The sequence below is a fragment of the Sphingomonas pseudosanguinis genome, assembly GCF_014196255.1.
In the GTDB taxonomy this organism is placed as follows: domain Bacteria; phylum Pseudomonadota; class Alphaproteobacteria; order Sphingomonadales; family Sphingomonadaceae; genus Sphingomonas; species Sphingomonas pseudosanguinis.
Window position 1 is genome coordinate 786,398 of record NZ_JACIDH010000001.1, and the last position, 56,356, is coordinate 842,753.

General features: G+C 67.0%; 50 protein-coding genes and 1 riboswitch (2 of these 51 cut by a window edge). Of the genes, 20 read left to right on the top strand and 30 right to left on the bottom strand.

Translation table 11 applies throughout. From position 1 onward, the window contains the following. From GGR48_RS03785 to GGR48_RS03815, 7 genes are all read right to left on the bottom strand, one after another. Positions 1-452, bottom strand: the 5' portion of a protein-coding gene (locus GGR48_RS03785) for a 50S ribosomal protein L25/general stress protein Ctc (RefSeq protein ID WP_183950512.1). 163 nt of this gene lie to the left of the window's left edge; the window shows 452 of its 615 coding nt (coding positions 1-452); it begins with the start codon at positions 450-452; its stop codon lies beyond the left edge, outside the window. A 181-nt stretch (positions 453-633) separates the two neighbouring features. Next, complete coding sequence (locus GGR48_RS03790) at positions 634-1,458, bottom strand: diacylglycerol/lipid kinase family protein (RefSeq protein ID WP_183950513.1); 825 nt, start codon at positions 1,456-1,458, stop codon at positions 634-636. Between the two features lie 115 nt (positions 1,459-1,573). Next, positions 1,574-2,473, bottom strand: a complete 900-nt coding sequence (locus tag GGR48_RS03795) for a TraB/GumN family protein (RefSeq protein ID WP_183950514.1) — start codon at positions 2,471-2,473, stop codon at positions 1,574-1,576. Positions 2,474-2,525: 52 nt separating this feature from the next. Beyond that, the gene (locus GGR48_RS03800) at positions 2,526-2,963 is read right to left on the bottom strand and encodes a hypothetical protein (RefSeq protein WP_183950515.1); all 438 of its coding nucleotides are present in this window, start codon (positions 2,961-2,963) and stop codon (positions 2,526-2,528) included. Continuing rightward, entirely contained in the window at positions 2,960-3,151 is a 192-nt protein-coding gene (locus tag GGR48_RS03805; protein ID WP_183950516.1) for a hypothetical protein, read from the bottom strand. Before GGR48_RS03805 ends, GGR48_RS03800 begins: the two co-directional genes overlap by 4 nt. Beyond that, on the bottom strand, positions 3,148-3,594 hold the full coding sequence (locus tag GGR48_RS03810; protein WP_183950517.1) for a hypothetical protein: 447 nt from the start codon (positions 3,592-3,594) through the stop codon (positions 3,148-3,150). The genes GGR48_RS03805 and GGR48_RS03810 overlap by 4 nt, the downstream gene beginning before the upstream one ends. Next, positions 3,572-3,775: a helix-turn-helix transcriptional regulator gene (locus GGR48_RS03815; protein ID WP_175312786.1), complete on the bottom strand. Its 204-nt coding sequence runs from the start codon at positions 3,773-3,775 to the stop codon at positions 3,572-3,574. The genes GGR48_RS03810 and GGR48_RS03815 overlap by 23 nt, the downstream gene beginning before the upstream one ends. Positions 3,776-4,103: 328 nt before the next feature. Here GGR48_RS03815 and GGR48_RS03820 point away from each other — a divergent pair, with 328 nt between their 5' ends. From GGR48_RS03820 to ppdK, 3 genes are all read left to right on the top strand, one after another. Beyond that, the gene (locus GGR48_RS03820; RefSeq protein WP_183950518.1) at positions 4,104-4,943 is read left to right on the top strand and encodes a glycine--tRNA ligase subunit alpha; all 840 of its coding nucleotides are present in this window, start codon (positions 4,104-4,106) and stop codon (positions 4,941-4,943) included. After that, positions 4,943-7,126, top strand: coding sequence for a glycine--tRNA ligase subunit beta (glyS, locus tag GGR48_RS03825; protein WP_183950519.1), 2,184 nt, complete (start codon positions 4,943-4,945; stop codon positions 7,124-7,126). The genes GGR48_RS03820 and glyS overlap by 1 nt, the downstream gene beginning before the upstream one ends. Positions 7,127-7,250: 124 nt before the next feature. After that, complete coding sequence (gene ppdK / locus GGR48_RS03830; RefSeq protein ID WP_183950520.1) at positions 7,251-9,911, top strand: pyruvate, phosphate dikinase; 2,661 nt, start codon at positions 7,251-7,253, stop codon at positions 9,909-9,911. A gap of 218 nt (positions 9,912-10,129) precedes the next feature. Here the strand turns inward: ppdK and GGR48_RS03835 are convergent, their stop codons facing one another. From GGR48_RS03835 to GGR48_RS03870, 8 genes are all read right to left on the bottom strand, one after another. Next, positions 10,130-10,492, bottom strand: coding sequence for a hypothetical protein (locus tag GGR48_RS03835; RefSeq protein WP_183950521.1), 363 nt, complete (start codon positions 10,490-10,492; stop codon positions 10,130-10,132). 87 nt (positions 10,493-10,579) lie between these two features. Continuing rightward, positions 10,580-11,578, bottom strand: coding sequence for a type II secretion system F family protein (locus GGR48_RS03840; protein WP_183950522.1), 999 nt, complete (start codon positions 11,576-11,578; stop codon positions 10,580-10,582). Further along, positions 11,579-12,562, bottom strand: a complete 984-nt coding sequence (locus GGR48_RS03845) for a type II secretion system F family protein (RefSeq protein WP_183950523.1) — start codon at positions 12,560-12,562, stop codon at positions 11,579-11,581. 4 nt (positions 12,563-12,566) lie between these two features. Further along, positions 12,567-13,829: a pilus assembly protein CpaE gene (locus tag GGR48_RS03850; RefSeq protein ID WP_183950524.1), complete on the bottom strand. Its 1,263-nt coding sequence runs from the start codon at positions 13,827-13,829 to the stop codon at positions 12,567-12,569. Continuing rightward, the gene (locus GGR48_RS03855) at positions 13,829-14,503 is read right to left on the bottom strand and encodes a CpaD family pilus assembly protein (protein WP_183950525.1); all 675 of its coding nucleotides are present in this window, start codon (positions 14,501-14,503) and stop codon (positions 13,829-13,831) included. Before GGR48_RS03855 ends, GGR48_RS03850 begins: the two co-directional genes overlap by 1 nt. 26 nt (positions 14,504-14,529) lie before the next feature. Next, complete coding sequence (locus tag GGR48_RS03860; RefSeq protein WP_183950526.1) at positions 14,530-16,047, bottom strand: type II and III secretion system protein family protein; 1,518 nt, start codon at positions 16,045-16,047, stop codon at positions 14,530-14,532. Positions 16,048-16,052: 5 nt separating this feature from the next. Continuing rightward, positions 16,053-17,066, bottom strand: coding sequence for a Flp pilus assembly protein CpaB (gene cpaB / locus GGR48_RS03865; protein WP_183950527.1), 1,014 nt, complete (start codon positions 17,064-17,066; stop codon positions 16,053-16,055). Positions 17,067-17,118: 52 nt separating this feature from the next. After that, positions 17,119-17,604, bottom strand: a complete 486-nt coding sequence (locus tag GGR48_RS03870) for an A24 family peptidase (protein ID WP_183950528.1) — start codon at positions 17,602-17,604, stop codon at positions 17,119-17,121. 52 nt (positions 17,605-17,656) lie between these two features. Between GGR48_RS03870 and GGR48_RS03875 the strand changes: the two genes are divergently transcribed. From GGR48_RS03875 to GGR48_RS03885, 3 genes are all read left to right on the top strand, one after another. Next, a complete protein-coding gene (locus GGR48_RS03875) occupies positions 17,657-18,595 on the top strand; it encodes an alpha/beta fold hydrolase (RefSeq protein ID WP_183950529.1) in 939 nt (312 codons plus the stop codon). Then, on the top strand, positions 18,592-19,671 hold the full coding sequence (locus tag GGR48_RS03880; RefSeq protein ID WP_183950530.1) for an FAD-dependent oxidoreductase: 1,080 nt from the start codon (positions 18,592-18,594) through the stop codon (positions 19,669-19,671). The genes GGR48_RS03875 and GGR48_RS03880 overlap by 4 nt, the downstream gene beginning before the upstream one ends. 261 nt (positions 19,672-19,932) lie before the next feature. Continuing rightward, positions 19,933-20,466, top strand: coding sequence for a GNAT family N-acetyltransferase (locus GGR48_RS03885; RefSeq protein WP_183950531.1), 534 nt, complete (start codon positions 19,933-19,935; stop codon positions 20,464-20,466). A 144-nt stretch (positions 20,467-20,610) separates the two neighbouring features. On the opposite strand, the gene rnhA is transcribed toward GGR48_RS03885, so the two are convergent. Genes rnhA through ispH form a run of 3 tightly spaced genes read right to left on the bottom strand, consistent with a single transcriptional unit; the run spans position 20,611 to position 22,958 of the window. Continuing rightward, on the bottom strand, positions 20,611-21,048 hold the full coding sequence (gene rnhA, locus GGR48_RS03890; RefSeq protein ID WP_183950532.1) for a ribonuclease HI: 438 nt from the start codon (positions 21,046-21,048) through the stop codon (positions 20,611-20,613). Further along, on the bottom strand, positions 21,045-21,998 hold the full coding sequence (thrB, locus tag GGR48_RS03895) for a homoserine kinase (RefSeq protein ID WP_183950533.1): 954 nt from the start codon (positions 21,996-21,998) through the stop codon (positions 21,045-21,047). The genes rnhA and thrB overlap by 4 nt, the downstream gene beginning before the upstream one ends. Before the next feature lie 3 nt (positions 21,999-22,001). After that, positions 22,002-22,958 (bottom strand): 4-hydroxy-3-methylbut-2-enyl diphosphate reductase, encoded by a 957-nt coding sequence (gene ispH / locus GGR48_RS03900; RefSeq protein ID WP_183950534.1) that lies wholly within the window; start codon positions 22,956-22,958, stop codon positions 22,002-22,004. A 102-nt stretch (positions 22,959-23,060) separates the two neighbouring features. Here ispH and GGR48_RS03905 point away from each other — a divergent pair, with 102 nt between their 5' ends. The 5 genes from GGR48_RS03905 (at position 23,061) to gcvPB (ending at position 28,887) form a co-directional block, all read left to right on the top strand. Further along, positions 23,061-23,699 carry a hypothetical protein gene (locus GGR48_RS03905; protein ID WP_183950535.1) on the top strand — a complete coding sequence of 213 codons (639 nt, stop codon included), beginning with the start codon at positions 23,061-23,063 and terminating at the stop codon, positions 23,697-23,699. A gap of 253 nt (positions 23,700-23,952) precedes the next feature. Beyond that, positions 23,953-24,061: riboswitch (glycine riboswitch) on the top strand. 163 nt (positions 24,062-24,224) lie between these two features. Further along, positions 24,225-25,400 (top strand): glycine cleavage system aminomethyltransferase GcvT, encoded by a 1,176-nt coding sequence (gene gcvT, locus GGR48_RS03910; protein ID WP_183950536.1) that lies wholly within the window; start codon positions 24,225-24,227, stop codon positions 25,398-25,400. A 2-nt stretch (positions 25,401-25,402) separates the two neighbouring features. Next, on the top strand, positions 25,403-25,774 hold the full coding sequence (gcvH, locus tag GGR48_RS03915) for a glycine cleavage system protein GcvH (RefSeq protein ID WP_183950537.1): 372 nt from the start codon (positions 25,403-25,405) through the stop codon (positions 25,772-25,774). Between the two features lie 189 nt (positions 25,775-25,963). Then, positions 25,964-27,334, top strand: coding sequence for an aminomethyl-transferring glycine dehydrogenase subunit GcvPA (gene gcvPA / locus GGR48_RS03920; protein ID WP_183950538.1), 1,371 nt, complete (start codon positions 25,964-25,966; stop codon positions 27,332-27,334). Continuing rightward, positions 27,331-28,887 (top strand): aminomethyl-transferring glycine dehydrogenase subunit GcvPB, encoded by a 1,557-nt coding sequence (gene gcvPB / locus GGR48_RS03925; RefSeq protein ID WP_183950539.1) that lies wholly within the window; start codon positions 27,331-27,333, stop codon positions 28,885-28,887. The genes gcvPA and gcvPB overlap by 4 nt, the downstream gene beginning before the upstream one ends. A 115-nt stretch (positions 28,888-29,002) precedes the next feature. On the opposite strand, the gene GGR48_RS03930 is transcribed toward gcvPB, so the two are convergent. Further along, positions 29,003-29,242: a SemiSWEET family transporter gene (locus GGR48_RS03930; protein ID WP_183950636.1), complete on the bottom strand. Its 240-nt coding sequence runs from the start codon at positions 29,240-29,242 to the stop codon at positions 29,003-29,005. Between the two features lie 111 nt (positions 29,243-29,353). On the opposite strand from GGR48_RS03930, the gene bluB reads away from it, so the two are divergent. Then, the gene (bluB, locus tag GGR48_RS03935; protein WP_183950540.1) at positions 29,354-29,977 is read left to right on the top strand and encodes a 5,6-dimethylbenzimidazole synthase; all 624 of its coding nucleotides are present in this window, start codon (positions 29,354-29,356) and stop codon (positions 29,975-29,977) included. Positions 29,978-30,103: 126 nt separating this feature from the next. Here bluB and GGR48_RS03940 read toward each other — a convergent pair whose 3' ends face one another. Then, the gene (locus GGR48_RS03940; RefSeq protein WP_183950541.1) at positions 30,104-31,000 is read right to left on the bottom strand and encodes a DMT family transporter; all 897 of its coding nucleotides are present in this window, start codon (positions 30,998-31,000) and stop codon (positions 30,104-30,106) included. 91 nt (positions 31,001-31,091) lie between these two features. Here GGR48_RS03940 and proS point away from each other — a divergent pair, with 91 nt between their 5' ends. Then, the gene (gene proS / locus GGR48_RS03945; RefSeq protein ID WP_183950542.1) at positions 31,092-32,624 is read left to right on the top strand and encodes a proline--tRNA ligase; all 1,533 of its coding nucleotides are present in this window, start codon (positions 31,092-31,094) and stop codon (positions 32,622-32,624) included. Between the two features lie 126 nt (positions 32,625-32,750). Here proS and GGR48_RS03950 read toward each other — a convergent pair whose 3' ends face one another. Together GGR48_RS03950 and rnr are read right to left on the bottom strand one after the other, a co-directional pair. Further along, positions 32,751-33,719 carry a glutathione S-transferase family protein gene (locus tag GGR48_RS03950; protein ID WP_183950543.1) on the bottom strand — a complete coding sequence of 323 codons (969 nt, stop codon included), beginning with the start codon at positions 33,717-33,719 and terminating at the stop codon, positions 32,751-32,753. A gap of 177 nt (positions 33,720-33,896) precedes the next feature. Continuing rightward, complete coding sequence (rnr, locus tag GGR48_RS03955; protein WP_183950544.1) at positions 33,897-36,095, bottom strand: ribonuclease R; 2,199 nt, start codon at positions 36,093-36,095, stop codon at positions 33,897-33,899. Between the two features lie 243 nt (positions 36,096-36,338). On the opposite strand from rnr, the gene GGR48_RS03960 reads away from it, so the two are divergent. Next, positions 36,339-38,837 (top strand): family 20 glycosylhydrolase, encoded by a 2,499-nt coding sequence (locus GGR48_RS03960; RefSeq protein ID WP_244954847.1) that lies wholly within the window; start codon positions 36,339-36,341, stop codon positions 38,835-38,837. Positions 38,838-38,983: 146 nt separating this feature from the next. Here GGR48_RS03960 and GGR48_RS03965 read toward each other — a convergent pair whose 3' ends face one another. Both GGR48_RS03965 and GGR48_RS03970 read right to left on the bottom strand, forming a co-directional pair. Next, a complete protein-coding gene (locus GGR48_RS03965) occupies positions 38,984-40,927 on the bottom strand; it encodes a glycoside hydrolase family 84 protein (RefSeq protein ID WP_183950546.1) in 1,944 nt (647 codons plus the stop codon). Positions 40,928-41,167: 240 nt separating this feature from the next. Further along, positions 41,168-42,952, bottom strand: coding sequence for an ABC transporter transmembrane domain-containing protein (locus GGR48_RS03970; RefSeq protein WP_183950547.1), 1,785 nt, complete (start codon positions 42,950-42,952; stop codon positions 41,168-41,170). A 209-nt stretch (positions 42,953-43,161) separates the two neighbouring features. Between GGR48_RS03970 and GGR48_RS03975 the strand changes: the two genes are divergently transcribed. Continuing rightward, positions 43,162-44,379, top strand: a complete 1,218-nt coding sequence (locus tag GGR48_RS03975) for a polyhydroxyalkanoate depolymerase (RefSeq protein ID WP_183950548.1) — start codon at positions 43,162-43,164, stop codon at positions 44,377-44,379. A gap of 191 nt (positions 44,380-44,570) precedes the next feature. On the opposite strand, the gene GGR48_RS03980 is transcribed toward GGR48_RS03975, so the two are convergent. Then, positions 44,571-45,050, bottom strand: coding sequence for a pyridoxamine 5'-phosphate oxidase family protein (locus tag GGR48_RS03980; RefSeq protein ID WP_183950549.1), 480 nt, complete (start codon positions 45,048-45,050; stop codon positions 44,571-44,573). A 541-nt stretch (positions 45,051-45,591) separates the two neighbouring features. Between GGR48_RS03980 and GGR48_RS03985 the strand changes: the two genes are divergently transcribed. Then, complete coding sequence (locus GGR48_RS03985) at positions 45,592-48,522, top strand: L-glutamate gamma-semialdehyde dehydrogenase (RefSeq protein ID WP_183950637.1); 2,931 nt, start codon at positions 45,592-45,594, stop codon at positions 48,520-48,522. Positions 48,523-48,644: 122 nt separating this feature from the next. Here GGR48_RS03985 and GGR48_RS03990 read toward each other — a convergent pair whose 3' ends face one another. Both GGR48_RS03990 and GGR48_RS03995 read right to left on the bottom strand, forming a co-directional pair. Beyond that, positions 48,645-49,811, bottom strand: coding sequence for a mechanosensitive ion channel family protein (locus GGR48_RS03990; RefSeq protein WP_183950550.1), 1,167 nt, complete (start codon positions 49,809-49,811; stop codon positions 48,645-48,647). 43 nt (positions 49,812-49,854) lie between these two features. Further along, complete coding sequence (locus tag GGR48_RS03995) at positions 49,855-50,856, bottom strand: DNA topoisomerase IB (RefSeq protein WP_183950551.1); 1,002 nt, start codon at positions 50,854-50,856, stop codon at positions 49,855-49,857. 123 nt (positions 50,857-50,979) lie between these two features. Here GGR48_RS03995 and GGR48_RS04000 point away from each other — a divergent pair, with 123 nt between their 5' ends. Next, positions 50,980-51,552 carry a type 1 glutamine amidotransferase domain-containing protein gene (locus GGR48_RS04000; protein WP_058715412.1) on the top strand — a complete coding sequence of 191 codons (573 nt, stop codon included), beginning with the start codon at positions 50,980-50,982 and terminating at the stop codon, positions 51,550-51,552. An 84-nt stretch (positions 51,553-51,636) separates the two neighbouring features. After that, positions 51,637-52,566 (top strand): right-handed parallel beta-helix repeat-containing protein, encoded by a 930-nt coding sequence (locus GGR48_RS04005; protein WP_206362549.1) that lies wholly within the window; start codon positions 51,637-51,639, stop codon positions 52,564-52,566. 138 nt (positions 52,567-52,704) lie between these two features. On the opposite strand, the gene GGR48_RS04010 is transcribed toward GGR48_RS04005, so the two are convergent. Continuing rightward, positions 52,705-54,072: a putative O-glycosylation ligase, exosortase A system-associated gene (locus tag GGR48_RS04010; RefSeq protein WP_183950552.1), complete on the bottom strand. Its 1,368-nt coding sequence runs from the start codon at positions 54,070-54,072 to the stop codon at positions 52,705-52,707. Then, positions 54,065-54,202: a hypothetical protein gene (locus tag GGR48_RS04015; protein ID WP_183950553.1), complete on the bottom strand. Its 138-nt coding sequence runs from the start codon at positions 54,200-54,202 to the stop codon at positions 54,065-54,067. The genes GGR48_RS04010 and GGR48_RS04015 overlap by 8 nt, the downstream gene beginning before the upstream one ends. Before the next feature lie 91 nt (positions 54,203-54,293). Here GGR48_RS04015 and GGR48_RS04020 point away from each other — a divergent pair, with 91 nt between their 5' ends. Further along, complete coding sequence (locus GGR48_RS04020; RefSeq protein ID WP_183950554.1) at positions 54,294-55,505, top strand: TIGR04063 family PEP-CTERM/XrtA system glycosyltransferase; 1,212 nt, start codon at positions 54,294-54,296, stop codon at positions 55,503-55,505. After that, on the top strand, positions 55,502-56,158 hold the full coding sequence (locus GGR48_RS04025) for a hypothetical protein (protein WP_183950555.1): 657 nt from the start codon (positions 55,502-55,504) through the stop codon (positions 56,156-56,158). Before GGR48_RS04020 ends, GGR48_RS04025 begins: the two co-directional genes overlap by 4 nt. A gap of 3 nt (positions 56,159-56,161) precedes the next feature. Here GGR48_RS04025 and GGR48_RS04030 read toward each other — a convergent pair whose 3' ends face one another. Beyond that, positions 56,162-56,356: the final stretch of an acyltransferase family protein gene (locus GGR48_RS04030; protein ID WP_183950556.1), read on the bottom strand. It continues 816 nt past the right edge of the window; 195 of the gene's 1,011 nt are visible here — the last part of the coding sequence; its start codon lies beyond the right edge, outside the window; its stop codon occupies positions 56,162-56,164.

Below are 56,356 nucleotides of genomic sequence, written 5' to 3' on the forward strand. Positions count from 1 at the left end.
CCCACGGCCAGACCCTTCAGCGAGATGCTGATTTCGGTCGGGATATTGGCGGCGTCGACGACCAGCTCGATCTCGTGGCGGGTGACGTTCAGGACGCCGCCCTGCTTGATGCCGCTCTCGTCCTCGTCGGTGAACACGACCGGAACGGCGACCGTGACGGTCTCATGCTCGCCGATGCGCAGGAAGTCGACGTGCAGCGGGCGGTCGGTAACCGGATGGAACGCGACGTCCTTCGCCAGCGTGCGCTGGCCGTCCACCATGATGACCGAGGTGAAGAAATGACCGGTCATCAGCGCCTTGACGAGGGCCTTCTCTTCGAGATGGATCGACGCGGCGGCCTGGTTGCGGCCATAGATCACGGCGGGGACGCGGCCTTCACGACGCAGCGAACGGGAGGCTCCCTTGCCAACCTGATCGCGCGTCTCGGCGGCGAGCGTAAGGGTGTCGCTCATTCCAGTAACTCCGAAACAAAATGGATATAGGCTCCCGACCACACCTCCAGGGATGACCATGACCGGAAGCGGCGGCGCATAGCGGCAAAGGGCGTGAAATACAAGCCATGCGCCGGCACGTTCAGTTCAGAGCCGTTCCATGGCGATCTAATCGCCGTCGAGACATGGTCCCGCCCTGGCCTCAGGCCGTCGCGATGATGTTTGCCGTGCTTTGGCGCAGGGTGATGTCGCACCCGGGCAGCAACTGACGGGGCTCGCCATCGAACAATGCCGGGATAGCGCGGCGTCCGGCGAGACGAAAGCTCGTGCTGAACGCGCGGGTCACGCCCTGTGCATTCGTCCAGTCGTCGGTCAGCGCCATCCAACCGAGATCGAACAGCTTTCGCCATGTCCGGGTGTCGACCGCCGCCAGATCGATATGGTCTTTATAAGGGGTGCCGAACACCGCCTGATAACGCCGCGTCAGTTCGGGCACGCCCGCCAGGCGCAGACCCGCGCCGAAGCTGCGTCGCCATGCCAGCCGGACCGCCCGGATCAGCCGCCCGACCTGCCCGTCGCGCACCGCCTCCCGCGCGGCGGCCCATCGGGTGGCGGGGCCGAGGATCAGGCCGGCATAGGCGTGGTGGCCATCGGCCTCGGCAAAGGGAAGCGAGACGTGGCGTGGCGGCTGATCGGCCAGCCGGCGTAGGATGGCCATGGCGTCGTGCTCGCCATGCAGCGTCCTGGCCAGCAGGTTCATCGTGCCGCCGGGCAGGATCAGGATCGCGCCGTTCCATGCGTGCAATGCGGTCAGCACGGCATTCACTGTCCCGTCGCCCGCATAGACGACCATCCATGCCACGCCGGCGTGCACCAGGGCGTCGGGGGAGGGTAGCGCATCGTCGGGAAAGCCGGTTCGGCCGGCCATATCATGGCCCATGGCGGACAGCGTGTCGCGAATATCCGCCGCGACCGTCTCGGCGGTCGACCCCGATCGCGCATTGGTGACGAACCAGTAACGCCGCATCGCCCATCCCTTCGGAAACACCAGGCGATGAGCAAGCCGCATATGTGCGTCACCGTGATGACGCGGCAACGCCGCCCGCCCTTCCAGAAGGTCGGGCGGCGTCACGATGATGGGGTCAATATTGGATGCGCTGTGCCGTGATTCCCTGCTTGGCGAGCTGCGCCTGGACGCTGTCGGTGCCGGCCAGATGGCCCGCGCCCACCGCCATGAAGACGGTGCCGGGCTTGGCCATCCGTTCCCTGATCCACGTCGCCCAGCGGGCATTGCGGTCGGTCAGCAGCGTCTTGGCGACCTCGGGCGAGTCCTTCAGGCTCTCGTTCATGTCGCGGGCCAGCGCGTCGGGGTCGCCATGCGCCCATTCGTCGACCATCTTGGCCATTTCCTCGCCAGCCTTGGGCAGTTCGTCGACGGTCGAGGTCAGGAACTGGATCTGCGCCTGTTGCGACAGGCCGTTGAAATAGCCGATCTGCTGCTCGGCGGTCTCCAGCCCGGCGACGGGCTTGTTCGCCGCCTTGGCCGCGTCGGCCAGCACGGTTTCGGGGCCGTTCTTCGGGTCGTAGCCCAGCTTCTGGATCGGCGCGAGCGACAGGGTGACCGCCGCCAGCCACGGCTTCATCTTGTCGAACGCCGGTGCGGGAAGGCCGGCATCGGTCATCGCCTTCAGATAGGCGCCGCGCTTGTCGGCGGGCAGCTGCTCGGTCAGGGTCGGGCCGGTGGTGACGATGCCGTTCTTCAGCACGATCTGCTGCATCGTCGCCGGATCGGGCTGCACCATTTCCAGGACCAGCTGGTCGGACTTGTCGAAGGCGGTCTTCACCGCTTCATCGAACCAGGTCAGGCCGGGCTTCAGCACATGGATGGTGCCGAACAGATAGATGGTGGTGTCGGCATCCTTGACCACCCACAAGGCGGGGTCCGCATCATTGGGGTTCTGCGCGGGCTTGCTCTGCGCACAGGCGGGCAGCGCCAGCATCAGCGCGAGCGAGGTGAGGGCGGCTTTCATGATCGTCTTCATGGGATCGGGCTTTCGGAAAAGGAAGGGGCGGACGGGAGAAACGGCCGGAAGATCAGACGTATTTGCGCCACATCCAGACGATGCCGCAGGTGGCCATCAGAGCGCCGTAGACCCATTCGACCTGAAGGGGCGGCAGCACGCCGCCGCGCCACAGGAACCACCAGACGGGCACGCCCAGACCGACCGTGTAGAAGCTGGCGACCGCGCCGTCGCGGTAAGCCTGACGCTCATGCTCGTCGACCACCCGGTGCCAGCGCCACGAGATGACGGGTATGACCACGCCCCAGATCAGCGCCATCAGCACGGCGAACCAGAGTGGCAGCGGCGAGGACCATAGGTCCGGGCGGGCAGCGGCGCCCGGCGGCTGTTGCAGCACGATCAGCGCGGTCGACAGCCCAGCGACTCCGCCAACGGCACCGGAAATGGCCAGCAGGCGGTGATTGGCGCGCTCGCTTGGCCCCTTGGCGATGCGCGAAGCGTTCATGGTCATGGTCGCACCTCGATGGACATATGGACGGAAAATTTGGGGATCGCGACCTGATGGGAAGCGACGCTGGCGGCTTGCATGTTGGGACGGATCGCATCGAACGTGACCTCGCCCACCCGTCCGGCCCCCCAGCCGAGAAGAGACAGCGTGATACCGCTCCCGATGACCGCACGGGTCAGACGGCTGCTCATGACCGCACCCGCCGGATGAGGTAGAAGGCTAGGCCGATCATGACCGACACACCCCAGCTATAGTCCTCGAAATCGGCCCGCCCCGTCTGTGCGCCGATGACGGTCAGCAGCGGATGCAGAACGAAGTTCGTCACTCCGATCATGGCCCAGGTCTCGATCGCCAGCTGCCGCTGCATTTCATCGGTTTCGCGCCAGTTGCGCCACGTCACGATGCCGACGGCAATCAGCATGATGACAGCGGCGGCCTGGGCCACGGGATGGGGCAGGGGTGCCCGAGGACGATGGAGAAACCCATCGATGAATCCCTCCAGAAAGGGTAGGCCGACGATCAGCAGGATTGCGGTGACGACCAGCATGATCCGCCGCCGCTTCCGGCGCAACACACGCGCCGCCTCGCGGCTCGCGCCCCAGTCGGCACCCTCACTCACCATGATGCTCGTCATCGAAAATCTCCTCGATGGGCAATTCGAACAACCGTCCGATACGGAAGGCGAGCGGCAGCGAGGGGTCGTACTTCCCCGTCTCGATGGCGTTGACGGCTTGGCGCGACACGTCCAGCCGCCCGGCGAGTTCCGCCTGGCTCCAGTTGCGTTCGGCGCGCAGCACCTTGAGGCGATTTTTCATGTCCACCTCCTCTTGCATGGCCAACCTCGCTTTGTCACCCGTGCATGACGTAATGTCAGGTGACCATGACAAAGTGACAGTGAGTCATGACTGTGTCAACAACGCCTGACAAAATATCATGCATGATTGACTCCTCACTTCGTCATTGCGAGCGTAGCGAAGCAATCCAGTGTCCGGGCAAGACGCCCTGGATTGCTTCGCTACGCTCGCAATGACGGGTAATGTACCGGCCCGCTCGCCTTGACCGCGTGAAGGCCATCCGCCAAAGCCTGCGCCCATTATGCAGACCCGAAACGGCCCCCCGGAAGGACCACTTTCCTTCCAGCGCATGATCCTCACCCTCCATGACTATTGGAGCGAGCGGGGATGCGTGATCCTGCAACCCTATGACATGGAGATGGGGGCGGGCACCTTTCACCCCGCGACCACGCTGCGCGCGCTGGGGCCGGAGTCGTGGAACGCCGCCTTCGTCCAGCCGTGCCGCCGCCCGACCGACGGCCGTTACGGCGAGAACCCCAACCGGCTTCAGCATTATTACCAGTATCAGGTGATCCTGAAGCCCTCGCCCGCCGACCTGCAGGACCTGTATCTGGGCAGCTTGGCCGCGATTGGCGTCGACATGACGAAGCACGACATCCGCTTTGTCGAGGACGACTGGGAAAGCCCGACTTTGGGCGCCTGGGGTCTGGGCTGGGAAGTCTGGTGCGACGGGATGGAGGTGACCCAGTTCACCTATTTCCAGCAGATGGGCGGATACGACATGAAGCCGGTCGCGGGCGAGCTGACCTACGGGCTCGAACGGCTGGCCATGTATATCCAGGACGTCGACAATGTGTACGACCTGCGCTTCAACGATGCTGGCGTGAGTTACGGCGACGTGTTTCTCGAAAACGAGAAGCAGATGTCGACCTGGAACTTCGAGGTCGCCGACACCGACACGCTGTTCGACGCCTTCAAGAAGGCCGCGGCCGAGTGCGAGCGCTGCCTGGAGGCCAAGCTGCCCATCCCCGCCTATGAACAGGCGATCAAGGCCAGCCACACCTTCAACCTGCTGCAGGCGCGCGGCGTGATCTCGGTGGCGGAGCGCCAGGCCTATATGGGCCGCGTCCGCGATCTGGCGAAGGGCGCGTGCGGCGCCTGGATGGACAAGAACGGCTGGGCCGCGTGATGACCGATTTTCTGCTCGAACTCCGCTCCGAAGAAATCCCCGCCCGGATGCAGGCTGGTGCGCGGGAGAACCTCGCCAAGCTGTTCACCGCCGAACTCGCCAAGGCCGGACTGTCGGCGGGTGAGATCGTCACCTATGCGGGGCCGCGTCGCCTCGCACTGATCGCGCGCGGGCTGCCTGCCGCGACCGAGGCGGTGTCCGAGGAAGTGAAGGGGCCGCGCGCCTCCGCGCCGCCGCAGGCGCTGGAGGGCTTCCTGCGCAAGACCGGACTGACGCGCGAGCAGCTGACCGAGCGCGACGGCGTGCTGTTCGCCATCACCAAAAAGCCCGGTCGCGCCACCGCCGAGGTTCTGGCCGAGGCGATCCCCGCGATCGTCCGCGCCTTCCCCTGGCCCAAGTCGATGCGCTGGGGCGCGGAGTCCGCCTCGACCGAGTCGATGCGCTGGGTCCGTCCGCTGCACGCGATCGTCGCGCTGTTCGGCGGCGAGGTGGTGCCGTTCGACATCGCCGGGATCACCAGCGGCAACACTACGCGCGGCCACCGCTTCCACGCGCCCGCCGAGATCGTGCTGACCGGCGCCGACGCTTACGTCGAGCAGCTGCGCGCCGCCAAGGTGCTGGTCGATCAGGACGAGCGCGCCGCGATCATCCGCGCGCGTGCCTCCGCGCTCGCCGCCGAGGCCGGGCTGGAGCTGGTCGAGGACGAGGGGCTGGTCGCCGAGAATGCCGGGCTGACCGAATGGCCGGTGCCGCTGCTCGGGCGCTTCGACGAAGCCTATCTCGACGTGCCGCCCGAGGTCATCCAGCTGACCGCGCGGGTGAACCAGAAGTACTTCGTCTGCCGTTCGGCCGACGGCAAGCTGGCCAACGCCTTCGTCTGCACCGCCAATATCGAGGCGACCGACGGCGGCGCGAAGATCGTCGAGGGCAATGGCAAGGTGCTCGCCGCCCGCCTGTCCGACGCGCGCTTCTTCTATGAGACCGACCTGAAGACCAAGCTCGACGATCTGCGGCCCAAGCTGGAAAAGATTGTCTTCCACGAAAAGCTCGGCACCGTCGCCGACAAGGTCGAGCGGGTGGCCAAGCTGGCCCGCTGGCTGGTCGAGGAGGGGATCGTTACCGAATCCCCCTCCCGCAGGCGGGAGGGGCTAGGGGAGGGCAGTGCCACGGGCGACGTCGCTGGTGGAGAGGTCCCCCCCCCATCCCCCCCCGTAAACGGAGGGGGCGAGCTTGCCGATCTGGCGGAGCGCGCCGCGTACCTGGCGAAGGCCGATCTCGTCACCGGCATGGTCGGCGAGTTCCCCGAGTTGCAGGGCCTGATGGGCGGCTACTACGCCGCCGCGCAGGGCGAAGACCCGCGCGTGGCTGAGGCGGTTCGCGATCACTACAAGCCGGTCGGGCAGGGGGATGACGTCCCCACCGCGCCGGTGACGGTGGCTGTGGCGCTGGCGGATAAGTTGGATACGCTTGTATCGTTCTTTGGAATCGATGAGCGGCCAACCGGGTCTAAGGACCCCTTTGCTTTGCGTCGTGCCGCCCTCGGCTTGATAGGTCTGATACTCGATAATTCGCTGCGTTGTTCTGACTATGATTTGTTTTATCAAGCGGTAGGCAATTCTGAGATCGGCATCGGCACAGTCGTTGCAGGTGGCTATTTCCACGATTTTATTATCGATCGTCTTAAGGTTCAGCAGCGCAGCAACGGCGTTCGGCACGATGTGATCGATGCGGTGGTTCTGCCTGGTAGCGAAAGCGAGTTTGGAGGAGAGCGAGATCTCGTCCGCCTGCTTGCCCGCGTCCGTGCGCTGCAAGCCTTCGTCACCACCGACGACGGCACCAACCTGCTCGCCGGCTATAAGCGCGCCGCGAACATCCTGAAGAAGGAAGGCGTCGAGGGCGACCAGAGCTGGACCGCGCCGACCTACACGCTCGAACCCGCCGAGGCCGATCTGATCGCCGCGCTCGACGCCGCCGAACCCAAGGCTGCGCAAGCAGTGAAGGCCGAGGATTTCGAGGCCGCGATGGCCGCGCTCGCGTCGCTCCGTGCGCCGATCGACCGGTTCTTCGACGATGTGACCGTCAACGACGCCGACCCGGCCAAGCGGACCGCGCGCCTCGCGCTGCTCGCCCGTGTCCGGGCGGCCGTTCACACGGTGGCGGACTTCTCGAGGATCGAGGGATGAGCTGAGCCGGATCGGGAGACGGGGCGATACGTTCCTGTCTTCCCCTCCGGCAATATCGCCTTATGTACACCGACGCCTGTGTCCCCAGGGCGTCGGACGTGACGACCAGTAAAGGATCGAACCGATGACCTATGTGTACCGCTTCGGCGGCGGCGTTTCGGACGGCGGCAAGGGGGACAAGAATCTGCTTGGCGGCAAGGGCGCGAATCTGGCCGAGATGGCCTCGATCGGGCTGCCGGTGCCGCCGGGCTTCACCATCTCGACCGCGATGTGCACCCGCTATTACGAGGATGGCGAGCAGTTTCCGCAGGAACTGCGCGACGAGGTCGCCGACGGTATCGCGCATATCGAGGCGGTGACGGAAAAGCGTTTCGGCGATCCGGAGAACCCGCTGCTGGTCTCGGTCCGCTCGGGCGCGCGGGTGTCGATGCCGGGCATGATGGACACGGTGCTGAACCTCGGCCTCAACGACCAGACGGTCGAGGGGCTGGCGAAGAAGGCGGGCGACGAGCGTTTCGCCTGGGACAGCTATCGCCGCTTCATCCAGATGTATGCCGATGTCGTCCTGGAGCTGGATCACGGCGCGTTCGAGGAAGCGCTGGAGATCGCCAAGGAGGACAATGGCTTCACCCTCGATACCGAGATGTCGGCCGAGGACTGGAAGGCGCTGGTCACGACCTATAAGGGGCTGGTCGAGGACCAATGGGGCAAGCCCTTCCCGCAGGACGTGCATGACCAGCTCTGGGGCGCGGTCGGTGCGGTATTCGGGTCGTGGCAGTCGGAGCGTGCCAAGGTCTATCGCCGCCTGAACGACATTCCCGCCGACTGGGGCACCGCCGTCAACGTGCAGGCGATGGTCTTCGGCAATATGGGCGACACCTCGGCGACGGGCGTGGCCTTCACGCGCGATCCCTCCAAGGGCGACCGGGCCTATTATGGCGAGTTCCTCATCAACGCGCAGGGCGAGGACGTGGTCGCGGGCATCCGCACGCCGCAGTACCTGACCAAGGCCGCGCGCGAGGAGGCGAACGCCAAGCCCGCCTCGATGGAAGAGGCGATGCCGGAGGTCTATGCCGAGCTGGCCGCCGTCTTCGACCAGCTCGAGACGCATTACCGTGACATGCAGGACATCGAGTTCACGGTCGAACAGGCCAAGCTCTGGATGCTCCAGACCCGTTCGGGCAAGCGCACCGCCAAGGCGGCGCTGAAGATCGCGGTCGATATGGCGAATGAGGGCCTCATCACCCGCGAGGAAGCGATCGCGCGCGTCGATCCGGCGGCACTCGACCAGCTGCTCCACCCGACGCTCGACCCCGATGCTAGCCGCGATGTGCTGACCAAGGGCCTGCCCGCGTCGCCGGGTGCGGCGTCGGGCAAGGTGGTGTTCGACGCCGATGCCGCCGAGCGCGCGGCGGCGGCGGGCGAGGCGGTGATTCTCGTCCGTGTCGAAACCTCGCCGGAAGACATTCACGGCATGCACGCGGCCAAGGGCATCCTGACCGCGCGCGGTGGCATGACCAGCCATGCGGCGGTCGTGGCGCGCGGCATGGGGCGGCCCTGCGTCTCGGGTGCAGGCTCGCTGTCGATCGACAACAAGGCCAAGCTGCTGCGCGTCGGCAGCCGCGAGGTGCGCGAGGGCGATATCCTGACGCTCGACGGGTCGACCGGCGAGGTGATGGTCGGTGCGGTCGCGACCGTGCAGCCCGAGCTGGCGGGCGATTTCGGCACGCTGATGGAATGGGCCGATCAGGTCCGCCGCCTCAAGGTCCGCGCCAATGCCGAAACCCCGCTCGACTGTCAGACCGCGCGCGATTTCGGTGCGGAGGGCGTGGGTCTCTGCCGCACCGAGCATATGTTCTTCGACGCCGCGCGGATCACGGCGGTGCGCCAGATGATCCTGGCCTCGGACGAAGCGGGCCGCCGCGCCGCGCTCGCCAAGCTGCTGCCCGAACAGCGCGCCGACTTCACCGCGATCTTCGAGGTGATGGCGGGTCTGCCGGTGACGGTACGCCTGCTCGACCCGCCGCTGCATGAGTTCCTGCCGCAGCAGGAGGCCGAATTCGCTGAGGTCGCCACGGCGGCGGGCGTCGACGTCGATACGCTGAAGCGCCGGGCAAACGAACTCCACGAGTTCAACCCGATGCTCGGCCATCGCGGCTGCCGCCTGGGCGTGACCTATCCGGAAATCTACGAGATCCAGGCGCAGGCGATCTTCGAGGCGGCGCTGGACGTCGCGGAGAAGTCGGGCGAAGCGCCGATCCCCGAGGTCATGATCCCGCTGGTCGCCACCCGGCGCGAGCTGGAACTGATGAAGGCGGTGGTCGACAAGGCGGCGCAGGCTGTGTTCGCCGAGCGCGGCAAGACGGTCGAGTATCTGGTCGGCACCATGATCGAGCTGCCGCGCGCCGCGCTGAAGGCGGGTGAAATCGCCGAGGTGGGCGAGTTCTTCTCCTTCGGCACCAACGACCTGACCCAGACCACGCTGGGCGTCAGCCGCGACGACGCGGCGCGCTTCCTGAGCGCCTATGTCGAGAAGGGCATCTACGCCAAGGACCCGTTCGTCAGCCTCGATGTCGAGGGTGTGGGCGAACTGGTCAGCCTGGCCGCCGAGCGCGGTCGCGCGACGCGGGCCGGGATCAAGCTCGGCATTTGCGGTGAGCATGGTGGGGACCCGGCGTCGATCGCGTTCTGCGAGCAGGTCGGGTTGGATTATGTCTCGGCCAGCCCGTACCGCGTGCCGATCGCGCGGCTCGCGGCGGCGCAGGCGGCGTTGAAGGCGCGGTGATCTTGGGGGAGGTTTCGGCGGGTTTATCGCCTGGAACCTTCCCTCCCCCATCCCCTCCCGCTTGTGGGAGGGGAGCGTTTTTGGGCAGCGGTTTCGCTTCCTGAAGAGCTGTAGGCCGCTTTAAGTGCTGGACGCTTCCGCTTGGCACGCCCCTCCCGCAGGCGGGAGGGGATGGGGGAGGGCAGGATGTCTCACCGAGCCCCAAACCCACGAAGACATCACCCGTGCGTCGTCACCCGGTTCCCGAAATCAAACCACCCGCGACGCTTCCCCGCCGGATAGGCCGGACGCGCAGCGCTCGCGGCGACCGGGCGGTAAGGTGCCCGCTCCGCCACCGGTGCCGCCGCAACCGGCTGCGCCGTCGCCAGCCGCTGGTTCTCGCGCTCCAGCTCGGCGATGCGGTCTCGCGCCGCCGCCAGCTTGGCCTCGGTCTCCTTCTGGTGTGCGGCATGGGCGTCGCGCTCGGTGGAATAGCGGGTGCGCCATTTGCGGCCGCCCGGATGGCTCGCCAGCCCGAATAGCCAACCCGCGATGAGGACCAGCCCCAGCACGGCGAACTGAGTCGTCGAAGTGAACAGCATCGCGTCGATCCCTGTCTGTTACGTCAGGTCAACGACCGATCGGGCGGAGTGGTTGCGATGCCGCCGGATTTCGCCGGGGCGCGGGTGTTACTTCCCGCCCATCGAGGTCATCAGCGTATCGTTGATCGAGCAGCCGGCCGGCCCCAGGATGACGACGAACAGCGTCGGCAGGATGAACAGGATCAGCGGCACGGTCATGATCGCGGGCAGGCGTGCGGCCTTTTCCTCGGCGCGCATCATGCGCTCGTTGCGGAACTCGGCCGACAGCACGCGCAGCGAGCTGGCGAGCGGGGTGCCGTATTTCTCGGTCTGGATCATGGTCGTCACCACCCCGCGCAGCGCGTCCAGATTGACCCGGGTCGACAGATTCTCGAGCGCCTGGCGGCGGTCGGTCAGAAAGCCCAGCTCGACCGAGGTCAGCTGGAACTCGTCGCCCAGTTCGGGATAGGCGCGGCGCAGTTCGCGCGCGACGCGGGCGAAGGCGGCATCGACGGTCAGCCCGGCCTCGGCGCAGATGACCATCAGGTCGAGCGCATCGGGCAGGCCCTTGCGGATCGCGGCGGTGCGCTTGTCGATCCGGTTCTTCAGCGCCAGATCGGGCGCCTTGTAGCTGAGCACCAGCGTCCCTGCGACCATCATGTAGCGGCTGAACCCGCTCCAATCGGCGAAATCCTCGGTGCCATAGACCCAGAGCGCGGTGCCGCCGCCCAGCACGATCGGCAGCGCCAGGCGGCCGAAGATGACCGCCACCGCCAGCTCCTTCGATCGGATGCCGGCCTGGAGCAGCTTGAGCTGGACCGCCTTGACCTGATCCTCCTGCAGCATCTTGAGCGCGCTGAGCATCCGGCGCATCCGCTCTAACAGGTCGGTGCGCTCGATGAACTGGGCGCGCCGCTTGGGGGTGGGATCGATCCCGGCCTTGAGCTGCTCGCGCCGTTCGTTGAGCGCCTGCACCCGCCTGCGCATCGGATCGCGCGCGCCGATCAGGACATAGCCGGCGACGAGCAGGCAGAGGACGCACACGCCCCACAGCATGGCGGCGGCCGATCCGGCGTCGAGGCCGAGAATCTGGGGTGAGGCGGTCATTCAGATCTCGAAATTGATCATGCGCGACATGATGAAGACGCCTAGCCCCATCCACAAAAGCCCGCCGCCGCCGATGATCATCAGTCGGGGATCGACAAAGAACTTCGCCATGTAAGGCGGGTTGATCATCCAGATCAGGCCGAAGACGATGAAGGGCAGCGCGCCGATGATATAGGCCGATGCCTTGGATTCGGACGACATCGCCTTGATCTTCAGCTTCATCTGCGCGCGCTTGCGCAGCACCTCGGCCAGGTTGGACAGGGTCTCGGCCAGATTGCCGCCGGTCTCGCGCTGGATGGCGATGGCGATCACGAAGAACTGGAACTCGGGCGTCTCCAGCCGGTCGGCGGTTTCCTGAAGCGCATTGTCCATCGTCCGGCCGATGCGCATCCGGTCCGACACGGCGCGGAACTCCTCGCCGACGGGGCCGGGCACTTCCTGCCCCACGACCGACATCGTCTCGCTGATCGGCAGGCCCGAGCGCAGGCCGCGCACCAGCAGCTCGATCGCATCGGGAAAGCGGGTGATGAACCGGTTCGTCCGGCGGCTGATCGTCTTGCTGACGACCATATGCGGTACGAGCAGCCCCAGGCCGACGCCCATCGGCAACGCGAGCAGCAGCGACAAATGCAGCATCACGAGCAGGATCGTCATGCCCAGCGCCACCACGCCGCACGCGATGCCATATTGCCCCAGCGTCCAGTCGCGCCCGGTCCGGTCGAGCCGCTTGGCCAGCTTTTCGGGATTGGGCAGCAGCCGCCCGAACATCTGGTCGACCCGCGTGTCGCTGGCCAGCGCGATGCCGCGCGACGCCGCGACCATCGGCGACACCGGCTTGTCGAGATCGAATGCGACGCGGCCGCGCAATCCCGCGAGCTGCCGCGACTGGCTGCGCGAGGTCTTGGGCGCGGACAGCGCGGCCATCACCAGCACCAGCGTCAGGAACACGCCGCCCGCCAGGATCAGGGTCGCCATCATGCTCATCGGGTCAGTTCGCCCGCGCCCGCTTGGGCAGGAACGCCTTGATGTCGAGCTTTTCGAGCAGGCGGCGCTTGCCGCGCGCCCGATCCGATGCCTGCCCCGCCGCGCAGATAAGCTCCGACAGCGCGATCAGCGGGGCGATGGTGCGCGACGTCTTGCCCAACTCGGCGATCGGCTTGCCGGCCTTCGCCGCCTGGACGACCAGCTTCTGGTCATAGGGGATCAGGAAATCGACCGGGCGCTCGATCGACCCCTCGAAATCGCTCTGCGCGATCTCGGTCTGCGCGGCCGGGTGGACGCGGTTGGCGACGGTGAGCACCTGGGCCTGCGGGGCATGGGTCTTGAACCAGGAGAGCAGGCGGATCGTGTCGCGCGCGGCGGCCAGGGTGAATTCGGTGACCAGCACGATCGTCTGCGCGCTCGTCGCCAGCACGGGCTGCTGGATCAGCATGTCGCGCGGCAGATCGACGATCGTCGTCTCGAAATTGGCGCGCATCTCGTCCTGCAACTGGGTGAAGGCGACGCCGTCGGTCAGGATCGGCGCGGCGATCGGCGCTTCCGCCGACAGGACGGACAGCTTCTCCAGCGCCTTGACCATCGCGCGTTCCAGGAACAGCCCGTCGATGCGGCTGGGATTGTCGATCGCATCGACCAGCCCGCGCCCCGGCTCGAGATCGAGCGACAGTGCGGAGGTGCCGAAATGCACGTCGAGGTCGAGGAGGCCGGTGGTCCGGCCCAGCCGCTCGGCCATCAGCCAGCCGAGCGAGGCGGCGACGGTCGATGCGCCGACCCCGCCGCGCGCGCCGATCACCGTCACGCTGCACGGTGCCTTTTCGGGCGCCATGTCCATCGCGCGCGGGGTGTGCAGCATCGCGCGCGCCTGGCCGATGGTCTCGCGCAGCTGATCGGGATTGATCGGCTTGAGCAGATAGTCGTGCAGCCCATTGGCCAGCAGCGCGCGGTACAGGCGGACATCGTTGACCTGGCCGACCGCGATCACGATCGTGCCGGGTTCGCACACTTCGGCCAGATTGCCGATCTCCCCCACCGGGTCGGAGGTGTCGCTGAGGTCGACGATCAGGATCTGCGGGCTGGCGGACACCGACAGCGCCTGGATCGCGCCGCGCAGGCCGCCCTTGGTCACCTTCTCGGTCGACCAGCCCTGTTCGGCGAGCATCGGGCGCACCGCCTCGGCTGTCCAGTCGTCGCAGACAAAGGCCTGGATGGGATCGCGCCCGATCAGGCCATGGGGCTTCCAGGGGGCGTTCATCACTGTCCTCCCATGCCGGCCATTCCGCCAGGGCCGCCGCCCTGGGTGGCATTGGGGGCGTGCACCACCGTCCCGCCATGGCCGGTCGGTGGCGCCTTTCGGAAGGTATCGATCGCGCGGGTCGCCACCGCGGGATCGGCGCTGGCCGGCCCTTCGACGCCGCGAACGAGGTCGTTGGGATTGGCGACCATCGCGGCCAGGTTGCGATTGACCGCACAGCCATGGTTGGACGAGGTTTCGCCGGTCCAGTCGGGGCCGACATCGCCGGTCCGGTCCGGACAGCCTGGAACGCTGGCGCGCGCGCGGGTGACGACGACGCGGATCATCGCGGGGGCGAGCGGCGCGCGGGCGATCGAACCCGCCGGTCCGACGAGCAGGCCGTGGCGGCCGATGATGTCGGCGATCTGGCGATAGGCGATGGGCGCATCGCCGGCCGGGTCCTCGATCGTCACCCGGTCGCCATAACCCAGCCGCAGATTGTCGGCCCAGCCCGCCAGCCGCTGCGCCTCGTCCCCCGCCAGCCGGTTGCCCGACACGGCGAGGTCGAGAACATAGTCGGCCTGCGACACGACCGGCTGATGCGCGCTTTCCAGGCCCGGCTGGCCGGTGCCGCTGCAACCGGCGGTCAGCGCGAGCAGGGTGATCGAACCCGAAAGGGCGAGGGGCAGACGCATGGAACGGGGCATCCTTGAACGGGCGGTCATTCGGAAAAGCCGGGGGCGGGGGTGCCCTTGCGCAAACGGGGCATGGAGGTCAGCGGCGCGGGGCTTTGCGCGCCCGTCACCGGGCGGCCCTGAACGGGCGCGGCCATCGTCGGCACGGGGCGCGGCTGGCTGGACCCCGCCGAGATACGGCCGAGCAGCACCCGCTCGGCGTCGTTCGGCGCGCGTTCGCCATCGGTGGGCAGCGCGATGTCGGACGGCGAATTGACCGGCTTCACCAGATAGGGGGTGATGATGATGACGAGTTCGGTCTCCTTGCGCTTGAACGCATTGGAGCGGAACAGCGCGCCGATCAGCGGTAGGTCGCCCAGCCAAGGCGCTTTTTCGATCGAATTGTCGCGGGTGTTGGACAACAGGCCGGCGATCATCATGCTCTGCCCCGATCCCAGCTCCAGCGTCGTCTCCGCGCGGCGGGTGGTCAGGGCCGGGATGGTGAACTTGTCCAGCGTCACCGCGCCGGCCGAGGAAATCTCCGACACCTCGGGCCGGACCCGCAGCGAAATGCGGCCATCGGCCAGCACGGTCGGCGTATAGGACAGGCTGACGCCATATTGCTTATAGTCGACCGACACCGTGCCCAGCGACGCGGACATCGGAATGGGGATTTCGCCGCCGGCCAGGAAGGTCGCGGTCTCCCCCGACAACGCGGTCAGGTTGGGATTGGCGAGCGTCGAGACCTGTCCCAGCGTCTCGCCCAGGTCCATGGCTCCCAGCAGGTCCATGCCCAGCACCCGGCCGCCGAGGCCCAGGGTCGTGCGCAGCGGCCCCTGGTTGAAGCCATATTGGGTGCCGATCGTCGTCCCGGCCGCGTTGTTCAGATCGGTGATCGTCCCCGCATTGCGGCCCGACCCGACGCCGAAGATGAAGCCGCTGGAATTGCGGTCGCGGTTCAGCAGATTGACGCCGATCGACTTGACGAAGCTGCGATTGACCTCGGCGATGCGGACCTGAAGATTGACCTGCAACGGGGTCGCGGTCTTCAGGCGGCTGATGACCTTGGTATCCTTGCCGACAAAGGCCTGGACCAGTCGTTCGGCCTCGGCGACGTCGTCGGGCGCGGCGACCGTTCCGGTCAGCAGGATCAGGCCGTTCATCGGCGTCGCCGCGATCTGCGCCTCGGGCATGGCGAGCCGCAGCATCCGGCCGATCGAATCGAAATTGTTGCCGACGCGGACGGTGGTCGCATAGACGACCGCGCCGCCGCGCGCCGTCGCCGACACGGTCGTTTCTCCGGGCTTCTTGCCGAAGATATAGAGCTGCGTCGGGGAGCGGACCTGGACATCGGCGATGCTGTCATCGGCGACGAACAGGTCGGTCATCGGGCGCGGCAGGGTGATCAGCCGCGCGCGACCCGTGTTGATCTCCAACGTGCGGCCACCGGTGTCCTCGCCCCGTGGATCGGCGCGCACGGGGGCGGGCGCGAGGATCAACGGTGCCAGCATCAGTGAGATAGCGGCGGTGCGGCCCAGGGCCGCCCAGGGCAGGTGCTTCGTCATGATCCTTACTGATCCCCCGCGCCGCTATTGGTCGGGCTGGCCGGTGCGGCGTCCGCCTTGGGCCCGCCGCCCGAGCCCCGCGCGACGCGCACGCCGAAGCCTTCGGTGGTGACGGGACCTGTGGCGGCGGGGCCTGTGGCGGCCGGACCCGTGGCGGCGGCGCCGGGGGCGGTCAAGGCGCCGCGCTGGCGACCCGGGACGGTCCGCCGCTGGTAGCGCGAGATGTCGCCGCCGGTGACATAGGAGGCACGGTCCGCCACCGGTGCCGCGGCGCCGCCACCCGGATTCTGCAGATCCTCGGGCCGGTCGGCCAGCGCGCGCAGCGACAGCGAAAGCGTGCCGACCGTCTGCGCGACCGCCAGCTGCTCGGCGATCTTGGGCGTGGCTTCAACCGTGACCGTGGTGAAGGTCTGGATGGGCGTCTTGCCGTCATTGCCCGACTGGCCATCGGTGCGCTGGTCGGTGGCGAGCACGCGGACGTTGCGCAGGATCGTCTCCGACACCTTCAGCGGCGGGCCGTCCCCGCCGCCCGCCACGTCCTGGGTCAGGACGACGTCGATATGGTCGCCGGGAAACACGAATCCCGCCACCCCGGTCTGCGCCGACACCGGCACCGTCACCGCGCGCATTCCCGGGGTCAGCGCGGCGGCCAGGAAGCCGCGATCACCCGATTTGACGACCGCGCCTTGCGTCAGCGGCTGGCCGGCGGTGATCGCGAAGCGAACCACCGTGCCCAGCAGCTTGGACATATCGGTCTGGTCCTTCAGGAAATAGGCGCCGCCGACCAGCTCCTTGGGCCAGGGCTGGAACTTCAGGGATGCGGAATCGATGATGGTCCCGACCGGCAGCGCGCGCGTCGCGACCAGGATTTCGGGGCCGGGTTCGGGCGGGGGCGTGACGATGACGGCGGCACCCGCCTGGGGCGCGGCGCTGCCCGCCGTCAGCGTGCGCGCGAACACGGCGGTCATCCCTGCGACCAGCAGGGCGCCCACCAGCAGTAAGATCTTGCGACTGTCCATCCTGCGTTCTTCGGCTTTCGTGCCGGGCATCCCGCCCGATAAGTTTGGCGTATCAGCTATGCGAAAAGGGGTTAAATATCGGTTCCTGCAGGATCAGCAGCCCAGCCATCGCGATGGCCACGCCGTAGGGAACCTCGATCGCATCGCCGCCGCGCGCACGCCGCAGCCGATGGTCGATCAGCATCGTCAGCGTCACGACCCCGCCGAGCAGCGACATCAGCACCAGCATCCGCAGCAGCACGCCCAGCGGCAGCCACAAGGCGAGCGCCGCGATCATCTTCACGTCGCCGCCGCCCATCATCCCGACCCGAAAGGCCAGCGCAAAGAGCAGGAACATGCCGACCGCCCCGCCGATCTGCAGCAGCGCATCGGGCCAGAGCGGCAGGCCCGATGCCCACCACCACAAGGGGGCGATCAAGGCGATCGCGATATTCTTGCGATCGGCGATCTCGCGAGTGCGCGCATCCTCGATCCCGGCGGACAGCAGCAGCAGGCCGAGCGCGCAGAGCAGGGCAATACGGATGACGGACCAGTCCATAGGGCAAAAGCTCCTAGACGGCGGGGCTTTCCAAACCGTAACCGGGGATCGAATGACCGATGCGCCCGCTTCCGCCCTTGCCCTTCGCCGCCGCTTTCCCGCATCGGCGCGCCTGTCGCGCTGGGCGGCGCCCGATGGCTGGTCGCATCGGCGGTTCGACTGGGCGGCGGTGCGGCCCGTCGGGCGGTTGCTGTTCCAGACCGGGCGTGCCGACATCATCGAGAAATATCTGGAGGTCTTCGCCCATCTGGTCGAACGCGGCTGGAGCGTCACCGCCTTCGACTGGCGCGGGCAGGGGGGATCGGGGCGGCTGAGCCCGGACCCGCATGTCGGGCATGGCGGCGACTTTTCGATACTGGTCGACGATCTGCGCGCCTTCTGGGCCGAATGGCGGGGCGAGGCGGACGGCCCGGCCGTGCTGCTCGGCCACTCGATGGGCGGGCATCTGGCGCTGCGGGCCATGGTCGAAGGCGCGGTCGTCCCGGATGCGCTGATCCTGGTCGCGCCGATGCTGGGCCTGCGCCTGCCGTTCGGGCCGGGCCTGAGCGCGGCGATCATCGGTTGCATGGGCAGCGCATGCCCCACGCGCGGCATCTGGCGCGCGCGCGAATCGGCGGGCATGCACACGCGGCAACGCAATCTGACCCATGATGTCGGCCGCTATGAGGACGAGGCCTTCTGGTATGCGCGGCATCCCGAACTGGCGCTGGGGCCGCCAAGCTGGGGATGGGTGGCGGCCGCACTTCGCTCTATTGGGGGATTGATAACCGACACGCGGCTCGACGCGATGACGGTGCCGACGCTGATGCTGCTGGCCGATGCCGACCGGCTGGTCGACCCGGATGCCGCCGCGCGGACGGCCGCGCGGATCGGCGCACGGCTCGTCCGCTTCGGACCCGAGGCGGCGCACGAGCTACTGCGCGAGGCGGACCCGGTGCGTTTGCGCGCGTTGGCGGCGATCGATGCCTTTCTGGACGAGATCGCGCGGTGACCTGGGACATCGCGATCATCGGCGCAGGCATGGCCGGGGCGAGCCTGGCCGCCGCCATCGGTCCCCGTGCGCGCGTCGTCCTGATCGAGGCGGAGGATCTGCCCGGCCGTCATGCGACGGGCCGGTCGGCGGCCTTCTGGTCGGAAACCTATGGCGGCCCGGCGGTGCAGCCGCTGACCACCGCCTCCGGCCCCGCCTTGCGCGATGGCGGCTATCTGACGCCCTTGGGGTCGCTGCATATCGGGCGGCGCGAGGATGCGGGCCGGATCGACCGACTGCTCGCCGATTTCGAGGGCAGCGGTGTCGAGTTGCAGCGCGTCGATCCCGCCGCGCGTGTGCCAGGCCTTCGCCCCGAATGGGTGCACGGCGTGTGGGAGCCGAGCTGCGCCTATATCGATGTCGCCGCGCTGCATGCCGATTATCTGGCGGCGGCGAAGGCGGCGGGTGCCGCGCTGATAACCGATGCCGCGCTGCTGACGGCGGAGCGGCGCGACGGCATATGGCGGCTGGAGACCAAGGCCGGCCCGGTGCGGGCGCGGCTGCTGGTCAATGCGGCGGGCGCCTGGGCCGATACGGTCGCCGGCATCGCGGGCGCGGCGCCGATCGGTATCACCCCCTATCGCCGCACGATGATGCAACTGCGCACCGACCCGCCCGCGCCCGCCGGCCTGCCGCACGTCATCGACATCAACGGCCGATTCTATTTCAAGCCCGAGGCCGGCGGCCGGCTCTGGCTGACCCCGCATGACGAGACGCCCAGCGTCCCCTGCGACATCGCGCCTGAGGAATGGGACGTGGCGGTGGCGATCGACCGGCTGGAGAAAACGGTCGACTGGCACGTCGAAGCGGTCGAGCGCCGCTGGGCCGGCCTGCGCAGCTTCGCCCCCGACCGCGCGCCGGTCTATGGGTTCGACCCGAAGATGCCGGGCTTTTTCTGGTGCGCAGGGCAGGGCGGCTTCGGCATCCAGACCGCGCCGGCGGCGGCGGCGTTGGCGGCGGGATTGCTGCTGGGGGAGAAGGATGTGCCTGCGGGGGTGGATGCGGCACGCTATGGCGTGGGGCGGTTTTTAGCCTAGCGTTGCATTTGACCGCTATCGCTAAAACCTGGACGCTTCGGCAGGCAATCTAGCTGGCCGAAAGCAGCCATTCGTTCCGCGCGATCATTCCCATTTCGCCATCCTCAAGGGCCAGTTTCGGGAAAACGCAATCGGGAACATATTCTGGGAAAGTGGACGCTTCGGGCATCATACGGTGCGATCGCCAGGGCGGCATTCCCCACAACGGGTTCGTTTTCGGGAAGGGTCGTGTTCGGCCGAGGCGCCGGCTAGGTATGGATGATGTCCTTTCTTGATGCCGCATCCAGCGAAGGGCCGTTTGTCCTCACAGAGCACGATGCCGTCGACGTTCTTGACCTGTATGCTCGGTGTATCGACTACTTCATGTTGCAGGACGGGGAGCCGGCGACGCTGGCGGATGCGATCGAGCTGTTCTGGGATGTTCCGGAGGAAAAAAGTGCGGTCGATCAGACCGTAATGGGCTGGCGGGGCGAGAATGGGCTCATGGCGGTGGGCGCCATTCTACGCGACTACCCAAGCAATGGTGTCTGGTATCTCGGGTTCATGATCGTTGATGCAGCCGCCAGAGGAAAAGGCATCGGCAGGTCTATCTATGACGTGATCGAGCGATGGGCGGTGGATCGCGGCGCGCAGGAAATACGCCTTGCCGTGCTTGAGGTGAACGGGGCAGCGGAAAGGTTCTGGCGGTCGCTAGGTTACAGAGAGCTTCGGCGGGTCGGTCCTGACACGTTCAAGGCGCGAAGCCATCATCGCGTTGAGCTGTGCCGGCTTTTAGGCGGCAATCTGCCCGCGTAGCCCGGCTCGTGGGTGCAATTGGCATTCCCGATCCTTTTTGGGAAAGGTGGGATGGCGCAGCGTCGGCTGTGGGGGCGGCATCCTCATAAGCGGAATGTCCGCCACCCATTCATTTCACCCTTTGTCGACGTGGCGGCGTTCGTCCTACTTCCGAAACGTCTCCGCCGCATCGCTCGCCAGCTTGTCGGCGCGTTCGTTGTCCGGGTGGCCGGCATGGCCCTTCACCCATTTCCATTCGATCTGGTGGCGCTCCGCCGCCGCGAGCAGCGCCTGCCAGAGTTCGGCGTTCTTGACCGGCTTCTTGTCCGCCGTGCGCCAGCCGTTGCGCTTCCAGCCGTGAATCCATTTGGTCAGGCCGTCCATCACGTATCGGCTGTCAGTCGACAGCGTGACGGCGCAAGGACGCTTCAGGGCGTTCAGCGCCTCGATCGCCGCCATCAGCTCCATACGGTTGTTGGTCGTCAGGGCCTCGCCGCCCGACAATTCCTTTTCATGCACGCCCGATCGGATCAGCGCGCCCCAGCCGCCGGGGCCGGGATTGCCCTTGCACGCGCCGTCGGTGGCGATCTCGACCGGGGTCACAGTCCGGCCTTTCCATCGCGATAGGCGATATAGCGCCGCCAATAGGCGAGCGGGTCCTTGCGCGTCACCAGCGCGTCGGCGGGGGTGTTGAGCCAGTCCCAGGCGCGCGACAGGGCGAAGCGCAGGCATGCCCCCATGGCCAGCTTGGCGAAGGCCGCGCGCTCGGTGTCGGTCAGCGGGAAGTGGCGTTCATACCCCTCGATCAGCGCCCCGCCGATCTCGGGCGCATAGGTCTCGCCGCTGGCATCGAAGCTCCACGCCGAGTGCATGACGGCGAGGTCGTAGACCCGGTAATCGGTGCAGGCGAAATAGAAGTCGATCAGCCCCGTGACCGTGTCGCCCAGCACCAGCACATTGTCGGGGAACAGGTCGGCATGGATGACGCAGGTGTCGAGCGCCTGATCGTCCCAGCCGTCGAGCACCGCGTCCAGCGCCTCGCCCATCGCGTCGTGCAGGCCCGGCGCGATCCGGTCGAGGTCGCGCCCGCATTGCGCGAACAGCGGCCGCCAGCTGGCATGGCCCATCGAGTTCTCTCGGCGCTGCGGGAAGTCGGCGACCGCCCGGTGCATCGCGCCCATCGCATCCGCCGCCGCCAGCGCCTGCGCCGGGGTAGGGTGGGACAGCGATACGCCGGTCAGGAACTGGATCAGGCAGGCGGGGCGGCCCGCCAGTTCCTGAATCTCGACGCCCTCACGGTCCTTGATCGCGGGCGGCACGGGCAGGCCCTTGGCCGCCAGATGGTCGAGCAGTGCGAGGAAGAAGGGCAGGTCGCCCGCCGCCACGCGCTTTTCGTACAGCGTCAGGATGAAGCGCGCGGTCGTGGTGTCGACCAGATAATTGCTGTTCTCGACGCCTTCGGCGATCCCCTTGGCGGAGATCAGTTGGCCAGCGTCATAGCGTGCCAGAAACGCGGACAGCGCCTCGGCCGAAACCTGCGTATAGACGGCCATGGGTCAGGCGGCCGCTTCCAGCCCGCGCGGCAGCTTGAAGGCGATGGTCTCGCGCGTCGTCTCTTCCTCGCGCTCGGTAACGGCGAAGCGCTCGGACAGACGATCGACCAGTTCGCGCACCAGCAGCTCGGGCGCGGAGGCGCCGGCGGTCAGGCCCAGCGTCTTCACGCCGTCCAGGAAGGCCCAGTCGAGTTCGGCGGCGCGCTGGATCAGTTGCGCGCGCTTGCCCGCCCGCTCGGCCACTTCGACCAGCCGCAGCGAGTTGGAGGAGTTGGGCGCGCCGATCACCAGCACCGCGTCGCACTCGGCGGCGATCGCCTTGACGGCTGCCTGACGGTTCGAGGTGGCGTAGCAGATGTCCTCGCCGCGCGGCCCCTGGATCGTCGGGAACCGGCTCTGCAACGCCGCGATGGTGGCGGCGGTGTCGTCGACCGACAGGGTGGTCTGGGTCAGGAAGGCGAGGTTGTCGGGGTCGGCGGGCGTGAACGCCTCGACATCGGCGACGGTCTCGACCAGCGACATCGATCCCTGCGGCACTTGGCCAAAGGTGCCGATGACTTCCGGGTGGCCGGCATGGCCGATGAAGACGATGTGGCGGCCCATTTCGACCAGCCGTTCGGCCTGGCGATGGACCTTCGACACGAGCGGGCAGGTGGCGTCGAAATATTCCAGGCCCCGGCTCTCGGCATCGGCGGGCACCGACTTCGGCACGCCGTGCGCGGAGAAGACGACATGCGCGTTGGCCGGCACCTCGTCCAGTTCCTCGACGAAGATCGCGCCCTTGGCCTTCAGGCTGTCCACGACGAACTTGTTGTGGACGATCTCATGCCGGACATAGACGGGCGCGCCATGCTTTTCGAGCGCCAGCTCGACGATGCGGATGGCGCGGTCGACGCCCGCGCAGAAACCGCGCGGGGCGGCGATCAACAGGTCGAGCGGCGGCTTCGGAGCATCGGTCATGGATGCGGCTCTACGCCATTGCTTGCGTGCGTCCAACCCGGTTCCTATGCTGGCGGCCAAACCGGCATCCTGCTTCGGCATCCAGAATAGGCGTTTCGACCTGTGAAAGCATCGTTTCTCGCTCCCGTCGCCCTTGCGCTCGTTCTGGGGGGCTGTGCCCGTACCGGTGAGATCGACGCCTCGGGCGGCATCACCGCCGTCCGCTCGGCCTGTCCGGTGGTCGGCGTCGCGGCGGGGACCGGCGACATCACGCTGTTCAAGACGCCGGGCGCGACCGACGAGGGCGCGATCGATCTGGTCGCCAACATGACCAATGTCCGCTCGACCTGCGCCGATGCGGGGGCGGACATCGTCACCACCGTGACCTTCAATGTCGAGGCGCGGCGGACCGACACGGCGGCGGCGCGCGACGTGACGCTGCCTTACTATGTCGCGATCGTGCGCGGCGGCACCAATGTCGTCGCCAAGCGGGTGGCGCAGGTGAGCGTCCATTTCGACGCCGGCCAGGCGCGCGGGCAGGTGGCGGGCGAGGCCTCGACCACCATCGCGCGGTCGGCGGCGACTTTGCCCGACGATGTCCGCGAGAAGCTGACCCGCCGTCGCAAGGCCGGTGACGAGGATGCGGCGGTCGATCCGCTGAGCCAGCCCGAGATCCGCCAGGCGGTGGCCAGCGCCAGCTTCGAGGCGCTGGTGGGGTTCCAGCTGACCGAGGCGCAGCTGAAGTACAACGCGACTCGGTGACCCAGCCGCCCCTCCACCACGCCCTGCGGGCGCGGTCCCCCTCCCCAAGCGAGCTTGGGGAGGAATGAGTGTCGTCTGCAAATCCTCCCCATCTCTGATGGGGAGGGGGACCGCTCGCGAAGCGAGTGGTGGAGGGGTTTCTCCCGACCAATCCCACAATCCACAACATTGATCGCACCCGCCGCCGTTCCCGATTGACTTGACGCAACCCGCCCGGCAGAGGGCGCGGCGTCGATGTCGGACATGTCCGACATAGGCGCGCGCGGGAGAGCGCCGGGTTCATCTTTCAGGTGACGACAACCCGGCCGCCGAAGGAGCAACCACCCCGGAATCTCTCAGGCAAATGGGACCGCGCGATCGCCATCGACACTCTGGAAAGCGCGCCTCGGCCTCGGGCCGTCGTGCCACCGAAGGGGTAAGCCGGAATTTCCGGCGAAAGCTCTCAGGTTCCGTGACAGAGGGGGATCGGATCGGGTAAGGACATTTGCGTCCCTAGCCGACACCCTTTTGACGGAGACCGGCCCCGTGAGCGACGCAACCGACCTGAACGTAGAAGACGCCCCCGAGGGTCAGGAGATCATCCAGACGCTGCCGCTGGACGCATGGCATCGTGCGCGCGGCGGGCGGATGGTCCCGTTCGCGGGCTATGAAATGCCGGTCCAGTATGAAGGCATCATGGCCGAGCATCTCTGGACCCGCGAGTCGGCAGGTCTCTTCGACGTCAGCCATATGGGCCAGGTGGTCTTCACCGGCGAGAACGGTTTGGCCCCGGTCATCACCGCGCTCGAAAAGGTCCTGCCGGGCGACATCACGGGTCTCGGCGATCGCAAAAACCGCTATTCGCTGCTGCTGAACGAAGAGGGCGGCATCCTCGACGACCTGATGGTGACGAAGCGCACCCTGGACGGCGCCGAGGAACTCTACATGGTCGTCAACGGCGCGACCAAGTATGACGACATCGCCTATCTGCTCGACTTCATCCCTGATGATGCAACGCTGAACCTGCTCGACGAGCAGGCGCTGCTGGCGCTCCAGGGGCCCAAGGCGGTCGATGCGCTGTCGCGGATCGTGCCGGGCGTCGAGGCGCTGGTGTTCATGACTGCCGCCGACTTCGTGTGGAACGACGTGCCGCTGTGGATCAGCCGCTCGGGCTATACCGGCGAGGACGGCTACGAAATCTCGATCCCGGCCGAGCATGCCGCCGCTTTCGCCGATCTGTTGTGCGAGCAAGCGGAAGTGAAGCCGATCGGCCTGGGCGCGCGCGACTCGCTGCGTCTGGAGGCGGGGTTGCCGCTCTACGGCCATGACCTCGATCCCGAGACGACGCCGGTGATGGCCGATCTGGGCTTCGCGCTCGCCAAGAAGCGTCGCGAGGCGGCCGACTTCCTGGGTGCCGAGCGTATCCTCGCCGAGCGCGAGAACGGCCCCGCCGTCAAGCGTGTCGGCCTGACCGTCGCGGGTCGCCAGCCGGTGCGCGAAGGTGCCTCGGTGGTCGCCGAGGACGGTTCGGTCATCGGCCGCGTGACCAGCGGCGGCTTCGCCCCCTCGATGGGCGCGCCGATCGCCATGGCCTATGTGCCGACCGAGCTGGCCGTCCCCGGCACCAGCGTCAAACTGCTTCAGCGCGGCAAGACCCATGACGCCACCGTCACGGCGATGCCCTTCGTCCCCCATCGTTACGTTCGTTCAGGAGCCAAGTGACCATGAGCCGCTATTTCACCGAAGATCATGAGTGGATCGACGTCGACGGTGATGTCGGCACGGTCGGCATCTCCGATTATGCGCAAGGAGCCCTGGGCGACATCGTGTTCGTCGACGTCCCCGAGGAAGGCCGCGAGCTTTCCAAGGGCGACGAGGCCGCCGTGGTCGAGTCGGTCAAGGCCGCGTCGGACGTCTATGCGCCCGTCTCGGGCACTGTGGTCGAGGGCAATGCCCAGCTGGCCGACGAGCCCGCGCTGGTGAACAGCGACCCCGAAGGCGAGGGCTGGTTCTTCAAGATCACGCTGTCGGACGCGTCCGAGCTGGACGGCCTGATGGACGAAACCGCCTACGCCGCGTTCGTCGCGAAACTCTGATCTTCTTACTCCCCTCCCGCAGGCGGGAGGGGCCGGGGGAGGGGACTCGCTCTCCCCCGACTATCAGGCTCGTTGAAGCCGACTGCCCTCCCCCGACCCCTCCCGCCTGCGGGAGGGGAGAAGAAGGGGACGGGCGATGACCCCTCGATCCGCGAGGTTTTCGGGGTGAGGGGCGGAGAAATGGAACGCATGCGCTACCTGCCCCTTACCTCTTCCGATCGGGCCGAGATGCTCTCGGTCATCGGTGCCGGATCGGTCGACGACCTGTTCGTCGACGTGCCCGAATCCGCTCGCCTGTCCGGCCCCATCGCGGGGCTGCCCGACCACGCGTCCGAACTGGCGGTCGAGCGGCACATGACCGCGCTCGCCCGCAAGAACACCGTGGCGGGTGACGTGCCCTTCTTCCTGGGCTGCGGTGCCTATCGCCATCATGTCCCCGCCAGCGTCGATCACCTGATCCAGCGCGGCGAGTTCCTGACCGCCTATACGCCCTATCAGCCGGAAATCGCGCAGGGCACGCTGCAGATGCTGTTCGAGTTCCAGACGCAGGTCGCGCGTCTGCTCGGCACCGATGTCGCCAACGCCTCGATGTATGACGGCTCGACCGCCTGCTGGGAAGCGATCGGCATGGCGCGGCGCATCACCAAGAAGTCCAAGGCGATCCTGTCCTCGGGCCTGCACCCGCACTACGTCTCAGTCGCCAAGACCATGGCGAAATATACCGGCGACACGCTGGAGACCGGCACGCCCGTCCTGACCGCCGAGACCGATATCGACCAGATGATCGCGGCGATCGACGGCGATACGTCGTGCGTCGTCGTCCAGTATCCGGATATTCTCGGTCGTATCGCCGACCTGACCCCGCTGGCCGAGGCCTGCCACGCCAAGAAGGCGCTGCTGATCGCCGTCGTGACCGAGCCGGTCGCGCTGGGCGCGATCCGCGCACCCGGCGAAATGGACGCCGATATCGTGGTGGGCGAGGGCCAGTCGCTGGGCGTCGGCCTCCAGTTCGGCGGGCCCTATGTCGGCCTGATGGGCTGCAAGGATAAGTATATCCGCCAGATGCCAGGCCGCTTCTGTGGCGAGACGGTGGACGCGGACGGCAAGCGCGGCTTCGTGCTGACGCTGTCGACCCGCGAGCAGCATATCCGCCGCGAAAAGGCGACGTCGAACATCTGCACCAATTCGGGGCTGTGTGCGCTTGCCTTCTCGATCCACATGACGCTGCTGGGCGAGGCGGGCCTGCGCCGGATGGCGGGGATCAACCATGCCAATGCCTGCCGCGCGGCGGATCGCCTGGCGAAGGTGCCGGGCGTGAAGCTGGTCAACGACGTGTTCTTCAACGAGTTCACGCTGGACTTAGGGAGAGAGGCGCGCCCGATCGTGCGGACGCTCGCCGAGCGCGGCGTGCTGGCGGGCGTGTCGCTCGGACGGCTCTATCCGGGTGAGGACGCCCTCGCGAACGGACTGGTTGTGGCGGTCACCGAAACGGTGACGGCGGAGGATATCGAGACGCTTGCCAAGGCGCTGGCTGAGGTTCTTGGGGAGGTGCTGGCATGACGATCAACCAGAGCGGCTGGAAGCCCACGAGCCCCGAAGCCAAGGACGGCGAGGTCCCGGCGACCTTCACCGGCAACCGCGCGCTGATGCTCGAAGAAAAGCTGATCTTCGAGATCGGTGATGACAAGACGACCGGCGTCGATTTCGCCGAGGGCGATGTCGCCGGTTCGCGTCTGGGCGACCTGAGCCGCAAGGACCCGATCGGCCTGCCGGGCCTATCGGAGCCGGAGACGGTGCGTCACTATACCCGTCTGTCGCGTCAGAACTATGCGATCGATCTCGGCCTGTTCCCGCTGGGTTCGTGCACGATGAAGCACAATCCGCGCCTGAACGAGAAGATGGCGCGGCTGCCGGGGTTCAGCGACGTTCACCCGCTCGCCCCCGTCGACACGGTGCAGGGCGCGCTGGAGGTCATTCACCAGCTGGCGCACTGGCTGGTGACGCTGACCGGCATGACCTCGGTCGCGATGAGCCCCAAGGCGGGCGCGCATGGCGAGCTGTGCGGTATCCTGGCGATCAAGGCGGCGCTGGAGAAGCGTGGCGAGGGCCATCGCAAGGTGATCCTGGTGCCGGAGTCGGCGCACGGCACCAATCCGGCGACGGCGGCGTTCGCGGGCTTCTCGGTCGAGGACATCCCCGCGACCGCCGACGGCCGTGTCGACACGGCGGCGCTGAAGGCGCGGCTGGGGCCGGACGTGGCGGGCGTGATGATCACCAACCCGAACACCTGCGGCCTGTTCGAGCGTGACCTGAAGGACATTTCCGACGCGGTCCATGCGGCGGGCGGCTATGTCTATTGCGACGGCGCGAACTTCAACGCCATCGTCGGGCGCGTGCGTCCGGGCGATCTCGGCGTCGATGCGATGCACATCAACCTGCACAAGACCTTCTCGACCCCGCATGGCGGCGGCGGGCCGGGTTCGGGGCCGGTGGTGTTCTCCGAGGCGCTGACGCCCTTCGCGCCTTTGCCCTTCGTCGAAAAGACGGGCGAGGGCTTCCGCCTGGTCGAGGAAGAAAATGCCGACGACCACCACGCCGACAGCTTCGGTCGCATGGTCGCCTTCCACGGCCAGATGGGCATGTTCACCCGCGCGCTGACCTATATCCTCAGCCACGGCGCAGACGGGCTCCGCCAGGTCGCCGAGGATGCGGTGCTCAACGCCAACTACGTCCTGCGCAGCCTCGAAAACACGCTCGATGCCCCCTTCGCCAAGAGCGGCCCGTGCATGCACGAAGCCATTTTCTCGGACGAAGGCCTGGCCGAAGGCTTCTCGACGATCGACGTCGCCAAGGCGCTGATCGACGAGGGTTTCCACCCGATGACCATGTATTTCCCGCTGGTCGTCCACGGCGCGATGCTGGTCGAGCCGACCGAAACCGAGTCGAAGGCCGCGCTCGACCAGTTCATCGGTGCGCTGCGTTCGGTGGCGGAGCGGGCCAAGGCGGGCGACGCCTCGCTCAAGACCGCGCCGCACTTCGCGCCGCGCGCGCGCCTCGACGAGACGCTCGCCGCGCGCAAGCCCGTGCTGGTGTGGAAGGACAAGGCGGCCTGATCGGCTGACGCTACCCTCACCCTTCCGGCGCTACGCGCCTCCTTCCCTCTCCCAATGGGAGAGGGAAGGGGCCCGCCCGCGATAGCGGGTGGGAAGGGTGAGGGGAGTTGTCCGTTCAAAGCGCCGTGAACAACGAAATCCCGCCCAGGATCACCCCCGGCGCATTGGCGAATACGATCGGCCAGTCCCGCTTCTCACGCAAAAACCCGTACGCGACCCAGAGCGAACAGTTCACCATCGTCGCCAGCGGCTGAATTACCGAACCCTTCTGTCCCGCCAGATTGAGCTGGATCTGGTCGATATAGGACAGGTACATCGCCACGGCGGTCGCGGTGGCGATCCAGCCGAGCAGCATCAATTTCCGTTCGCTCACAGGTGGTTGATCCCCTTTTGCTAAATCGATTGAACCTCACGCAGGCGGACGCACGAGCAAAGCGGGATGTTCCGGACCGGCAAGGGGAACGCCATGCGCTTTGACGAAAGCCAAGCCGGGACGCTGGAATCGATCCTGCGCTGGCGGCGCGATGTCCGGCATTTCCGCAGCGACCCTGTGGACGAAGCGGTGCTGGCCCGACTGGCCGAAACGATGGCGCTCGCGCCCTCGGTCGGCAATGCCCGCCCCTGGCGGGTGATCCGGGTCGAGGACCCGGCCTTGCGCACCGCCGTCCGCGCCGATTTCCAACGCTGCGACGAGGCGGCGGCGGCGGACTATGCCGATCAACAGGCCGCCGCCTACCGCGCGCTCAAGCTCGCCGGGCTGGACGCCGCGCCGGTGCAATTGGCGGTCTTCACCCATATCGACCCGGCCGAGGGGCACGGCCTGGGCCGCCGCACCATGCCGGAAACGCTGCGCCAGTCGACCGCGATGGCGATCCACACGCTGTGGCTGGCGGCGCGCGCGGCCAATCTGGGGATGGGGATGGTCTCGATCCTCGACCCCGCCGCGATGGAGCGGATCTTCGCGGTGCCGGAGGACTGGGCCTTTACCGCCTATCTCTGCCTCGGCCATGCCGAATGGGACGACGATATGCCGCTGCTCCACCGGGCCGGATGGCAGGAAAATGCGCCCACGCGGTGGGAGGTGCGCTAATAAATTTCCTCCCCTGCAAGGGGAGGGGGACCATCCGAAGGATGGTGGAGGGGTGTCCCCGCTGGCCGTGACACCCCTCCGTCAGCACTTCGTGCTGCCACCTCCCCTTCCAGGGGAGGAATAAACTCAATCCTCGACCGCTGCCGAACTCGTCTGCTGCTTGCCCAGTCTCTGTTCGCGCCAGACGATGAACAGCCCGCTGGTGATGATCACCGGCGCACCCGCCCAGGTCCCCGCCGTGGGCAGCACCCCGAAGATCAGCCAGCCATAGACGGTCGCCCAGATCAGCCCCGAATAGTCCATCGGCACCACCGCCGCGACCGGCGCCAGCCGCGATGCGCCGGTCAGGGCCAGTTGGCCCAAGCCGCCCGCCAGCCCGATCGAGACGAGCACCACCCAGGTCAGCGTATCGTGCATCTTCAGGTGAAAGGCGTATGGCACCGCGATGAAGGGCAGGGTCAGGACGGTGAAATAGAAGACGGTCGTCGTCGCCGGTTCGTCCCGCAACTGGCGCAGGACGATGGCCACGATCGCGACGAACATCGCCGCCATCAGGCCCACGAACGCCCCGAATAGCGACATGTCGCTCGCGCCCGGACGCACGACCAGCAGCACGCCCACAAAGCCGACCAGCACCGCGCTCCAGCGCTGCCATCCCGTCTTCTCACCCAGCACCAGCGCGCCCAGCAATGTCGCGAAGATCGGCACGGTGAACTGAAACGTCGTCGCCTCGGCCAGCGGCAGCAGCATGACCGCGCCGAAGGTAAAGACCATACCGACCAGCCCGACCATCGCCCGCTTGGCATGACCTTGCAGCCGCTGGGTGCGCAACGACTGGAGGCCCGGCCCCGCCAGGACGAAGGCCAGCACGACCGGCAGCGCGCAGAGCTGGCGAAAGAACATGGTCTCGGAAAGCGTCGCCCCGCGCGATTCGGCCAGCTTCACGAAGGCCGACATGGTCGACAGGAAGAAGATGGCGATCAGGCGCAGGCCGATGCCTTTGAGCACGCGGTCATCGGACATGGGGGGCTCCTAGCCCGTGCGGCGCGGTGGCGAAAGGCCGCATGCGCCCGCCCCCTTGGCGAGACCGGGTCTTTGCCGCTATCGGGCGGGCATGAAGCACGCTCTGCCCGTCACCCGCGACGCGGATTTCTCCGCCTGGTATCAGTCCGTCATCGCCGAGGGCGATCTAGCCGAGGAATCGGGCGTCCGTGGCTGCATGGTCATCCGCCCCTGGGGCTATGGCATCTGGGAGCGTATCCAGCGCCTGCTCGACGACCGGATCAAGGCGACGGGGCATGAGAATTGCTATTTCCCGCTCTTCATCCCGCTGTCCTATTTCGAGAAGGAAGCCGAGCATGTCGACGGCTTCGCCAAGGAAATGGCGGTCGTCACGCATCACCGGCTGATCGCGGACGGCAAGGGCGGGCTGGTCCCCGACCCTGAGGCGAAGCTGGAAGAGCCGTTGGTCGTGCGCCCGACCTCGGAGACGGTGATCGGCACCGCCTTTGCCCGCTGGGTCCAGTCGTGGCGCGACCTGCCGGTGCTCATCAACCAGTGGGCGAACGTCGTCCGCTGGGAAATGCGCACCCGCATGTTCCTGCGCACCGCCGAATTCCTGTGGCAGGAAGGGCATACCGCCCATGCCACGGTCGACGAAGCGCGCGCCGAGACGCTCCAGATGCTGGAAGTCTATCGGACCTTCGCCGAGGATTGTCTGGGCGTGCATGTCATCGCGGGCGAGAAGCCGGAGAATGAACGCTTCCCCGGTGCGGTCGCGACCTATTCGATCGAGGCCATGATGCAGGACGGCAAGGCCCTGCAAACGGCAACCAGCCATTTCCTGGGCGACAATTTCGCCAAGGCGCAGAATATCCGCTTCCAGAATGCCGAGGGCGGGCTGGATTATGCGCAGACGACCAGCTGGGGCATGACCACGCGCACCATCGGCGCAATGATCATGGTGCACGGCGACGATGACGGCATGCGCGTGCCGCCCAAGGTCGCACCGTGGCAGGTGGTGATCGTCCCGATGCTGCGCGACCAGCCCGAGGACGAGCCGCTGCTGGCCTATTGCCGCGACCTGCAAAAGGAGCTGGTTGGCGGCGCCGCACTGGGCGAACCGATCCGCGCGATGGTCGATGCGCGTGCGCAAAAGGCCGCCAACAAGCGCTGGGGCTGGGTCAAGAAGGGCGCGCCGGTCATCATCGAGGTCGGCGGTCGCGACATGGCGGGCGGCAACGTCTCGGTCATCCGCCGCGACCGGCTGTACCGCGAGGACGGCAAGCTGGACTCGGTCGTTCAGCCGCGTGAGGATTTCGTGTCGGGCGTCGCCGATCTGCTGGCGGACATCCAAGGCGAACTGCACCGCCAGTCGGCCGAGCGGTTGAAGGCACAGATCGTGCCCGTCGACGACTGGGCGGGCGTCGAGGCGCACTTCGCAGACGGCGTTAAGAACCCCGGCTGGGTCGATGTCCGCTGGGCCAAGCCCACGGGTGCCGAACTGGACCAGGTGGTCGAAAAGCTGAAGGGCCTCAAGCTGACCATCCGCAATGCGCCGATGGGGCAGACCGGCTGCGACGACGGGCCCTGCATCTTCACCGGCCGCGAGGCCGTGGAGCGGGTCCTGATCGGGCGGGCGTACTGATAATAGACTCCCCCTCCCGCAGGCGGGAGGGGGCTGGGGGGAGGGAACGCCACGGGCGATGGCCTCGGTGAGACTCCTTGCCCTCCCCAAACCCCTCCCGCCTGCGGGAGGGGCTAAGAAGAGGGGCTAGCTCATCACCAACCCCGCCCACGGCAAATCCGGCCCGGCGGGCACGATCCCGGTCGGGTTCAACTCCAGATGGCTGGCATAATAATGCGTCTTGATGTGACCCAGATGCACCGTCTCCGCAATCTCCGGGATCGCCAGCATCCGCTCCAGCAATCCCTCCAGCGCCGGATAATCCTGCACTCGCCGGACATTGCATTTGAAATGCCCGTGATAGACTGCATCGAACCGCACGAGCGTGGTGAACAGGCGTATGTCGGCCTCGGTCATCCGATCGCCGACCAGCCAATCGCGGCCCGTCAGTCGCTCCTCCAGCGAATCCAGCTCTGCGAATAGCGGCCCGACCGCATCGTCATACGCCTCTTGCGTCTTGGCGAAGCCGCATTTGTACACGCCGTTATTCACCCGGTCATAGACGGGTGCGTTGACCGCATCGATCTCGTCGCGAAGCTCGACGGGGTAGTAATCCCCCGCCCGCGCGCCCAGCCCGTCAAAGGCGGTATTGAACATACGGATGATCTCAGCGGACTCATTGCTGACGATCGTGTCGCGCTGTTTGTCCCATAGGACCGGCACCGTAACCTTGCCGCTATAGCCGTCCCGCGCGCGGCCATAGAGCTGCCACAGATAATCGGAGCCATGCAGGGTGTCGCCGGTCCCGCCCCGCTCCGTCGCAAAGGTCCAGCCATGCTCGCGCATCAGCGGATCGACCACCGACACATCGATCATGTCCTCCAGACCTTTGAGCGCGCGGACGATCAATGTGCGATGCGCCCAGGGGCAGGCATAGGAGACATAGAGGTGATAACGCCCCGCCTCGGCGCGGTGGCCGGTCTGGCCGTCGGGGCCAGGGCCGCCATCCGCCGTCACCCAGTCGCGGAAACCGGAATCGGGGCGCTTGAAGCTGCCCTTCTCGTCCGACTTGAACAGCCCATCGGCGTGCCAGACGCCGTCCACCATATTGCCCATGCGTGATCTCCTTTGATGGAGGGTACGCATGGGGGAGAGGAGCGATCCCAAAGATCCTCCCCCGCACGGGGAGGTGGCAGGCCGAAGGCCTGACGGAGGGGGCTTCCTCATAGGGTGTCCTATGTGGCGATCCCCCTCCACCAGCTTCGCTGGTCCCCCTCCCCGTGCCGGGGAGGATTAGCGCCGCTTGCCGTTGTGGCGGATATTGGCGGGCCGCCCGCGCCGTTTCAGCACCCGACGCGGCTCGGAGGCAGCACCCTTGCCGTCGGGAAGTTCGAAGCGCAGCGCCCCCGACACCGGGTTCGCCTCGGCCAGGCGCAGCGGCAGGCGCTGGCCCAGCTTGTAGATTTCCCGCGTCGTCTCGCCGAGCAACTGCTGCGAGCTTTCGTCATAATGGAAGTAATCGCCGCCCAGGTCGCGGATCGGCATCAGACCGTCGCCGCCGACGCCGTCGACGGTGGCGAAGAAGCCGAAATTGGTGACGCCGGTGATCCGCGTCTCGACCACCTGCCCGACATGCTCGGACAGATACGCCGCGACATAGCGGTCGATGGTCTCGCGCTCCGCCTCCATCGCGCGGCGCTCATATTGGCTGATCGAGGTGCCCAGCCGTTCCATCTCCTCGCCTTCGGGCAGCAACCCGCCGTCGCCCAGCTTGTACGCCCCCACCAGCGCGCGGTGGACGACAAGATCGGCATAGCGCCGGATCGGCGAGGTGAAATGCGCATAGGAGCCCAGCGACAGGCCGAAATGCCCCTGATTGACCGGCGCATAATAGGCCTGGGTCTGCGAGCGCAGGATCTGCTCCATCACCTGCGGCTTGAAATCCGCATCGCCAATCTTGTCGATGATCCGGTTAAAGGTCACGGGACGGATCACCTGACCCATGGCGAAGGGGATGTCGAAGGTCTCGAGATATTCCTTCAGCGCGACCAGCTTGGTACGGCTGGGCACCTCGTGGACGCGGTACATGACGGGGGCCTTCTTCGCCTCCAGCGCCTTGGCGGCGGCGACGTTGGCGGCGATCATGTAATCCTCGATCAGCCGGTGGGCATCCAGCCGCGCGCGCGGCGCGACCGACAGGATGCGGCCATTCTGATCGAGCACCACGCGCCGCTCGGGCAGGTCGAGGTCCAGCGGCTCGCGATCGTCGCGCGCCTTGGCGAGCGCGGCCCAGCAGTCCCAGAGCGGCCGCAGCGCCGTCTCGGTCAGCGGGTGAGACAGTTCGCCGTCGATCGCGGCCTGCGCATCCTCATAAGCGATGTTCGCCGCCAGCCGCACGACCGCGCGGGTGAAGCGGAAGCTCTTGAGCTTGCCGCCCTTCGTCACCTGGAGATGGCAGGCGAGCGCGGCGCGGTCCTCGCCTTCCTTCAGCGAACAGACATCCGCCGACAGGATTTCGGGCAGCATCGGCACGACCCGATCGGGGAAATAGACCGAGTTGCCGCGCCGCCGGGCGTCCGTGTCGATCGCCGAGCCGGGACGGACATAGAAGCTGACGTCCGCAATGGCGACGATGGCGCGCCAGCCTTCCGGGTTGGCGGGATCATCGTCGGGTGCGGCCCAGACCGCATCGTCATGGTCGCGCGCATCGACGGGATCGATCGCGACGATGGGCAGGTCGCGCAGGTCTTCGCGATCATCGCCCAGCGGCTGGCGCGCGACCCGCTCGGCCTCCTCCAGCGTTTCGGGCTGGAAACGGTCGGGGATTTCGAACTTGTGGATCGCGATCAGCGAGAAGCTGCGCGGGGCGAAGGGATCGCCCAGCCGCTCGACCACCTTGGCGGTGATGCGCGGCGGGCGGCCCGCCTTTTCGGCCAGCACCAGGTCGCCCGCTTCCGCGCCGCCGGTGTCCGACACCATCATCTCGCGCCGATCCTTCTTGTCGACGCTGGTCAGCCAGAAACGCCCCGCCTCCTCGCGCAGCACGCCCAGCACCTGTTCGGAGGCGGGCGCGATCGTCTTCATGACATGCGCGATCCAGCCGCCGCCCGCTTCCTCGGTGCGCGCCAGCACCCGCTGCCCGATGCCGAGGCTCCCGCGCTTGCGCTCGCGGATGCGCAGCCGGGGGATGGGAATGCCGTCCGCTTCCCAACGCTCCGGCTGGCCCCAGACATTGCCGCCGTCATCGACATCGACGATGCGCAGCACCGTCACCTTGGGCAGCCCGCCCATCTTGTGGAAGGCGCGGCCCGGCGCGCTGTCGATCAGCCCTTCATCGGCCATGTCCTTGAGCAGCGCCTTCAGCCCGATCTTCTCCTGCGCGGAGAGACCGAAAGCGCGCGCGATCTCGCGCTTGCCAGCGGGCTGGTCCGACTGTTCGATGAAGGCGAGGATTTGCTCACGGGTCGGCAGACCCGGCTGGGGTTTTTTCATAAGGTGGAGATAGGGGGTAGGGCGGGCGGCGTCACCCCCGGACGTCCATTCCTCCCCTGCAAGGGGAGGTGGCAGGGCGCAGCCCTGACGGAGGGGTGTCACCATTGGCGAGGACAGTCTGCCATAACAACCGGTTACACCCCTCCACCAGCTTCGCTGGTTCCCCTCCCCTTGCAGGGGAGGAAGAGTAAGGTCATGATCCAATGTAATACCAGTATGGCGTAGCGGGACGGGCAGAACATGATGACATTATGGGCTTCGGCCGCGATCCTGGCGGCGGCGCCGAGCGCACAGGCCGATCTGGACCGGCTGGCCGCGACGCTGGGCTATCGCTACACGATCCTGACCAACCGCCCGGCATCCTGTCCGACCGGCACCCCGCGCTGTTTCGAGGCGGACATCGCCATCGCCGTGCCCGAAGGCGCGCCCAGCCTGCCGGTCGAAATCCGCTACAGCCTGGTCAATCCGGTGTTGAAGATCGACAGCGACGTGTTCGACAACCGAACGATCAACGGCGACCTCAACGTCCTGACGCTGAAGCCGGGCCAGTCGTTGAAGCCGGGCCAGACCTATCATGTAAAGCTGACCGGCCTGGGTGCGTTCTTCTCGCGTAACCACATGATGCCGAATGCAACGCTGGCCGTGACGGGCCTGACGCCGCGCGTGATTGCCGCGACCCGGACGGGGACCGATGCCGAGACGGGGCTGGAGACGTTGCCCTTCGTCGCGCCGATGACCGACGAAGCCGCGCTTGCCCGCAGTGCGCCCGACGACCAGACCGTGTGGAGGACGCCCGAACGCGCCTTTGCGCTTTATGCCGAGCGCGGCGCGGCCACGCCGGTCGATGTCGCGATCCTGCCCAAGCCGATGAAGGTCACGCGCCCGGCCGGTGCGCCGGTCGACCTGTCCAAGGGGCTGCGCATCACGACGCAAGGATTCACCCGCGCCGCCATCGCGCCCGCGCTGGCCGGATTGCCGATGGGCACAGTGCCGCTGACCATCCGCAAGCAGGCGGGGATCGCACCTGAAGGTTATCGTTTGGCCATCGGGCAGGGCGGCGTGACCGTAACGGCGGCGGACGCGGCGGGGGCGTCCTATGGCCTACGCTCGCTGGCGCAGCAGATGGCAGCGGAGGGGACGACGCTCCGCCCGCTGATCGTCGAGGACGCGCCGCGCTACGGCTTTCGCGGGCTGCACATCGATCTGGCGCGCAACTTCCACAGCAAGGCCGAAATCCTGAAGCTGGTCGAGCAGATGGCGGCGTACAAGCTCAACACACTCCATCTCCATCTGGGCGATGACGAGGGCTGGCGGTTGCAGATCGCGAGCCTGCCCGAACTGACCGAGGTGGGGGCCTATCGCTGCGCCGACCTGAGCGAAAAGACGTGTCTGCAACCGCAGCTCGGCGCGGACCCGGCCAGGGATGCCCCGACCAACGGCTATCTGACCGCCGCCGATTATTCCGAAATACTGCGCGCCGCCAAGGCGCGGCAGATCGCCGTCATCCCGTCCTTCGACATGCCCGGCCATTCGCGCGCGGCGATCCGGTCGATGGAGGTACGCTATCAGCGGTTGCTGGCGAAGGGCGACAAGGCGGCGGCCGAGCGTTTCAGGCTGGTCGAGCCGGGCGACACCACCCGCTATTCCAGCGTCCAGCATTATGACGATAATACGCTGAACGTCTGTATCGACAGCACCTATCGCTTCATCGACACGGTGATCAACGACATCGCCGCGCTGCATAAGGCGGCGGGCGTGCCGCTGACCACCTATCACATCGGCGCGGACGAGACGGCGGGCGCCTGGGTCCAGTCGCCCGCCTGTAAGGTGATGATGGCGAAAACCGGCATGCAGCCCAAGCAATTGGGCGCGTACTTCATCGAGCGGATTTCCGCCGACCTCGCCAAGCGCGGTATCGCGGTCGCGGGGTGGAGCGACGGGCTGGGCCATACCGACCCGGCCAAGATGCCCGCAAACGTCCAGACGAATATCTGGAGCAACCTGCATGCGGGCGGCGTGGCCGAGGCGCATGGACAGGCCAATCGCGGTTGGAAGACGGTGCTGTCGATCCCCGATCTCGGCTATTTCGACATGCCCTATGCCGCCGATCCGAACGAGACGGGTTATGACTGGGCCTCGCGCGGGGTGGACAGTTTCCAGGTGTTCGGTTTCATGCCGGGCAATCTCGCCGCGAACGCCGCGCTGATCCCCAATATCCTCGCCCAGCCCAAGGCCATTGCCGACACCGTACCGCTCCAGCCCGGTCGTAGCATCGCGGGGCTACAGGCGCAGTTGTGGAGCGAGACGGTGCGCCGTGACAGCCAGGTCGATTACATGTTGTTCCCCCGCCTGCTGGCGCTGGCCGAGCGGGCGTGGAGGAAGCCGGACTGGGAACCGGCCTATGTCGCAGGCGCAGGCTATCAGCCGAACGACAAGCGCGTCGATCGGGCCAAGCTGCTCGCCGGATGGCAGGATTTCGCCGGACGGATGGGTGTTCAGATGCGGCTGCTCGACCGGGCGGGCGTGATCTATCGCCTCGCCCCGCCGGGCGCGCGGATCGTGAACGGCAGGCTGGAGGCGAACGCCGAATTCGCCGGAACGCCGATCGAGTATCGCACCGGTAACACCGCCTGGACGCGCTATGATGGGCCGGTGGCGGTGGCGGTGGCGGGGGCGGTCGAGCTTCGCACCCGCACCCCCGATGGCCGCCGCGCCAGCCGGACGATTACGGTTTCGCCCTAGAGCGTGACGACATTGCATCAAACCAACTCGAGCCCCTCCCCTTCAGGGGAGGGGTTGGGGTGGGGCATCGCCGCAAACTGCTCGCTTGTGGAAGGGCCCCACCCCCAGCCCCTCCCCTGAAGGGGAGGGGCTGGGTTCATTTCATGTCATCCGGCACTGACCGCGATCAGGCTCGGGGCGTCCGCGATGAACGTGTCGAGCACGCCGTCGGCGATCTTGATCGGCCCGTCGAAGCGGACCGCGCCGGGGATGCTCTGCACCGCGGCGGCCTGCGCGGCGATCCGCCCGGCATCGGCGAAATAGCGGGTGGCGGTGGCGCTCCCCTGATCGGCGGCCGCAAGTCCGGCGGCGGTCAGTTGCAGCGACCGGCCCCAAAGCTGCATCGCCTCCAGCCAGGGACGCGCCTGTTCGGCAAAGCCGGGGTCGACCACGCCGGCGCGAATCGTGTCGGGTGCATCGGTAATCGCATCGGCTTTGGCCCGCAGCATGGCCAGGGCGGCACGGCGTTCGCCCTCGTCGCCATTGGCCAGCGCCTCGCGGACATGGTCGAGCAACGCCTTCAGCCTGGGGGCCTGTTCCTGCCAAGGCTGGCTGCCGAAGGTGGGGGCGAGATGCTGGGTGTCGAACAGTTCCAGCAGCGCGGCCGTCGCATGGGCGTCATCGCCCGCCAGATCGCGCGCGGCGAAATGCCAGGTGCGGTCGGCGTCATAGCCCTTGTCGTTCCAGCCAAAGGCGAGGACCCCGGTCACCGCCACGCGGCTGGGCGCTTCCTGGTTCATCGGGTTGGAGAGAATCCCGGTCAGCTCGGTCGACAGCCCCGCCTCACGCTTGGCATAGGGCGCGAGCAGCAGCCGCCCGGCCGAGCTGGCATAGTCGTTGACCGGATAATTGTCCCAGAGCAGCGTCTTGCGCCCGAACGCCTTGGTCGCGGCCTTGGCATCGGGAACCGAGATGGCGGGCGGCACGACATCGGTGCCGGTCCACTGCACGACGATGCGCGGGTTCAGGTTCGCGCGCAGCGCCGCCTTATAGGGGCTTTCCTTGGCGTCATAATATTCCGTCGGCACCATGATCAGCGGCCGCGCGGCGGGGTCCTGTTTCAGCAGGTCGGCCTGGACTGCATTCAGCAGCTTGGACTGGGCGACCCCGGCCGCCTGCGCACCCGAGGGGCCGAAGGCGGCCTTGTCCGCTTCGCAATTCCACTTCTGATATTCGATGTCGTCGAGCGCGACATAGAAGCTGTGTACGCCGATCCCGCGCAGCGCGGCGAATTTGCGCAGCAGCGTCTGCTCATCGGCCGGGTTGGAGAAGCAGATCGAGGGGCCGGGCGAGATCGCATAGACGAAATCGACATGGTTGGCGCGCGCGGTCGCGACCAGCGTGCCCAGCGCCTTCAGCGTCTCCGCCGGATAGGCCTCGCGCCACTTGTCGCGTGCGAAGGGATCGTCTTTGGGGCTGTAGACATAGGTATTGGCCTTCATCTGGCCCAGGAAGTTCAGATGCTTGGTGCGGTCTGCCATCGACCAGGGCTTGCCGTAAAAGCCCTCGATCGTGCCGCGGATCGGCATGGCGGGATGGTCGCGGATGGTCAGCGCGGGGATGGTCTTACGCGTCAGCAACTGGCGAAAGCTTTGCGCGGCGTGGAACAGCCCGTCCGCGTCATGCCCGGCCAGCGTGATCAGGCCGGCACCGGTCGCGCGGGTGGTGAGCGTATAGCCCTCCGGCTTGTCCTCGGCGCGCGCCTGGCTGCGGTTCAGCGCGTCGCGCACCAGCGCGGCGCTGTCGGGGCCGATCACGATCGTCGCACGGTCGGGCGTCGCGGGGAGGCGGGTGGCGGTCTGGATCTCGGTGATGCCCGCCTGGACCAGCAGGGTGCGGACCAGCGCGGCGGTCTCCGGCTCGGTGCCCGGTGCGACGATCAACGTGGCGGCGCGGCCCAGCGGGAAGGTGCCGTCCCCCAGCGTCATCGACACGGGCGTCGGGAAGATGGCGGGAAGGGTGACGGGGTTGGCCTGCGCCGCCGGGGTGAGAAGCGCAAGGGTGATCGCCGCCAGCGCGCCGCCCGTCCATCTGTTTGCCGCCCGCGTCATCCTCAATCTCCGGTATTTAACTGGTATTGTCGGAGCCTAGGGGAGAGGGGGGCGGGCTGCAAGCGCGATTGCGGACGGTATTTCAGGGGGGTGCGGGTGAGGTTGGAACGTGGCCTTCGACTACGCTCAGGCTGAACGGAGCGAGGGATTGGTTTGCGTGCCAACATCCGTTCAGCCTGAGCGTAGTCGAAGGCCACGGGAAGCCATCGCCCGCAATAAAATGGTACTAAACCGGATATATCAGTCGTGGAACTGAAGGCTCGCCAGCCGCGCATACAGCCCGCCGCCGGCGATCAGCTCGGAATGACGGCCCTGTTCGACGATCCGCCCGCCATCCATCACCACGATCCGCTCGGCGGCGCGCACGGTCGCCAGCCGGTGCGCGATCACCAATGTCGTGCGGTTCGCCATCAACCGCTCCAGCGCCTGTTGTACCAGTTGCTCGCTCTCGGCATCCAGCGCACTCGTCGCCTCGTCGAGCAACAGGATCGGCGCGTCCCGCAACAGCGCGCGGGCGATGGTGATCCGCTGGCGCTGCCCACCCGACAGTCGCGCACCGCCTTCGCCGAGGAAGGTGTCCAGCCCCTGTGGCAGGCCATGCAGGAAGTCGGCGGCGTTGGCGGCCTCGGCGGCGGCCCAGAGTTCGTCGTCGCTTGCCTCCCACCGGCCATAGCGGAGATTGTCGCGCGCCGAGGCGCCGAAGATCACCGTCTCCTGCGGCACCATCGCGATGCGCGCGCGGATCGCCCCCGGATCGGCATCGCGCAAGGAAACCCCGTCGAGCGAAATATTGCCGCTTTGCGGATCGTAGAAACGCTCGGCCAGCTGGAACAGCGTCGACTTGCCCGCGCCCGACGGGCCAACCACCGCCACCGTCTCGCCGGGGCGGATGTCGAGCGAGAAGTCGTTCAGCGCCGCGACCTCGGGCCGGGTCGGATAATGGAACACGACATTGTCAAACCGGAGCGCGCCCATCGGGATCACGGGCAGCACGGCGGGGGCGGGGGGCGGCGCGATCTCGGGCTGCTCGGCCAGCAGCTCGGCCAGCCGCTGCGCCGCGCCCGAGGCGCGCAATATGTCGCCCCACACCTCGGTCAGCGCCTGGAACGAGCCCGCGACCAGCATGCCCGTCACGACGAAGGCGGTCAGCGATCCGCCTGACAGCCGCCCGCTGGCGACATCGGCGACGGCTTCCCAAAGGAGCAGCGTCAGCCCGCCGAAAAACAGCCCGATGACCATCGCGGTCATCACCGCGCGCAACAGGAAGCGCTTGCGCGAGGTGGCGAAGCCGTTGCTGACCGCCAGCTCGAACCGCTCGGCCTCGCGGCGTTCCTGTCCGAACGCCTGGACGACCTTCATCGCGCCCAAGGTCTCGACGGCGATCGCGCCGATGTCCGCCAGCCGGTCCTGGCTGTCACGCGAATAGCTGCGCACCTTTTTGCCGAGCAACACGATCGGCAGCACGATCAGCGGGATGCAGACCAGCAGCGACAGCGTCAGCTTGGGCGACAGCGCGAAGAGGTAGATGGTGCCGCCGATCCCGATCACGACGTTGCGCAGCGCGATCGAGACGGTCGAGCCGACCACCTGTTCGATGATCGCGGTGTCGGCGGTCAGCCGGCTGGCGATCTCCGACGGGCGGTTCTCCTCGAAATAGCGCGGTGCCAGACGCAACAGATTGGCCTGCACCGCGACGCGGATGTCGGCAACCGTCCGCTCGCCCAGCCAGGATACGAAGTAGAAGCGGAATGCCGTCGCCACCGCCAGCACCAGCACCACCGCCAGCAACCCCTGGAAATAGGGCGCGATATTGCCGGTATCGCTCATCCGGCCGAAGCCGTGATCGATCACCTTCTGAAAGGTGCGCGGGATGAACAGCGTCGCGCTGGCCGCGACCAGCAGCGACAGCGCGGCCGCCGCCAGATGCGCGGGGTAGCGCAGCGTGAAGCGCCAGACCATTTTGAGATTGCTCAGACGACGGCTGGGCGGAACGGCGGGCTTGGGGGCAGCGGCGGATTTGGCCATGATGGCACGCGGCCTAGCAGCGCTGCGGGGCAGGCTCAACGCCGGCGACGGCGATCGCGCATCGTTCCGGCGCTTTCGGGCGTTACGCCCAGCGACGGATCACGGGCAATATGACGCGATGGCCATATTATGGTCATCTTGCGCAAACGGTTTCGTGATAAACGGGGGTCGATCATGGCTCCCGATCGTGGAGCGCGAGGGAATCGACGATGCTGTACGACGCCTATGAAATGCAACGCTCGATGCTGGCGGGCGCGAGTGCGCTGGCCAATTTCGGTGCGGGTCTGCTCCAGAACCCGGCCAATCCCTTTGCCTATTTCGGCGGCGGCGCGATCATGGGATCGGCGCTGGAGGTGTTCGCCCATGCCTCGGCCCCGCGCGGCAAGCCCGCTTTCGGCCTGACCAAGACGGTCGTCGACGGGCGCGAGGTGGTGGTTCACGAAGAGATCGTGGCGCGCAAGCCCTTCGGTCAGCTCAAGCGCTTCCGCCGCGAGGGCGTCGAGGATAGCCCCCGCCTGCTGATCGTCGCGCCGATGTCGGGCCATTACGCCACGCTGCTGCGCGGGACGGTCGAGCGGATGTTGCCGACTTGCGAAGTCTATATCACCGACTGGCGCGACGCGAAGCTGGTGCCGCTGTCGGAGGGACGGTTCGATTTCGACGATTATGTCGATTACATCATCGATTTCCTGGCCGAAGTGGGTCCCGGCGCGCACATGCTGGCGGTCTGTCAGCCCTCGGTGCCCTGTTATGTCGCTGCCTGCGTGATGAGCGCGGACAAGCATCCCTGCACCCCGCGCACGCTGACGCTGATGGGCGGCCCGGTCGATACGCGCGAGGCGCCGACCGCCGTCAACCTGCTGGCGACAGAGCGGCCGCATGCCTGGTTCGAGCAGAATGCGATCGCCACCGTGCCGATGACCTATCCGGGCGCGGGGCGGCGGGTCTATCCGGGCTTCCTGCAATTGGCCGGGTTCATGTCGATGAACCTGGGCAACCACATGATTTCGCACTGGGAGATGTTCAAGCATCTGGTCCAGGGCGATGACGAGGGGGCCGAGGCAACCAAGCGCTTCTATGACGAATATCGCGCGGTGTGCGATATGACGTCGGAATTCTATCTCCAGACCGTCGAACTGGTGTTTCAGCGTCACGCGCTGCCCAAGGGCGAGATGCTGCACCATGGCAAGCGCGTCGACCCGGGTGCGATCACCGACATCGGCATCCTGGCGATCGAGGGCGAGCGCGATGACATCTCCGGCTTGGGCCAGACCCGTGCAGCGCTGACGCTGGCGACCAATCTGCCGGAGGACAAGAAGCGTTATTATATGGCCGAGAATGTCGGCCATTACGGCATCTTCAACGGCTCCAAATGGCGCAACCGCATCGCCCCGGTAGTCGAGGAGTGGATCAAGGCGAACGGGTAATACCAGCACCACTTCCGTTCAGCCTGAGCGAAGTCGAAGGCCACGGGATGCCCTTTGCCCAGGGCGTGGCTGATGCTTTCCCTTGGCCTTCGACTTCGCTCAGGCTGAACGGGGCGGGGGACATAGGTGGGGCATAGAAAAACGCCCGGAAGCCATGGCCTCCGGGCGTTTCGCGTTCCGGGGATCGCGGATTACGCGACCGAGCCGACCACCGCATGGCTGGACGACTCGTCCGGGCGGATCGTACCGCCGAACAGCATCTTGACCCGACCCGACAGCGAGATGTCGGTTTCCCAAAGTTCGGCCGAATTGATGTCGAAGCGCAGCAGCGTCAGGTTCGGGTCGGACTTGCCTTCCGGGAACCAGGCCTCGACCTGATTATTCCACAGCTTGTCGATCTGCGCGCGGTCATTGTCGACCGAGACATGACCCGACAGGCACGCAAAGAAGTCGTGGCCCTTGCCGACGAACTGCGCCATCGCCTGACCACCGCTCGCGATCCGGTTGTCGCGGCCGGCGAAGAAGAACAGCGTGTTGGGCTGATCGTCATCGATCTGCGCGGTCATCGGTTCGGAATGCTGGCCGTCGTTCAGGCCGATCATGACGAACGGGCTGCTCTTCAGCTTTTCGAGGAACTTGGTGGCGATTTCCTGGGGGCTGTCATCGGCCATCACGGCTCTCCTTTCAGGGGTTTGGCGGGAGAACGATGCGGGGGCGGGGATGGTTGCGCGAGGAAATCCCACAAGAGGAAACTGATCCCCGCGCCAGCGAAGGGGGGCTTGGCAATATCGCCAAGGAACCATTCCGAATGAAATCACCCGCCATGTTTCGAATGATGGCCTTTTCGATCCAACTCGTAGACCTGATCCTGAGGGCTATAGAGTTGATCCAGCGCTGAGCCGGCGATTGGGACTCGGTTAGCAGCCCGAGTCCCAAAGGCCGTGAGTCGGGACCGCTGCAACGAACGCGACTCAGCAAAATGGCGGATGTCCGTCGCCTGTCGTTTTTATACCAGATGGATGAGCCAGATTCCAAACTGGATATCCCCACCCCACATCGTATCAAACGATACCCAATCCCCATATTTCCCGCTAAGCGCTGGTCCATCACAGCATAGCCATGCGACCCGCCAGCGCCCTACCGCGTGCCGGGTCGCCCGACCGGACCCGACGACCTATGACCTCTGCCGTAACCGCCGACGCACGCAAGACCATGAAATCGCTGTATCGTGCGCCCGAACCCGATGTCCTGAAGCCGCTGCTCGACCGCGCCGCCGCGACCCCGGAAGCGCGCGAGCGGATCATGGGCCATGCCTCGGGCCTGCTCGCCGATCTTCGCGCGGCGCAGAATCGCGGCTGGGTGAACCAGTTCCTCCAGGAATATCGCCTCAACTCGTCCGAGGGCGTCGCGCTGCTCAGCCTCGCCGAGGCGTTCCTGCGCGTGCCCGATCCCGAGACGGCCGACCTCCTCATCGCCGACAAGCTGGGCGAGGCCGACTGGCGCGCGCATACCGGGCGGTCGGCGTCGAAGCTGGTCAACTCGGCCACCTGGGGGCTGGTCGTCGGCCGCGCGCTGGTCGGCGAGGGCGAGGCGGGGCCGCTCAAGCGGCTGTTGTCACGCGCGGGCGAGCCGTTCGTCCGCCAGGCGGTCGGCGCCGCGATGCGGATGATGGGCGAGATCTTCGTGATGGGCCGCACCATCGAGGAAGCGATGCGCCGCATGAAGAAGCCCGAGAACAAGGGCTTCACCGCCAGCTTCGACATGCTGGGCGAGGCGGCGCGCACCCATGAGGACGCCGAGCGCTATTTCCAGGCCTATGTGAAGGCGATCGACGCGGTGGGTTCGGACCCGGCGGCGGGCCATTCGATCTCGGTCAAGCTGTCGGCGCTCCACCCGCGCTACGAACTGCCGCGCGCCTATGAGTGCGTGCCTGCGCTCACCGACATGCTGGCGCAGCTGGCGCGGCAGGCGGCGGACAAGGGCATCGCGCTGACCGTCGATGCCGAGGAGTCCGAGCGGCTGGAGATGAGCCTCGACATCATCGGCGGCGTCGCGGCGCTTCCGGCGCTGAAGGGCTGGGAAGGGTTCGGCATGGCGGTGCAGGCCTATGGCAAGCGCGCGCGCGCGGTCATCGCATGGGCCAATGGCCTCGACCGGATCATGAACGTGCGTCTGGTTAAGGGCGCGTACTGGGACAGCGAGATCAAGCGCACCCAGGTCGAGGGGCTGGGCGACTATCCGCTGTTCACCCGCAAAGCCGCGACCGACGTATCCTATCTGGCGGTCGCCAAGGACATGCTGGCTGCCGAGAATATCCGCCCCGCCTTTGCCAGCCACAATGCGCTGACCGTCGCGACCATCCTGGAATGGGCGGGCAATTCCCATGATTTCGAGTTCCAGCGGCTGCACGGCATGGGCGACGGCCTGTACGAGCGGCTGGTGCGCGAGCATGGCCATAAGTGCCGTATCTATGCGCCGGTCGGTGGTCACCGCGACCTGCTGGCCTATCTGGTCCGCCGTCTGCTGGAGAATGGCGCGAACTCCAGCTTCGTGCACCAGCTCGCCGATGCGCGGCTGACCGAGGCGGATATCCTCGCTGATCCGGTCGCCAAGATCGCCGCCGTGGGTGGTGCGCGTCACCCCAGCATCCCGCTGCCCATCGACCTGTTCGCGCCGGGGCATCGCAACTCGACCGGGATCGACCTGAGCGACGTCGCGACGCTGGATGCGACGGTGAAGGCGGTCAACGCCCCCGCCGTGAAGCCGGCCGCCGCCACCGCCGATGTCGCGTCGCTGGTCGCGCGCGCCCATGCGGCCTTCCCGGCCTGGAACGCGACGCCGCTCGACACGCGCGCGAGCGTACTGGAAAAGCTCGCCGACCTGCTGGAGCAGGACCGCGAGCGGCTGATGGCGATCCTGGTGCAGGAAGCATTCAAGACCATCCCCGACGCGATCGGCGAGGTCCGCGAGGCCGCCGATTTCTGCCGTTACTATGCGCAGCAGGCCCGCGCCCGGCTGGGCTCGGTCGAACTGCCGGGACCGACGGGCGAGCGCAACACGCTGCACCTCGAAGGGCGCGGCGTCTGGGCGACGGTCGCGCCGTGGAACTTCCCGCTGGCGATCTTCCTGGGCCAGACGGTGGCGGCGCTCGTCACCGGCAACACCGTCGTCGCCAAACCCGCGCCGCAGACCCCCGCCATCGCGCAGGCCGCCGTCGAGCTGGCGTACCGCGCGGGCGTGCCGCGCGACGCGCTACTGCTCGCGGTCGGCGGCCCGGATGTCGGCCAGACACTGACCGAGGATCACCGGATCGCGGGCGTCGCCTTCACCGGCTCGACCGCCACCGCCAAGCGCATCGCGCGGACTTTGGTGGCGGATGACGATCGCCCGATCGTGCCGCTGATCGCCGAGACCGGCGGCATCAATGCGATGATCGTCGACTCGACCGCGCTGCCCGAACAGGTGGTGGCGGACGTCATCACCTCGTCCTTCCGCTCGGCGGGGCAGCGTTGCTCGGCGCTTCGGCTGCTGCTGGTGCAGGCCGATGTCGCCGACAATGTCATCGAAATGCTGAAGGGCGCGATGGAGACGCTGGTGCTGGGCGCGACCGGCAATCCGGCGACCGATGTCGGGCCGGTGATCGACCAGGCCGCCTATGACAAGCTGATGGCGTACCGCGCGTCGATGGTGACGCAGACGATCAAGACCCTCGATGCGCCCGCCGACGGCCTGTTCGTGCCGCCGACGCTGATCCGGCTCGACCGCGTCGAGGACCTGACCCAGGAATGGTTCGGCCCGATCCTGCACGTCGCGACCTGGGAAGCGGGCACCCTGTCCGAGACGATCGCGAAGGTGAATGCCAAGGGTTACGGCCTGACCATGGGCCTGCACAGCCGCATCGCCCGCGCGAGCGAAGTCGCCGAGAGCGAGGCGGCGGTCGGCAATCTCTACATCAACCGCTCGATGATCGGCGCGGTCGTCGGCAGCCAGCCTTTCGGTGGCGAGGGCCTGTCGGGCACCGGCCCGAAGGCGGGCGGGCCGCATTACCTCTATCGCTTCTGCGCGGAGCGGGCGGTGTCGGTCGACACGACCTCGGCGGGCGGCAACGCCACGCTGTTGTCGCTGGACGAAGGGGGGATCTAAGCAACCAATTCCTCCCCTGTAAGGGGAGGGGGGCCAGCGAAGCTGGTGGAGGGGTGTCCCCGCTGGCCGTGACACCCCTCCGTCAGTCCTTCGGACTGCCACCTCCCCTTGCAGGGGAGGAATTAATCGGCGCGGTGCACCTCCACCGGCTGGACCTGCGGATAGGGCATGACCAGCGTTCCGTCCGGCGCGGCGGTGTAGGTCGTCTGGGTGGGGTAGGGGATGGAGATGCCCTCGGCCGCGAAGCGCTTCATCAGGCTCACCAGCACGCGGTTGCGGGTGTCGTGCGCGGTAGCCCAGTCGTCGCCGGGCACGTCGAACTGGAGGGCGAAGTCCAGGCTCGACGCCCCGAAGCTCTCGAAGCCGGCGCGGGCGACCTTGCCGCCTTCGCCCTCGACGATCTCGGTCAGCAACTGGGGCAGGCGGGCCAGCGTTTCGGGCGGGGTTTCATAGGCCACGCCGATCATCAGCGAGATGCGGACATGCTGGCGCACCGTCTGGTTCTGGATTTCCTTGTCGAGGAGGTTGCGGTTCGAGATGATCCGCAACTCGCCGGTAAAGGCGCGGATACGGGTCGATTTCAGGCCGATCGCCTCGATGATGCCGGTCGTATTGTCATAGGCGATCTTGTCGCCGCGGCGGAACGGTCGGTCGAAGATGATGGCGAGCGCGGCGAACAGGTCGCCGAAAATGCCCTGCGCGGCCAGACCGATGGCGATGCCGCCGACGCCCAGACCCGCGACCAAGCCGGTGACGTTGACGCCCAGATTGTCGAGCACCACGACGAGCGCGATGGCGAACAGCACCACCGTCACCAGCAACCGGATCAACCCCATGGCCGACAGCAGCGCCTCGCCCGAATAATGTTCGGAGCGGGTGCGGTGCTCGATCGTGCCGAGGATCAGTTCGCGCGCCCAGATCGCCGCCTGGAACACGCTGGCGACGGTGAACAGGAAGCTGATCGTCTTGGCGACCTCGCCCGGCGCGCCGGCATAGCCGGACACCAGCTGCGCGGCGAGGGTGACGATGAAGAACAGGTTCGTCCGGGCAATGGCATGGCCCAGGATCACACCCCAGCCGCCCGCAAAGCCGGGCTTGCGGCACAGCCGGTCGCCCAGTCTGCGCACCCAGAGCAGCGCCAGCACGATGACCGCGCCGGCACCGATCGCGATCAGCACCTTCAGCCAATAGACCTGGACCCAGTCATAGGTGGCATCGACGACACCCTCGACCTGATCGGGGATGTTCGAGCCGTCGAAGATCGGCGCCTTGGGCGAGGTTTTCGCCATGGGGACTCCTTTAAGTCGGGGCAATTGGGGAGAAACGGGGCGGTCAGGCCGCCTTGCTGGCCGGGGTTCCGGCCTCCAGAAATGCGATCAGTCCGCATTCGACGCGGGACAGCCCGGCACGCGCGCGGGGCAGGCGCAGGGTCTTGCGAAACGCCGCCTGGCCATCCTTGACGAGTGCGATCAGCGAAGGGTGGACATAGGACTTGCGCGCGATGGCGGGCGTATTGCCCAGCTTCTCGACGACGGGCTCCAGCATCGCCTTCAGGCTGAGATCCGCCTCGGCGAGTGCCAGCGCCTCGAACGCCGCGACGCTGGCGGCCCAGGTGCGAAAATGCTTGGCGGTGAAGTCGCACCCCGTCGCCTCGCGGATATAGGCGTTGACGTCGGAGGAGGAGACGGGGTTCGCCTCGCCATCCTCATCGACCCAGGCGAAGAGATGCTGTTCGTCCAGATCCTGGCACCGCTTCACGAAGCTGGCGAGCGAGCGGTCGGTCAGCGTCAGGTCGCGCATCTTGCCCGACTTGCCACGATAGCGCAGGCGCAGCGTCGTGCCCTTCACCTGGCCGTGGCGCTTGCGCAGCGTCGTCGCGCCGAAACTCTTGTTGGAGGCGGCATAGGCCTCGTTACCGACGCGCAAATGGCCATTGTCGAGCAGCCGGACGACAGCCGCGACCGCGCGTTCCTTGCACAGGCCGCGCTTCTTCAAATCGGCCTCTACGCGTTTGCGCAGCGCAGGCAGGGCGTGGCCGAACTCGACGCAGCGTTCATATTTCGCCGCCTCCTGCGCCTCGCGGAAATCGGCGTGATAGCGATATTGCTTGCGACCCTTCTCGTCCCAACCGACCGCCTGGATATGGCCGTTGGCGCGCGGGCAGAACCAGGCGTTCTTATAGGCGGGGGGCAGGCCGATGCGGTTCAGCCGGTCGATCTCTTGCGCATCGGTGATCCGCTCGCCCTTGGCGGTCCAATAGGCCCATTTGCCCCGCATTTTGGTACGGGTGATGCCGGGCTTGCTGTCATCGCAAAAGACTAAACGGGTCGCCATCGCACTCCCTCGGGTCACCTTTGCAAATGCGTCGCTGGTCGCTTCGTTCCGGAACGGCCGATGCGGTCGCGGGTTCTTGTCTAGCCTATCCCCCGAGGCATCCCCCGACAGGAGTTTTCCATCATGGCCGATCTTTCCCAGGCACGCGTCCTGATGCTCGCCGCCGACGGCTTCGAGACCGTCGAACTGTTCGAACCGCGCAAGGCTTTGGAAGCCGCCGGCGCCAAGGTGCAGCTCGCCTCGCTCAAGTCCGATCCGATCCAGGGCATGGAAGGTGACATCAACAAGGCCGAGACGGCGACCCCCGACCTGACCGTCGACGAGGTCGATACCGACGATTACGATGCGTTGGTCATCCCCGGCGGCACCTGCAACCCCGACAAGCTGCGCCTGAACGAGCGCGCGGTCGAGATCGTCACCGAATTCATGGAGGACGACAAGATCGTCGCCGCCATCTGTCACGGCCCCTGGCTGCTGGCCGAGGCGGACGTGATCGACGGTCGCCGCCTGACCAGCTATCCCTCGATCCGCACCGACCTGTCCAATGCGGGCGCGGACGTGGTGGACGAGGAGGTCGTGGTCGACGGCAACCTGATCACCAGCCGCAAGCCGGACGACATCCCCGCCTTCAACAAGGCGATCCTGACCGCGCTGGAAGAGGAACTGGCCGACGAGGAAGAGACCGAAGAGGCCTGATCCCGCCACGGGACACTGACGGGCGTCGCATCCGGCCACCGTGCGTGGCAGGATGCGGCGCCCGCTTGCTTTCAGGATGATGCCATGCGTCTGGTTCCGCTGCTGCTTCTCGGTCTGACCTCCGGCGTCGCGCTGGCGCAAGGGGGTGCGCAGCCCTTCATGGTCGGCGCGCGCGGGTTCGCGACGCTCCAGGACGCGGTCAATGCGATCGGCGATGGCGAGGGGGACATCCGCATCGCGCCGGGCGCCTACCGCGAATGCGCGGTGCAGGCCGCCGGCCGCATCCGCTATGTCGCGGTCGAACCGGGCAAGACGATCTTCACCCGCATCGCCTGCGAGGGGAAGGCCGCACTGGTCCTGCGCGGACGCGGTGCACAGGTGGAGGGCATCGTCTTCAGCCATATCGAGGTCGGCGACGGCAATGGTGCGGGCATCCGTATCGAGAAGGGGCCGCTCAGCGTCAGCAACGCGATGTTCCTCGACAGCCAGTCGGGCATCCTGTCCGCCGACGATCCGAGTGGCACGGTCAGCGTCGACCATTCGACCTTTTCCGGGCTCGGCCACGACCCGACCGGCACGGGCGCGCATGGCATCTATATGGGCCGCTATCGGTCGCTGCGCGTCACCGCCTGCCGGTTCGAGCGCGGGCAGGGCGGCCATTACGTCAAGAGCCGCGCGCCGATGGTCGAGGTGCTCGACAGCAGCTTCGACGACAGCCATGCGCATATGTCGAACTATATGATCGACCTGTCCAACGGCGCGAAGGGACGGATCGCGGGCAATGAGTTCGTGGTCGGCCGCGACAAGGACAATCACTCGACCCTGATCACCGTCGCGCCGGAAGGGGCCAAGAACGACTCGTCCGGGCTGGTGGTCGAGAATAACCGCGCGCGGCTGGCGCCGGGGGCGGACTTCAAGCCGGTGTTCGTCGGCAACTGGTCGGGCGAGCCGATCGTCCTGCGCGGCAATATCCTGGGAGCGGGCATCACTCCCACCGCACGGCGCTGGATGTAACAATGATCCTCCCCGGTACGGGGAGGGGGACCATGCGCAGCATGGTGGAGGGGGCTGTCCGTAAGGGACGTCCTGTGTGGAAGCCCCCCTCCGTCAGGGCTTCGCCCTGCCACCTCCCCTTATAGGGGAGGAATTGTTTCACACCATCTTCGCCCCGCGCGGCAGGTCGGCGCGGCGCTGCATCTGCCTGGTCCGCGCCTCGCGCGTGCGGCGCGAGAGATAGGTGTCGAGGCCGATCTGCGCGGCCATCAACTGGAAGAGGAAGGGATTGAACGCGATCCCGACGAACGCGCCGCCCAGCAGATAGATGAGCTGCGCATGTTGCAACGCGCCCGCCAGCGTGCCGCCCCAGTGCAGCGGATCATCGACCGCGCGGTAGCGACGGCGCAGCGCCTCCATCCGCAACAACCCCGCCAGATTGATGCCGAGCCACAGGATCAACCCGGGCCAGCCTTGCTCGCCGAGCATCTCGAAATAGCTGGAGTGATAGGCACGGCCCCGATCGGTCGCCTTGCGCCGCTCGATCGTCGAATCATGCGCGCTGCCCTCGACCGAAGTCAGCTCGAAGCTGAGCGAGTTCTGCAGATAGGCGTTGAACCCCCCGCCAAAGGGGTGGGAGCCGACATAGTCGAGCGTCCATTTCCACACCGCCAGCCGGGTCGAGGCGGATTCGTCGCCCTGATAGGTGCGGATCGTGTCCATCCGCTGGGTATAGGAGGAGGGGAGGAGCGGAACCGCGATCAGCCCCGCCACCGCCACCATGCCGATATACAGGAACCGCCGCTTCACATCGCGCAGCATCAGGATGCCGAGCAGCCCGATGCACAGCAGGCCGGTGCGCGCCGAGGTGCCGATCGGGATCAGCAGGCAGGCAAAGACCAGCGCATAGGAAAACACCCGCACCCGCCAGTCGGGCGGAAAGATGGTGCCGTGCGATCCCAGCCATAGGATGACCGGGATCGCCGAGATGGCGACGGCGGAGATGATGCTGCCCTCATAGAGACCGGTATTGTTGGTCACCATCAGGTTCAGCTCGCCATAGCCCCCGCCCGAGAATAGCGTCTTGATCCCGCCGACGATGACGATCGAGGCGAGCGACAGGATCATGAACAGCAGCAGCGCCTCGATCCGCAGCCGGGTGCGCAGCGTCAGCGGCAGGAACACGGCGAAGGCCAGCGCCTTCCACACCCAGTCCCATTTCTGCAGCGCCTCGGTCGGAAAGTCCGCGCCGAAAAAGGTGGTGAGGCCGCAATAGATCAGCAGCATCAGGATCGCACCCTGCCGCACCGTAAAGCGGCTGTCGCGCTTGTCGTCGACCAGCACCCAGGCCATGACCGCCGACACCACCGCGATCAGCGAGATCGGCACGGCGTTGAGCAGATAATAGGTCAGCCGCTGGGGCGAGACGATGTCGATATAGATATAGGCAAGCACCAGCAGGAACGGCCGCCGCAGCCCCATGGCGAACAGGCTGAACAGGAATCCGATCAGGAACAGGTCACGCATCGGGGCGCCGCCCCTTGTATCCGGCATGCGGATCGGGTGCCTCGTTGTCGAGGTCACGCCGCCCGAGCAGTCGCCAGGCGGCGATCAGCATCAGGCCATGGGTCAGGAGCAGGACGAAGCCGTCGATCATCTGCCCCTCCCTCTTTTCCGCAAGTGGCACGATCCCGCTTATAAACCGCCGGTTGACGCGGCGTTAAGGCCTGTCATGACAGGCGAAATCCATGCGTATCCTGCATATCCTCGACCATGGCCTGCCGCTGCAAAGCGGATACACGTTCCGCACGCGCGCCATCCTGAAGGCGCAGCAGGTGACGGGGCACGCGGTGGCCGCCGTCACCGGGCCGCGTCAGGGGCCATCGCCAGACGCTTGCGAGACGATCGACGGCCTGACCTTCTACCGCACGCCCGCCGCGATGCCGCAGGGGTTGATGGGCGAGGCGCGGGGGCTGGCGGCGCATGTCCGCGCGATCACGGCGGCGGTCGAGGCGTTCCGGCCTGACATCCTCCACGCGCACTCGCCCGTCCTGAACGCGCTGGCCGCCTGGGCGGTGGCGCGGCGGCGTGGGCTGCCGCTGGTCTATGAGATTCGCGCTTTTTGGGAGGATGCGGCGGTCGGCAACGGCACGGGTACGGAGGGGAGCGCCCGCTACCGTGCCACGCGTGCGCTCGAAGGCTGGGCCTGTGCGCGTGCCGATGCGGTCGCGGTGATTTGCGAAGGTTTGCGCGGCGACCTGATCGACCGGGGGATCGCCGCCGACAAGATCATCGTCTCGCCCAACGGCGTCGACCTGACCCTGTTCGGCCAACCGCCGGCGCGCGAAGATATTCTAGCGCGCGAACTGGGGCTGGAGGGGGCCGAGGTGATCGGCTTCATCGGCAGTTTCTATGACTATGAGGGGTTGGACGACCTGATCGCCGCCATGCCGCGCCTGGTGGCGGCGCGGCCGGCGGCGCGGCTGTTGCTGGTCGGCGGCGGCCCGATGGAGGCGGCATTGCGCGCGCAGGCCGACGCCTCGCCGGTGGCGGACGCGATCCGCTTCATCGGCCGCGTGCCGCATCAGGAGGTCGAGCGTTATTACGGGCTGGTCGATGTGCTGGCCTATCCGCGCAAGAAGATGCGGCTGACCGATCTGGTCACCCCGCTGAAGCCACTGGAGGCGATGGCGCAGCGCCGGCTGGTCGCGGCGTCGGATGTCGGCGGGCACCGCGAGCTGATCCGCGACGGCGTCACCGGCACGCTGTTCCCGCCCGACGATCCCGCCGCTCTGGCGGATGCGCTGGCGGCATTGCTGGCGGACCGGGCGATCTGGGACGAACGGCGCGCGGCGGGCCGACAATTCGTCGAAACCGAACGCGATTGGGCCGCGAATATCCGGCGTTACGAACCTGTTTACCAGCGCTTGGTAGCAAAGGCCGCGACGAGACGCTCATGACCTTCACCGCTACGCCCTCTTCGCATCGCTTCCTCCCCGCCCTGATCGGCGGGGCGGCTGGCGTGTTGATCGCCTTTGTCTTCCTGATCGCGCCCGTCTGGCGGCTGGAGATGCTGGTCACCCAATTGGGACTGGCCGACATCCTATCCGCCGCGCGGCCGCCCCTGGGAACAAAGGCGCGGCTGCTGCTCGCCTTCGGAGCGGGCGCCGGCGCGGGGGCGGTGGTGTGGGCCGCCGCCTATCTGCTTTGGGGGCCGGGCGGGCTGCTCGCCCGGCGGACGCCAGCGGTGCGGGACGAGGCGGACACGGATTATGTGCCCGCCGTCCGCCGTTCGGACCGCCATCCCGATGCGCCGCCGCGTCGCCCGCTGCTCGCCGCCGAACTGGGCGCGCCGCCCCCGCCGCCGAGCGAGGACGACGAAGAGGAGCGGACCCTGCCCGCCGATCTCGACCAGCCGCTCGCCGCCTTCGACCCCGACTCGATGCGTGCCGTGCCCCGCGAGCCGATGCCGATCGCGCCGATGCACGAGCCCGATGTCGAGGAGAAAGGCGCGAGATTGCCCCCGCCCGACCCGCAGAATGATTCGATCGAATCGCTGCTTGACCGGCTGGAGCGCGACGCCGCGCGCCGCAAGATGAAGCGGCCCGACTGAGCTTCAGCCGCCGCGACGCATCCATCGGAGCAGCGGGCGCTCGACTGTGATATGGACCGCGACGCCCAGCAGCCCACCGGCTAGCACCAGCAGGATGAACCACGGAATGGGCGGCAATGCGACGCCCAGCCGCATGCCGATCTGCCACGCGACACCGATCCCGATCAGGTGGAACAGATAGATGGCATAGGAGGCCCG

Excerpts from the sequence above, each read along its gene's own strand:
- GGR48_RS03960 (WP_244954847.1), top strand. The coding sequence starts at position 36,339 with ATGACATTATGGGCTTCGGCCGCGATCCTGGCGGCGGCGCCGAGCGCA.
- GGR48_RS03980 (WP_183950549.1), bottom strand. The coding sequence starts at position 45,050 with ATGGCCGATGACAGCCCCCAGGAAATCGCCACCAAGTTCCTCGAAAAG.
- GGR48_RS03975 (WP_183950548.1), top strand. The coding sequence starts at position 43,162 with ATGCTGTACGACGCCTATGAAATGCAACGCTCGATGCTGGCGGGCGCG.
- GGR48_RS03990 (WP_183950550.1), bottom strand. The coding sequence starts at position 49,811 with ATGGCGAAAACCTCGCCCAAGGCGCCGATCTTCGACGGCTCGAACATC.
- GGR48_RS03875 (WP_183950529.1), top strand. The coding sequence starts at position 17,657 with ATGACCGATGCGCCCGCTTCCGCCCTTGCCCTTCGCCGCCGCTTTCCC.
- GGR48_RS03805 (WP_183950516.1), bottom strand. The coding sequence starts at position 3,151 with ATGAGCAGCCGTCTGACCCGTGCGGTCATCGGGAGCGGTATCACGCTG.
- GGR48_RS03790 (WP_183950513.1), bottom strand. The coding sequence starts at position 1,458 with ATGCGGCGTTACTGGTTCGTCACCAATGCGCGATCGGGGTCGACCGCC.
- proS (WP_183950542.1), top strand. The coding sequence starts at position 31,092 with ATGAAGCACGCTCTGCCCGTCACCCGCGACGCGGATTTCTCCGCCTGG.
- GGR48_RS03795 (WP_183950514.1), bottom strand. The coding sequence starts at position 2,473 with ATGAAGACGATCATGAAAGCCGCCCTCACCTCGCTCGCGCTGATGCTG.
- rnr (WP_183950544.1), bottom strand. The coding sequence starts at position 36,095 with ATGAAAAAACCCCAGCCGGGTCTGCCGACCCGTGAGCAAATCCTCGCC.
- gcvPB (WP_183950539.1), top strand. The coding sequence starts at position 27,331 with ATGACGATCAACCAGAGCGGCTGGAAGCCCACGAGCCCCGAAGCCAAG.
- GGR48_RS03970 (WP_183950547.1), bottom strand. The coding sequence starts at position 42,952 with ATGGCCAAATCCGCCGCTGCCCCCAAGCCCGCCGTTCCGCCCAGCCGT.
- GGR48_RS03800 (WP_183950515.1), bottom strand. The coding sequence starts at position 2,963 with ATGACCATGAACGCTTCGCGCATCGCCAAGGGGCCAAGCGAGCGCGCC.
- GGR48_RS03850 (WP_183950524.1), bottom strand. The coding sequence starts at position 13,829 with ATGAACGCCCCCTGGAAGCCCCATGGCCTGATCGGGCGCGATCCCATC.
- GGR48_RS03845 (WP_183950523.1), bottom strand. The coding sequence starts at position 12,562 with ATGAGCATGATGGCGACCCTGATCCTGGCGGGCGGCGTGTTCCTGACG.
- GGR48_RS03965 (WP_183950546.1), bottom strand. The coding sequence starts at position 40,927 with ATGACGCGGGCGGCAAACAGATGGACGGGCGGCGCGCTGGCGGCGATC.
- gcvH (WP_183950537.1), top strand. The coding sequence starts at position 25,403 with ATGAGCCGCTATTTCACCGAAGATCATGAGTGGATCGACGTCGACGGT.
- GGR48_RS03820 (WP_183950518.1), top strand. The coding sequence starts at position 4,104 with ATGATCCTCACCCTCCATGACTATTGGAGCGAGCGGGGATGCGTGATC.
- GGR48_RS03870 (WP_183950528.1), bottom strand. The coding sequence starts at position 17,604 with ATGGACTGGTCCGTCATCCGTATTGCCCTGCTCTGCGCGCTCGGCCTG.
- GGR48_RS04000 (WP_058715412.1), top strand. The coding sequence starts at position 50,980 with ATGGCCGATCTTTCCCAGGCACGCGTCCTGATGCTCGCCGCCGACGGC.
- GGR48_RS04015 (WP_183950553.1), bottom strand. The coding sequence starts at position 54,202 with ATGATCGACGGCTTCGTCCTGCTCCTGACCCATGGCCTGATGCTGATC.
- ispH (WP_183950534.1), bottom strand. The coding sequence starts at position 22,958 with ATGACCGATGCTCCGAAGCCGCCGCTCGACCTGTTGATCGCCGCCCCG.
- GGR48_RS03835 (WP_183950521.1), bottom strand. The coding sequence starts at position 10,492 with ATGCTGTTCACTTCGACGACTCAGTTCGCCGTGCTGGGGCTGGTCCTC.
- GGR48_RS03950 (WP_183950543.1), bottom strand. The coding sequence starts at position 33,719 with ATGGGCAATATGGTGGACGGCGTCTGGCACGCCGATGGGCTGTTCAAG.
- glyS (WP_183950519.1), top strand. The coding sequence starts at position 4,943 with ATGACCGATTTTCTGCTCGAACTCCGCTCCGAAGAAATCCCCGCCCGG.
- GGR48_RS03930 (WP_183950636.1), bottom strand. The coding sequence starts at position 29,242 with ATGCTGCTCGGCTGGATCGCCACCGCGACCGCCGTGGCGATGTACCTG.
- GGR48_RS03995 (WP_183950551.1), bottom strand. The coding sequence starts at position 50,856 with ATGGCGACCCGTTTAGTCTTTTGCGATGACAGCAAGCCCGGCATCACC.
- ppdK (WP_183950520.1), top strand. The coding sequence starts at position 7,251 with ATGACCTATGTGTACCGCTTCGGCGGCGGCGTTTCGGACGGCGGCAAG.
- GGR48_RS03860 (WP_183950526.1), bottom strand. The coding sequence starts at position 16,047 with ATGACGAAGCACCTGCCCTGGGCGGCCCTGGGCCGCACCGCCGCTATC.
- GGR48_RS03810 (WP_183950517.1), bottom strand. The coding sequence starts at position 3,594 with ATGACGAGCATCATGGTGAGTGAGGGTGCCGACTGGGGCGCGAGCCGC.
- GGR48_RS04005 (WP_206362549.1), top strand. The coding sequence starts at position 51,637 with ATGCGTCTGGTTCCGCTGCTGCTTCTCGGTCTGACCTCCGGCGTCGCG.
- GGR48_RS04020 (WP_183950554.1), top strand. The coding sequence starts at position 54,294 with ATGCGTATCCTGCATATCCTCGACCATGGCCTGCCGCTGCAAAGCGGA.
- cpaB (WP_183950527.1), bottom strand. The coding sequence starts at position 17,066 with ATGGACAGTCGCAAGATCTTACTGCTGGTGGGCGCCCTGCTGGTCGCA.
- GGR48_RS03815 (WP_175312786.1), bottom strand. The coding sequence starts at position 3,775 with ATGAAAAATCGCCTCAAGGTGCTGCGCGCCGAACGCAACTGGAGCCAG.
- GGR48_RS04025 (WP_183950555.1), top strand. The coding sequence starts at position 55,502 with ATGACCTTCACCGCTACGCCCTCTTCGCATCGCTTCCTCCCCGCCCTG.
- GGR48_RS03885 (WP_183950531.1), top strand. The coding sequence starts at position 19,933 with ATGTCCTTTCTTGATGCCGCATCCAGCGAAGGGCCGTTTGTCCTCACA.
- GGR48_RS03855 (WP_183950525.1), bottom strand. The coding sequence starts at position 14,503 with ATGCGTCTGCCCCTCGCCCTTTCGGGTTCGATCACCCTGCTCGCGCTG.
- GGR48_RS03985 (WP_183950637.1), top strand. The coding sequence starts at position 45,592 with ATGAAATCGCTGTATCGTGCGCCCGAACCCGATGTCCTGAAGCCGCTG.
- GGR48_RS04010 (WP_183950552.1), bottom strand. The coding sequence starts at position 54,072 with ATGCGTGACCTGTTCCTGATCGGATTCCTGTTCAGCCTGTTCGCCATG.
- gcvPA (WP_183950538.1), top strand. The coding sequence starts at position 25,964 with ATGCGCTACCTGCCCCTTACCTCTTCCGATCGGGCCGAGATGCTCTCG.
- bluB (WP_183950540.1), top strand. The coding sequence starts at position 29,354 with ATGCGCTTTGACGAAAGCCAAGCCGGGACGCTGGAATCGATCCTGCGC.
- GGR48_RS03940 (WP_183950541.1), bottom strand. The coding sequence starts at position 31,000 with ATGTCCGATGACCGCGTGCTCAAAGGCATCGGCCTGCGCCTGATCGCC.
- thrB (WP_183950533.1), bottom strand. The coding sequence starts at position 21,998 with ATGGCCGTCTATACGCAGGTTTCGGCCGAGGCGCTGTCCGCGTTTCTG.
- GGR48_RS03840 (WP_183950522.1), bottom strand. The coding sequence starts at position 11,578 with ATGACCGCCTCACCCCAGATTCTCGGCCTCGACGCCGGATCGGCCGCC.